Annotated in this window: 26 protein-coding genes (1 of these 26 only partly in view); 17 read left to right on the top strand and 9 right to left on the bottom strand. The window is 73.1% G+C overall.

What is annotated here, in order from left to right:
- The 5 genes from ACFZB3_RS39790 to eccCa form a co-directional block, all read left to right on the top strand.
- Positions 1 to 1,728, top strand: a 1,728-nt coding sequence (locus ACFZB3_RS39790; protein WP_391385669.1) for a WXG100 family type VII secretion target, incomplete at its 5' end; no start/stop codon positions are given.
- A 14-nt stretch (positions 1,729 to 1,742) separates the two neighbouring features.
- The gene (locus ACFZB3_RS39795; protein ID WP_391385671.1) at positions 1,743 to 2,216 is read left to right on the top strand and encodes a WXG100 family type VII secretion target; all 474 of its coding nucleotides are present in this window, start codon (positions 1,743 to 1,745) and stop codon (positions 2,214 to 2,216) included.
- Positions 2,217 to 2,230: 14 nt separating this feature from the next.
- Positions 2,231 to 26,485: a lonely Cys domain-containing protein gene (locus ACFZB3_RS39800; RefSeq protein WP_391385673.1), complete on the top strand. Its 24,255-nt coding sequence runs from the start codon at positions 2,231 to 2,233 to the stop codon at positions 26,483 to 26,485.
- A gap of 112 nt (positions 26,486 to 26,597) precedes the next feature.
- Positions 26,598 to 26,996: a YbaB/EbfC family nucleoid-associated protein gene (locus ACFZB3_RS39805; protein WP_391385678.1), complete on the top strand. Its 399-nt coding sequence runs from the start codon at positions 26,598 to 26,600 to the stop codon at positions 26,994 to 26,996.
- 34 nt (positions 26,997 to 27,030) lie between these two features.
- Positions 27,031 to 31,044 (top strand): type VII secretion protein EccCa, encoded by a 4,014-nt coding sequence (eccCa, locus tag ACFZB3_RS39810; RefSeq protein WP_391385681.1) that lies wholly within the window; start codon positions 27,031 to 27,033, stop codon positions 31,042 to 31,044.
- A gap of 866 nt (positions 31,045 to 31,910) precedes the next feature.
- Here eccCa and ACFZB3_RS39815 read toward each other — a convergent pair.
- Entirely contained in the window at positions 31,911 to 32,564 is a 654-nt protein-coding gene (locus tag ACFZB3_RS39815) for a sigma-70 family RNA polymerase sigma factor (RefSeq protein ID WP_391385684.1), read from the bottom strand.
- 206 nt (positions 32,565 to 32,770) lie between these two features.
- On the opposite strand from ACFZB3_RS39815, the gene ACFZB3_RS39820 reads away from it, so the two are divergent.
- Positions 32,771 to 35,626, top strand: a complete 2,856-nt coding sequence (locus ACFZB3_RS39820) for an AAA family ATPase (protein ID WP_391385687.1) — start codon at positions 32,771 to 32,773, stop codon at positions 35,624 to 35,626.
- A 372-nt stretch (positions 35,627 to 35,998) separates the two neighbouring features.
- A complete protein-coding gene (locus tag ACFZB3_RS39825) occupies positions 35,999 to 37,228 on the top strand; it encodes a cytochrome P450 (protein ID WP_391385689.1) in 1,230 nt (409 codons plus the stop codon).
- Positions 37,229 to 37,342: 114 nt separating this feature from the next.
- Here the strand turns inward: ACFZB3_RS39825 and ACFZB3_RS39830 are convergent, their stop codons facing one another.
- Complete coding sequence (locus ACFZB3_RS39830; RefSeq protein WP_391385692.1) at positions 37,343 to 38,329, bottom strand: methyltransferase; 987 nt, start codon at positions 38,327 to 38,329, stop codon at positions 37,343 to 37,345.
- A 202-nt stretch (positions 38,330 to 38,531) separates the two neighbouring features.
- Between ACFZB3_RS39830 and ACFZB3_RS39835 the strand changes: the two genes are divergently transcribed.
- The 6 genes from ACFZB3_RS39835 (at position 38,532) to ACFZB3_RS39860 (ending at position 44,635) form a co-directional block, all read left to right on the top strand.
- Positions 38,532 to 38,672 carry a hypothetical protein gene (locus ACFZB3_RS39835; RefSeq protein ID WP_391385694.1) on the top strand — a complete coding sequence of 47 codons (141 nt, stop codon included), beginning with the start codon at positions 38,532 to 38,534 and terminating at the stop codon, positions 38,670 to 38,672.
- Positions 38,665 to 39,969: a nucleotide disphospho-sugar-binding domain-containing protein gene (locus ACFZB3_RS39840; RefSeq protein WP_391385697.1), complete on the top strand. Its 1,305-nt coding sequence runs from the start codon at positions 38,665 to 38,667 to the stop codon at positions 39,967 to 39,969. Before ACFZB3_RS39835 ends, ACFZB3_RS39840 begins: the two co-directional genes overlap by 8 nt.
- The gene (locus tag ACFZB3_RS39845; protein WP_391385700.1) at positions 39,966 to 41,468 is read left to right on the top strand and encodes a nitrilase-related carbon-nitrogen hydrolase; all 1,503 of its coding nucleotides are present in this window, start codon (positions 39,966 to 39,968) and stop codon (positions 41,466 to 41,468) included. Before ACFZB3_RS39840 ends, ACFZB3_RS39845 begins: the two co-directional genes overlap by 4 nt.
- A gap of 22 nt (positions 41,469 to 41,490) precedes the next feature.
- Positions 41,491 to 42,723 carry an MFS transporter gene (locus tag ACFZB3_RS39850; protein ID WP_391385702.1) on the top strand — a complete coding sequence of 411 codons (1,233 nt, stop codon included), beginning with the start codon at positions 41,491 to 41,493 and terminating at the stop codon, positions 42,721 to 42,723.
- A 114-nt stretch (positions 42,724 to 42,837) separates the two neighbouring features.
- Positions 42,838 to 43,362 carry a cupin domain-containing protein gene (locus ACFZB3_RS39855; RefSeq protein ID WP_391385705.1) on the top strand — a complete coding sequence of 175 codons (525 nt, stop codon included), beginning with the start codon at positions 42,838 to 42,840 and terminating at the stop codon, positions 43,360 to 43,362.
- 94 nt (positions 43,363 to 43,456) lie between these two features.
- The gene (locus tag ACFZB3_RS39860; RefSeq protein ID WP_391385708.1) at positions 43,457 to 44,635 is read left to right on the top strand and encodes an acyl-CoA dehydrogenase family protein; all 1,179 of its coding nucleotides are present in this window, start codon (positions 43,457 to 43,459) and stop codon (positions 44,633 to 44,635) included.
- 6 nt (positions 44,636 to 44,641) lie between these two features.
- Here the strand turns inward: ACFZB3_RS39860 and ACFZB3_RS39865 are convergent, their stop codons facing one another.
- Both ACFZB3_RS39865 and ACFZB3_RS39870 read right to left on the bottom strand, forming a co-directional pair.
- Entirely contained in the window at positions 44,642 to 45,097 is a 456-nt protein-coding gene (locus tag ACFZB3_RS39865) for a DUF6884 domain-containing protein (protein ID WP_391385711.1), read from the bottom strand.
- A gap of 200 nt (positions 45,098 to 45,297) precedes the next feature.
- On the bottom strand, positions 45,298 to 46,302 hold the full coding sequence (locus ACFZB3_RS39870) for a DJ-1/PfpI family protein (RefSeq protein WP_391385715.1): 1,005 nt from the start codon (positions 46,300 to 46,302) through the stop codon (positions 45,298 to 45,300).
- Positions 46,303 to 46,742: 440 nt separating this feature from the next.
- On the opposite strand from ACFZB3_RS39870, the gene ACFZB3_RS39875 reads away from it, so the two are divergent.
- Positions 46,743 to 47,888 carry a TDT family transporter gene (locus ACFZB3_RS39875; protein ID WP_391385718.1) on the top strand — a complete coding sequence of 382 codons (1,146 nt, stop codon included), beginning with the start codon at positions 46,743 to 46,745 and terminating at the stop codon, positions 47,886 to 47,888.
- A gap of 250 nt (positions 47,889 to 48,138) precedes the next feature.
- On the opposite strand, the gene ACFZB3_RS39880 is transcribed toward ACFZB3_RS39875, so the two are convergent.
- The 5 genes from ACFZB3_RS39880 to ACFZB3_RS39900 form a co-directional block, all read right to left on the bottom strand.
- Entirely contained in the window at positions 48,139 to 50,889 is a 2,751-nt protein-coding gene (locus ACFZB3_RS39880) for a multifunctional oxoglutarate decarboxylase/oxoglutarate dehydrogenase thiamine pyrophosphate-binding subunit/dihydrolipoyllysine-residue succinyltransferase subunit (protein ID WP_391385721.1), read from the bottom strand.
- A 208-nt stretch (positions 50,890 to 51,097) separates the two neighbouring features.
- Positions 51,098 to 51,976 (bottom strand): ABC transporter substrate-binding protein, encoded by an 879-nt coding sequence (locus tag ACFZB3_RS39885; RefSeq protein WP_391385723.1) that lies wholly within the window; start codon positions 51,974 to 51,976, stop codon positions 51,098 to 51,100.
- A gap of 59 nt (positions 51,977 to 52,035) precedes the next feature.
- Positions 52,036 to 52,791 (bottom strand): SDR family oxidoreductase, encoded by a 756-nt coding sequence (locus ACFZB3_RS39890; protein ID WP_391385725.1) that lies wholly within the window; start codon positions 52,789 to 52,791, stop codon positions 52,036 to 52,038.
- Entirely contained in the window at positions 52,788 to 53,735 is a 948-nt protein-coding gene (locus ACFZB3_RS39895; protein WP_391385728.1) for an NAD(P)H-binding protein, read from the bottom strand. The genes ACFZB3_RS39890 and ACFZB3_RS39895 overlap by 4 nt, the downstream gene beginning before the upstream one ends.
- A gap of 106 nt (positions 53,736 to 53,841) precedes the next feature.
- Positions 53,842 to 55,251 carry a carboxypeptidase regulatory-like domain-containing protein gene (locus tag ACFZB3_RS39900; RefSeq protein WP_391385731.1) on the bottom strand — a complete coding sequence of 470 codons (1,410 nt, stop codon included), beginning with the start codon at positions 55,249 to 55,251 and terminating at the stop codon, positions 53,842 to 53,844.
- A gap of 184 nt (positions 55,252 to 55,435) precedes the next feature.
- On the opposite strand from ACFZB3_RS39900, the gene ACFZB3_RS39905 reads away from it, so the two are divergent.
- The 3 genes from ACFZB3_RS39905 to ACFZB3_RS39915 form a co-directional block, all read left to right on the top strand.
- Complete coding sequence (locus tag ACFZB3_RS39905) at positions 55,436 to 56,005, top strand: TetR family transcriptional regulator (RefSeq protein WP_391385734.1); 570 nt, start codon at positions 55,436 to 55,438, stop codon at positions 56,003 to 56,005.
- 315 nt (positions 56,006 to 56,320) lie between these two features.
- Positions 56,321 to 57,100 carry an oxygenase MpaB family protein gene (locus ACFZB3_RS39910; protein WP_391386155.1) on the top strand — a complete coding sequence of 260 codons (780 nt, stop codon included), beginning with the start codon at positions 56,321 to 56,323 and terminating at the stop codon, positions 57,098 to 57,100.
- Between the two features lie 60 nt (positions 57,101 to 57,160).
- On the top strand, positions 57,161 to 57,671 hold the start of the coding sequence (locus tag ACFZB3_RS39915) for a tetratricopeptide repeat protein (protein WP_391385737.1). Its footprint extends 1,742 nt past the window's final position; 511 of the gene's 2,253 nt are visible here — the first part of the coding sequence; the start codon lies at positions 57,161 to 57,163; the stop codon falls past the right edge of the window.

Raw genomic sequence — 57,671 nt, forward strand, 5'->3', positions numbered from 1 at the left:
CAGTCGGTTTTTGGGACGCGGTTGGATGATGGGTCGTTTCTGTCGGAGGACGGGACGGTCATGGTCTCGGCTGATGGTGTGGTGGAGCATGGGGAGACTTCGTCGGCTGGGCAGTTTCTGACGGAGCGGACTGTTGATGGTCAGTCGTTGTGGGGTTCGGATACGCAGGACGGTGGGTGGGTTTCGCAGGACGGGACGGTCTATGTCTCGTCGGACGGTGTGGTGGAGCACGGTTTGACGGCGCCGGATGGTTCGTTTCTGGCGGATGGTGAGGTGCGGGAGGTTGATGGTCAGTCGGTTTTTGGGACGCGGTTGGATGATGGGTCGTTTCTGTCGGAGGACGGGACGGTCATGGTCTCGGCTGATGGTGTGGTGGAGCATGGGGAGATTTCGTCGGCTGGGCAGTTTCTGACGGAGCGGACTGTTGATGGTCAGTCGTTGTGGGGTTCGGACACCCAGGACGGTGGGTGGATTTCCGAGGACGGGACCGTCTACGTCTCGTCGGACGGTGAGGTCGAGTACGGGCAGACCTCGTCCGACGGATCGTTCGTGGCGGACGGCGGCACGTCGGGTACGGACGGCACGACGACGGCAGCCGCGGATGACGGTACGGCGACGGTCTCGGACGACGGCACGACCACCGTCTCGGATGACGGGACGAGTGCGGCGGACTCGGCGGACCCGGCGGAGGAGACCGCCTCCGGTGAGTCCGAGGAGTCGACGTCGGAGGACACTTCTTCGCTTACCCCGCGGACCGTCGGCGGGCAGACGTTGCTGGGGAGCGCCACTCAGGACGGCGGGTGGATCTCCCAGGACGGCACGGTCTACGTCTCGGCGGACGGCGAGGTCGAGAACGGGCTGACCTCACCGGACGGTACGTTCCTGCCGAACGGCGAGGTGCGGACCGTCGACGGCCGGCAGGTGTACGGAAGTGTCCTGAGCGACGGCACGTGGGTGTCGGAGGACGGCACCGTCGAGATCCAGCCCGACGGCACGGTCCTGAACGGACAGACCACGGCGGACGGGCAGTTCCTCGTCTCGCGGACCGTCGACGGCCAGACGCTGCTGGGCAGCGCCACCCAGGACGGCGGGTGGATCTCCCAGGACGGGACCGTCTACGTCTCGGCGGACGGCGAGGTCGAGCACGGCATCAGCACACCGGACGGCAGCTTCCTGAAGGACGGGGTGACCAAGACCCTGCCCGACGGCACGACCCTCTACGGCTACACGTCGGGCGGTGACTTCTACTCCTCCGACGGGACCACCGTCGTCCTCGCGGACGGCACCGTGCTCACCGGCACCCTCGACACCCAGACCGGCATCTTCACCGCGTCCGACGGCTCCACCTACCTCGTCACCGACAACGGAATCGAAGGCGCCACCCCGCAGAGCGACGGTTCCTACCTGCTCGCCGACGGCTCGACGGTGATGACCCCGGCGGCCTGGGCCGTCGACATAGGTCAGTTGGGTGACTGCATCACCCTCGTCCGGAACCGGGCCGATGTGATCGAGGACAACATCAACACCGTCCAGGATCAGTATCGCCTCGTCGAAGACGCCTGGAAGGGCCCCGCCGGCAACTCGTTCAGCGATATCTCGACCCAGGTCACCAAAGTCATGAACGACCTCCAGGATCTCCTCACCGACATGATTGAGCGCATGATGACCAGCAGAGAGAACTACATCTCGGCCGAGAACGCCAACGTCGCAAATTCGCAGGGCTCCTGAGGAGGCATCGGTCAATGTCGCACATTCCCCAGAACTACAACGCGGTCACGCTCTCGGTGGATCCGAACGCCCTCACTGCCGCGTGCGACCAGGTGAACTCGGCCGGGCAGAACATCAGTGACGCGCTCGCCGACATCATGAACTCCCTGAGCGAACTGCGGCTTTCCTGGACCGGAGACGCGGCGGACGTCGCCGACGACTTCAACACACGCTGGACGACGGTGACGGAGCAGCTCTACGGAACGCAGGTGGACCCCTCCAAGGGCGTCCTCAACATCCTGACCGCAGGCATCGGCAAGGCCGCGCAGAATTACGCCAACTGCGAGGGCGCGGTCAAGGCGATGTTCTGGAATTTCCACCACGGAATCGTGCTGGCCAAGAACGGCTCGTCGTCCGGCTCCGGCGCGCCGACCGACACGGTGGATCAGCCGAGCGGCGTGCAGAACGCGAACTACCACACCACCGCGGTCAACGAAACCGGATTCTGAGGTAGCCCCCCACCATGTCTGACTCGTTCTCGCCCGTGAAGAACTGGGACCCCAATCCCGTCTACGAACTCGGAAACGCCCTCATCGACTTCGGTGACTACCTGGACGAGCAGGCCGCCAGGATGACCAGCGCCGAGTTCGACCTGAACCTCGGGGCATGGCAGGGCGATGCCGAGATGTGGATGACTCAGGCATTCGCCGACCAGCGCGAATCGGTGATGGAGATCATCGAGGAGTTCTGGGACACCGGCGAGATGATCAACTACTACGCCATGCTCCGCACCGAGCAGGAGGAGACGCTCGCGAAGCAGGCGCTGTCGGAGCTGATAGCCGGTCTCGTCGGTGTCTTTCTGAGCGCGCTCCTGTTCGTGGCACCGGAACTCCTCGGCCTCCTCGGCGCCGAGATCACGGTCCTCGCGGAGGCCGGCGGGACGATCGCCGGTTTCCTGGCGAACGTGGGGAAGGCCGTCGGCGGGTTCGTCGACACTGCCGCCAGCGCGGTCGGCGAGGTCCTGCCCGACTGGGTGGTGACGATGGCCGGCGTCACCGGGAACGTCGCCCGGTTCGGCATCGAGTTCATGGGGGTCAACGCGGCCTCGGTGGCGGCGGGCAACGCCGCCGCCGGTCTGCAGACGACCGCCCAGCAACTCATCCCCGTCCCCACCTCCCTGGAGCAGATCCCCGGCTTCATCTCGGACCTGGTGCTGTGGGGCGGGATCGGCATCGCCGTGGCCTCCGCCGCCAAGGGCCTGGTCAACGTGGCCAAGGAGAAGCTGAACGTCCCCAAGGCCGACGTGAACGTCGGGGACGTGAACGTCGGCAACGCCGACGTGGGAACCTCGGTCGGCAACTCGTCGACGGGTACCGGTACCGGTAGCGGCCTGACCCCGCCGTCGTCGGTCACCTCCGTCTCCTCCGTCAGCGGGACGATCGCCGACTCGTCCAAGGGCCTCACCAAGTCCGACCTGACGCTGTCCTCGGACGTCGAGGTCAACACCGCCGTGACCCGGACGCTCACGGGCACCACGGTGCGTACCTCCACGGACACGGCACCGGCGCCGACACCCGCCAAGGTGACGACGACCGGCGCCGCCGACGGCCCGAGCTCCGGCGGCGGGACGGCCGTACCGGACAAGGTGACTCCGGTGGACACCGGCACCTCGCCCGGCAGTTCCTCGGCGGTGAAGACGGTCACGGACGGCGCCGCCCAGCCCGTACAGTCCGCGCCGAGGACCGAGACGGCCGGCGCGAACACGAACCCGGTCACGAGCGCCGTGACCGACGGTTCCGGCGGCCAGAGCGTCCTGCACGACGTCGGCTCCGGCCTCAGCGGTGTGGCCCGGACGGCACAGGCCGCGCAGCGGACCGTGGACGCCTCGACGGCAGGACACCCGACCGGCGGTCAGGAGGCGGTGGGCGCCTCCGGCGCCGCGCCCGCGGTGCGGACGAACCTGGACGCCCAGCCGTCCACCGCCGCCTCGCACGAGGCGACTTCCCGGACGCCGGGCCCGACGACCGACGCCGCCTCCGGCGCCAGGGTGCAGGACACGGGCGGCAACGCGACTCCTGGCGTGGGGAAGGCGGTCGACGCCGGGGTGAAGCAGGCGCAGAGCGCGCTGCGGGCCGTCGGCGCCGAGCATGCCGCCACACCGGACACGGGTGCCCGCAACGCCGCGGCCGAGGAGACGGTGTCTCCGGTGCGGTCCGTCGTGTCGGGTAAGCCGGAGATCGTCCACCCCGCCGGACCGGTGCGCGAGGCGTCGGCCGGGCAGATCGGGGGCGGCGCCCGTACGAGCACGTCGGAGTCGGCGGGGACCACGGCTCCCCAGTCCGTGGCGGGGGAGCGGGGCGCCCTCGGCACGGTGGACGGCGGCGCCGCGCCGAAGGGGACCGGCATCCGGGCCAACCTCGGGGACACAGCCGTACGTTCGGGAACGGACCAGGGGCAACGCGCCTCCGGTGCCGCCGAGGGAACCCGCACGGTTCCGAACGCGGGACGCGACCCGCTGAAGTCGGCCGCCGGTCTGGGCGGCCGGCAGGTGCGGCCCGCTGGCAGGGCGGACGCCAGGTCCGTGTCGGGCGACGGCGGCGACTCGGCAGCGTTCCCCGGGCCGGCGAAGGACAGGACCGCGCCCGTGGAAGCGGCCGACGGGAGCGTCCGGGCCGACGGAACGGCCCACGGAGCATCGGCCAGGGCCGTGTCCGAGGCCGATGGGGCCGGGCAGACCCGGACGGGTGCGCCCGGCGAGACGTCACGCGCCCAACGGAGCGCGGACGAAGCACGGTCGGCCACCAGGTCCGACACCCGGGCGGAACGGCAGCGGGTCGCCGACTTCAGGGAGGCCGCGAAGCGTCAGCGGGCTGAGGACAGCAGCACGGCAGCGGTCCGCAAGGAGGCCGACGGCAGGACTGCCGGTGCGCCGCGCGCCGAGGCGGCTGTCCGGGCCGGGGAGACCCGGGCCGGGATCACCGAGGCGAGCCGTGCCGAGGTGACGTCACGGTCCGTCGACGACACGTCCAGATCCGCCACTGCGGAGTCCGCCGACGCGACCGGCGTGACCGACGCATCGGGGGCGGCGCACGAGACAGCGCAGGGACAGGCCGGGGACCACGTCCCGGCGGATCGGACGGCGCAGCACGAGTCGGCCGCCACCGGCACCGACGCCGGTCCGGCGCACGCGCGGTCCCTGGACGGGGCCCGGGAGCAGGCCGGGCACGAGCAGGTGGCGTACGACTACCGGCACGACGCGTCGGACGCGAAGAACGCCGCGTACGAGGAGACGCAGCGCCGGCAGAACGAGACGTACGAAGGCAGGCTTGCGGAGGAGGCGGAGCGGGCCGAGCAGCGGCTGCAGCACAACCAGCGCCTGTGGAACGCCTTCGAAGACGTCCGCAGCGATCTGTCGCACGAGTTCCCCGCCGTCAGGTCCGAGGCGGTCACCGACATCGAGGCCGTCGTCAGGGGCGAGGGCGTCACGGACCGCTACGCCGAGGGGATGGCCGACTCCTATCGCAAGGCGGTGGAGGAGCACCAGAACTATCTCAAGGAACATCCGGAGAAGCGGGCCGACGAACTGCAGGCCGGGATCGACCACGAGACCGGCGCCGTGTCGCACTCCCCGCTGCAGGCCAAGCTCGTCAAGGCACTGGAGTCGGTGCTGGACGACAGCTACCGGGGTCCGTCGGCCGCCGAGCTCGTCGAGGCGATCCGGCGGTCGTCGGACGAGAGTTCCGGACCGAAGGACTGGGCCCGCAAGCTCGGCGTCCCGGAGGACCTCGTCTCCACCGTGGCCAGTGCCTACCACGAGGCCCGCTTCGAGCAGCACCGGGCGGGAGAGGCCGACCTCGGCACCCACGCCTTCGAACAGTCGCTGACCGCCAAGCTGGAGGACCATCTCGGGAACGCGGAACACGGCCTGGCGGCACGCTCGTTGGCCGACCGGATGATCCGCGAGGAGAGCAGGTTCCGGAGCGGCCAGCCGCGATCGTGGCGGGAAGAGGTCAAGCAGCGGCTCGAAACGCGGCTGGAGGGCATCGAGGACGCGGTCCGGCAGGGTGACATCAGCGCCCGGCAGGGCGAAGCCGCGAAGCAGAGCCTCTACGAGGGACTTCCCCAGGAGTTCGCGCTGGAGGCCGCCGTGCGTCAGCTGCGCGACGCGGCGTCGGAAGCCTTCGACCGCGCCCTGACCCATCCGGACCGCCCCGACGAGAAGCTGTTCGCATCCGAGGCGCTGTTCGACCGGCGGCCGTTCTCGGCGAAGGACGAGGCGAACTTCCGGGCCGACTTCCTGGACGAGTTCACCGCCGAGCTGCGTGACATCACCAAGCAGCTGGAAGCGGACGGGAACCCGGTCCACCGGGACTTCATGACGGACCTGGTCAGCGGGGCCCAGCCGCGGTTCGACGCCATGGTACGCGGCCTGGACACCCGGCTGACGCTGGCCGAGGACGCCACGCGCACCTTCGACGCCATGGCCGACGCCAGAGGCCTCGACCGGACCTCCGACGACATCGCCGCGGTGCGCGAGGACTTCCTCGACGAGTACGCCCGGACCACCGGCGAACTCTCCGACGGCAGGACGGCGCGCGAGCTCACCGGAGCCGAGTACGCGGACGCGGCCCACCAGTTCAACCGGGCCCTGCAGGAACTGGAGGGCCGCTGGGCGGCCCGGCTCGACGCGAAGGCCGCCGAGCGCGCCCTGCGCGAGCAGGCCGATGAGCTGCGCGGCAATCGGTACGTCGCCTCCGAGAACGTCGCCGGCAAGATCCTCGCCGACCACGGCAAGGCCCTCGACGAGGAGATGACCGGGATCCTCGGCTCCCGCAGGCCTGAGGACCTGTCCGCCGAGGACTGGGCCACGTACACGGCCGAACTGAGCGAAGCGCACGTTCGGCTGATGCAGCAGCTGGCCACCCGGCACGACCTGCACGCCGGCCTGGAGAAGGCGCTGTCGCAGGCGGACGACCGGCTCCACGCAGCAGCCGGCGTCCGGAAGGGAACCGAGCTCGGCTCACAGGCCAAGCGGGTCCAGGACGACATGCACAGGACGCTCACCGATGCCTACCGCGAACGTGTCGGTATGCCCGAGGAGGGCCAGTGGTCCGCCGAGGAACTGAACGTGCGGGAAACGGCCTTCGGCGACGAGGTCCTGGCCCCGTACACCCGGTCCCTCGGCGACCGCCTGGCCTACGAGGGCGCCTTCGACGAGGCGCTTGCCGAAGGAGGCCGCCGGTTCAACGAGCTGACCAGCAAGGTCGACGAGGCGGCCGGAACCGTCTCCGGGCGCTACGCGCTGAACGGATACGACCTGGGCAAGGTGGCCGACGACTTCCGCAGCGATGCCGGCCAGGCCCACCAGGAGACCTACGGCCCGAAGGGCCGCGACGTCGAGGCCGCGCTGGACACGGAGCGGGCGGCCGGCGACGTCTTCGGCACGGCACGCGGTCAGGCGTGGCGCGACCTCGTGCACGAGGTGGAGATGCCCCGCCGGCGCGCGGAGCAGGAGGCGTGGCGGGCGCAGCTGCGGCAGAGGTTCACCTCACTGGAGGCGGAGTCCGGCGTGCACGAGCAGGTCGAGACGCATGCGTCGGCCATCGGCTCCCGGAGCGCTCGCGAGACCTTCCGACAGGAGAGCCGGCAGGTCCTGGACTCCTTCAAGGAAGAGCTGACGGGGGCACGGACGCCGGACGACCTCGGCACGGCGGTGCGCACCGCACAGGAGAAGATCCAGGCCCTCTACGCCGACGCCGCGAAACTCGACACGGAGTACCGGCAGTGGCGGCAGACCCCCGAGTGGAAGGTCGACCTCTCCCGGCTGACGGTCGAGCGGACCCCGTTCAGGGCATCCGGCCGAACGCACGGGCAGGCCGGCACGGAGTCCGCCCGGGGCACGGAGTCCGCCGGTGCGCAGCCGCAGCGCGTGTCGCGGCCGGCGGACGGCCCGGGCAGGGCGCTCGCCGACCTCGGTGCCGGGCTGGAACTCCGGGCACAGGTGTACCAGGAGTTCGAGCAGCGGCTCGCCGACAACCCGGCGTTCCGGCAGACCATCCCGTACACGGAGCAGGTGCAGGCCCGGGAATGGTTCGCCGACCGGTGGACGCAGGCGGCACGACAGCCGGACGCCGACCACGACACGCTGCGCGCCGAACTCGACGCGAGGCTCGCGCAGGAGTACAGCCGGGCGCAGGCCACGGCCCGGGCGGACCGGCTCTTCGACCGCGAGGTCGCCCTGTCGACGGGGAGGCTGCGTCCGGCGGACACGCACTTCGGCAACTCACCCGTGGCCCGGTCGATCCGGGAGGACTTCCGGCGGGCCACGGCCGCGGCGATCACCGGCGGCAAGGAGGACACCGCCCCGGAGCTGGTGGAGCAGTTCCGGCAGCAGTACCGGCAGGCGTCCGGGGACTGGTGGGCCGAGGAGGTCTCGCGCGAGCAGTTCCGGCAGGCGCTCTCCCTCCCCGACAGGCTCGACCTCACGCGCGGGCGCCCGACGTGGGCCCGGGAGCAGCAGGCCTGGTACGGCAGCCGGCTCCGCGAACTGCGCGAGCAGTACACCGCGGAGCGGCTCGCCACCGGCCAGGGACGGCCCGCCGCGGAGACCGTGAACCAACTGGATGCGGCTGTCCGGCGCGTGGCGGCGCGCCTCCAGACCCGGGCCGAGTCCATGGGCGGCGTGCTCCAGGAGGCCGCCGAGCTGACCCGGGCCCGGAGCGCGGACTCCGAGTGGTCCGAGGAACTGGCCTTCTGGCACGGAACGCGGCAGGCGGCACTCGTCGGCGACTTCGTCACGTACGCGGCGGGCCCCCAGCCGGACGCCCGCATCCCGGCCACGACGGAACTCGCCTTGGCGCTGGACGAGTTGCGGGAGGCGGCCCGCGTCCGACATCTCGCGCACCAGGACCTGGCCGGCGCACTGTCCGACGTGCAGATCGCTCCCGTGACCGTGACCTCGGAGGCGGTCGCCGGTTGGGCCCGCCAGGAGATCCGCCGTATCCGTGAGGAGCACGTCGGGGCGTTCGAGGAGACGTACCGGAGCACGACGGAGCCGGGGCCGTCGGAGGCGGCCGCGGACGGGCTGTCGGCCTCGGAACTCTCCGCCCTCACGGCCGCCGTGAACAAGAGGTTGCAGAAGGCGAAGTGGCCGTACGGCACGGCGGAGACCGCCGATGTGGCGCAGGCGTACGCCGTCCTGGATTCGCGCTGGAAGAAAGACGTGAACTCGACCGCAGAGAAGATCGCCCGCAACGCCATGGGCATGTGGCACGGCATGGCACCCGGCGGAGCGCCCGCCGACGAAACCGGTTACACCTCCTCCGACGAGTTGCTCCAGGACCTCGTCGGGTCGGCCCGCATCCCCGATGTCAGGGAGGTGGCCGCGGACCGGACGCTGGGTGTGGACGTCTTCGGCGTGCTGGCCCCGCAGGCCCCCCCGGACTTCCTGCGGGATCCGGCCACCGGCCGACCGTACGACTACAGCGGGCTCGGTCCCGACTTCGGCGCGCACTACCTGTACATGATGAACATCCTGGAACCGGCTCCGGAGCCCGGAGCCATGGACCCGGCCGGGTGGGACATCGACGAGGGGTCCTACAGCCACCAGGGAACCCACCACCGGGTGCCGCTGCTGGTGTCCGCCGTCTGGCAGGGCGACCCGCTGTCGGACACCGGTGCGTCGGCCGGGTTCTGGGAGAGGTTCGGCAGCGCGGCCCTGCAGTTCGCGGGCCAGGCGCAGTTCGTGGTGTTCACCGACGTGACGCGCGCCGACATGGCGGAGGTCCTGGCCCTGACCGGCTGGTCGGAGGACCCGCGGCTGCTGGCCGTGCAGCGGATGGCGGCCTGGGCACAGCAGGCGGGGATCGCCCTGGTCAACATCGGGGAGGTGTTCAACGCCGCCCGGCCCATGGCCCTGCAGGCGGAGTTCGCCACCGAGACGGCGAAGCAGACGGGCCCGGGATGGGCCGCCGCCAGCGATGTCGTGCGCTGGGAGATCGCCGACCGCTTCGGCGGTCTCTACAGCGACGGTGACAACACCATCACCAGCCTGGAGGACTTCCGGAAGGTCGCGGACAACCCGGCCGGGTTCGCCGTCCACCGTCAGGGCGAGAGCGTCGCGAACTCGGCGGTACTGGTTCCGCCCGGGCATCCGGTCGTAGGCGAGATCCGCGAGCTCATGCGGCAGCAGTACGGCCGGACCCAGCGCGACATGTACTCGGCCGCCGGAGAGCTGCGCGACTACTGGTGGCGGACCGAGGTGGGCCGGGCCCGCCGGAACTCGGTGCTGATGAGGACCTTCCCGCCCGCGGTGGTCGATTCGCTGACGGCGGCCGCCGGGGTCGAGCACCAGAGGCAGTTGCCGCGTCTCGAAGGCGTCGGCATCGGGACCGACGGGAGCTGGAAGAAGTCCGCCACCAGGCCGCCGTCGGCCATGGGACGCACGCAGACCCTGGCCTTCACGAAGAACCTGGTGCAGAGCCTCGTGCGGGACCTCTACAACCGCGAAGGGGACCTGCGGCTGACGGCCGCGGCCGAAGCCGTCGCCCGGCATCCACAGCCGCAGCTGGTGTGGGAGGCCGCGTTGCGGTTCCTCGCGTCCCGCGAGGACATGCGGGCCATGGTGCGCGGTGTGACGATGCGCCGTCTGGTCGGGGCGGACGAGGAGTTCGTGGCCGAACTGCCCGAGACCGTACGGGGTCTGCTGCGGCCGGCGCGGGGCGAGCGGCCGCCGCTGGGGGCCTCGGAAGGAGAAGGCGCCGACCGGTTCTGGTTCGGCGAGGAGCACAGCGGCGGATGGTGGCTCGGCGAACAGTCGGTCGCCACCCGCCTGGAGCCCTATCGGATGCCGGACACCGGGTCGTCGTCGGGCCGGGCCGCGAGCGCCCATCGCGGCCTGTCGGATCAGGGCGAGGCGGTCGGGACGCCCGCGGCCGGCGCGGCCTCCGTGTCGGCGGAGCGGCCTGTCACGCAGGGCGGGCAGCCGGACAAGGGCGTGGACACGCACCCGGACGGCTGGCCGATCGGCAGCCCGGTGGCCGTCGAACAGCCACGTCGTGTCGTGGACCTCACCCACGTACCCACGTCGGCGGTGCCCTCACCCACGGGCGCCGGCAAGGGCAAGGCGAGGGAGCAGTGGTTCACCTACAAGCGTCCGGGCAGGGACAACTCCGCGCCGATCGAGTACGACGTCAGCGACATGGGCAACGTCAGGATGCCCTCGGGCGACCTGCTGGCTCCGGACGGCTGGGTGCGGTTCGGCGGTGACTTCGTCCATCCCGCTTCCGGCGCCGTGCTGTTCGGGGACACCGGCTGGATCGGCCTGGTGGACGACCGGGAGGAGCTGCTGGAACGCGCCGGCTTCCCGCCGCCCGGCACCGCACGGCACACGCTCGTGGCGGACGCGTCGTACCTCTATCTGGTACCGGCCGACGCGTCCGGGGCCACGGGCGCCACCGCGGTCCGGATCACGCTGGACCCGGCCCGCCTGGCCGGCGCGGGCGCCTCCGGCACCAAGCCGAGTGCCACGAAGCCGACTGCCACCAAGGCGGCCACCTCGGACCCGGTGCGTGAGCCGCAGGGCGGAACCCCGGCCATGGCATCGGGCGGGACCGAGACGGGGACGGCGGGGAACCCGGCGCAGACCCCGCTCCAGGCACTGCGCCAGGCCCCGCCCGGGGCACCGGCCAAGCCTCCCGTTCCCGAGATCGTCGTCACCCCGCCCGACGACGCGCGCGAGCCCTGGTACCTGTCCTTCGACGCACTGGGCCAGGCCGTCGTACCGGACTCGGTCAGACAGATCGAGTTCACCGAGCAGCAGGCCCGGCTCTGGGCGGGCCGGGTCAGCCAGTCTCTCGTCCTGCCCGGCCCCGGACCGCACGACGCGCTGCGGGCGGGTATCCGGGAGGAGATCGGCAGACTGCTGCTCACCGAGAAGCCCAAGCACTGGGACGACGTACTCGCGGTGGGCCGCACGCTGGTCGTCGAGGGCCGGCTGGTGTGGCTCCGCCCGATGCTGCGGGCCCTGACCCCGGTGCCTCCGAAGACGGGCGACGTCAGCGAGTACCCGGTCGGCTTCGCGGTGACCCAGACCGGCGGTGAGACGAGCCGCGAGACGGTCCAGGGCGCCGACTCCGTCCTGTTCACCGCCCTCAACCTGGGCACGAGTGTCGCCGCCTCGATCGCCGCCCTCGCCGTCCCGCAGGTCCTCGTCGGCTCGTCGAAGGAGAAGGGCAACTCCTGGGGGCAGACGATCCTGTCCGGCCGCAAGCCCTTCATCAACAAGTTCAACCGGTTCACGGCCGGACTGGAGATGCACGTCTTCGTCGGCGGCGAGGAGGTCACCCGGGCGGGTCGCCTGGTCACCGTGCCCGACCGTGTGCACGTCGACCTCCCCGCCCCGTACTCCGAGAAGGGCCAGCACCAGCCGGATCTCGACGCCCCCGAGCGGCCACGCCCCGTCAAGCCCCGCAGGACCGGGCCGTCCCAGGCCAGGGAGTTGCTCAACGCGGTCAACCTCACGCCCGCCATCGCGGGACTGCACCGCAGTCTCCTCGCCGCCGGCCTGCCCGCCCCGCACGTGAAGAAGATCATGACCGGGCTGGGGATGGACAAGTCCCAGGGCTTCCTCAGCGAGCCGACCGCCCGCAACCGCTTCGCCTGGTGGGCCGGCGGGGACGTCTCCAACAGCATCGAGGTCTCCGGACCGCTGGGCAAGAAGTTCCAGGGGCATCTGCGCGTCCAGGCCGCGGTCGACAGCCTCCAGTACCTGGGCGACACCAACGTCGCCACACGTGACGACATCGGCGCCGGCTTCAGCCGTACGGCGTCCACCAAGGGGGCGTCGGTCGCCGGCCTCGGAGGCGGCTACAACACGGCCGGTATCGGTGCCGGCGGCTCCGACGCGTCGGCGGCGGGCACCGACCCCGAGACCACCCTCGGGCAGGCGGCCCCGGAGCACGAGTCGGTCGAGGTGAAGGGCGTCGCCCCCGCCGTCGGCGCGTCCGTGAGCGGCGACCGCGGTGCCGGTTACTCCCTGGACACCGCCCACATGAGCCACACGGTGCTGAACGTCTTCGGCGACCAGAGCCGATACCGGACCGGGCTGCGGCTGACGGCGACGATGGAGTCCACCACCCACAACATCGCCCCGGTCGTCGTCACCACCGAATCCGAGCAGAGCGTGCCGAAGCGCGAGGCGGCCCAGTTCGTGGCGGGCACGGTCGGTCCGGGCTGGACCGCCGACCTGCGCCCGGCGGACGGCGGCGAGAACGCCCGCCGCCACCGGGTCTTCGCGCTGCCCGCCCGCCGGCAGGTCAGGAGACTGCCGACCGTGCGCTCGCCGTTCCGCTTCGGCATGGGCGTGTCCGGTCCGGGCCTGCTGCCGCCGCATCCGCGCGAACCGCTGCCGCTGGCCGCACGCCGGGGCCTCGGCTTCGGCATGCCCATCGCCCTGCCCGGCTCCGAGACCCTCCAGCAGGACCTCCGCGACGCCGTCGAGCGGCACCATGTCAAGGCGGTCGGAGCCAGGAAGGCCTCGAAGAGCGACTGGGCCAACGCCGACCGGGACCTCGCGATGTTCTACGGCCGCTCCGCCCTGGAGGCCGATCCGAACCAGGCACTGCTCGGTATCCACCGCACCGTCGAGGTCGGCGGGCACCGCTACAAGGTGTCGGCGAAGATGAGCTGGGGAGACCGGGTCACCGGAGCCAACCCGCTCACCGGCCCGGTGAACGAGGACAACCCGCTGGGCCAGACGTACACGATGAAGGTCAACGCCCGTGTCGTCAACGGCGCGACGGTCGCGGGGGAGCGCGGCAAGGGCAGCAAGGCCCGGTTCGCGTTCGGCGGCGGAGCCCGGCTGGCCATTCCGGAGCACGAGTTCAACATCGGCTCCCTGCACCTGAGGACGCCGCCGTTCCGGCTCGCCGTGGGCGCCTTCCGCGGGCTGCTGAGCCGCTCCTGGGGCAAGAGCGACAAGTTCGCCGGACTGGCCAAGGAGTACCGGCGTACGGAGACGGCCAAGAAGGTCGACGAGCACCGCTACGGCATGACCCTGCAGTGGACGGTCACACCCGAAGCGAAAAAGCCGTCGTACCTCAGCGGGAGCAACCCCGCGACCGCACGCATCGTCGTCCCCCACGAGCACGTACCGGCCGAGCCCGTCTCCCTGAAGCAGGCGCAGGCGGCGGGCCGGACCGAGGTCACCGACGAACGTCCGGCGACCGAGCGGCCGTTGGACTTCGGCAGCGGCACCCACGGCCTCTACCCGGTCTTCCACCTGATGCCGGAACTCGCCCAGCTCGGCGCCCGCATGTACGCGAGGCAGCACGGACTGCCCGACAGCTGGCTGCACAACCCGGCCGAGTGGCCGGAGGAGATCCGGGACCTCGCCCACCCCGGGATCCTCACCGCCCGGTTCGGCGCCATGACCGGCGCCCTCGGGCACCAGTCGGAGCTTCCGAAGGACGGCAGGCACAAGCAGGCGTTCCGGGTACGGCTGCACACCCATGCCCCGAGTGATCTGGGGCGCAGCCCGGACGTCGAGGTCGAGCACTACGCCCAGGCCGCGGCGAGCCACGCGGCCGAGAAGGAGGGCGAGTGGGCCCTCGGCCTGGCCGGCTCGGTCGGACCGCAGTTCCGGTTCGGCGCCGACGCCGACGAGGGGGGCCACCACGGCGGCCTCGGCGGCCGGCTGACCGTCCTGGGGTACGGCGAGGCCGCCAAGAAGTGGGGCGACGGCTCCGGCAGGACGGCCGGACGGATCGACATCACCCGGGCGACGTACAGCGGTGACGTCCACACGGTCCGTGCGACGCCGGTCTTCGAGGTCACGTACGTCCGCTGGCGCGGCAAGGAACTCACCGAGACGACAGAGTTCCTCACCGCGGACGAGGCCCTCGACCTACTCACCCCCGAGCGACGGCTCTCCGACATCATGCCCGCGGGCGTCCCGGCCGCCGACGCGTCCAGGACCGCGGCGACCGGCCGGGCCGGGGCTCCGACGGCCGGCGCGACCGAGGCGGCAGCCCCTGCCGCCGTTCCTGCGATCGTCATCACCTCTCCCGAGGGCGAGGAGTCGGCCGTCGACCCGGCCCTGTCGGCCGACGCCACCACGGCCGCGGCCCCGGCCCCCCTCCCGACGATCGTCGTCACGCCGCCCGACGCCGCGGAGCACGCCACCGACCCCGGTACGGCCGCGGCCGCCACCGTGTCCGTACCGGACCCCGCCCGGCTGTCGCCGGCCGCCCGGCAGCAGTCCGCAGCGCCGCCGCCCAGGACCCGCGGGTACCTGCACCAGGACCTGGTCTCCGGTATCGGGCACCCGGAAGTGATGCGGGCCGACGGGGTCCTGGACGCCATCACCGACCGGCTCCGCGGGCGCGGTGTCGTGACCACGGAGCGCGCCGAGGGCGTCGGTCCGCGGCCGAACCTGCTGATGCGGTCACTGAGTTCGTCGTTCTCCTCGGACGCGCTGCGCAGCGAGTGGTACGCCCTGACCACCAACCAGGGGGTGAGCCGCTGGTTCCCGGTGCCGGGTCCCCTCGGCAGCACGCGCTACCTGTGGGTGAAGGTCACCGCCACCAGGCTCGGCGCGGCCGCCGGGCAGCGGCCTCGTGACGACATCAAGCTCACCCTGCGGGGCGAGTCGGTGGACGAGGAGTCGAAGAGCGAGGCATCCGGTTCGGAGTTCAGCGGCGGCCTGGACCTGCGCGGCCGGATCGGGGCCGGGTCGTTGCACGGCGGACTGGAAGGCGGAGCCGAATACTCCACGTCCCGCGGTGAGGCGGACGAGGAGGCCGAGAAGAAGGTCAAGATCTACCGGGCCAACCCCAAGGACGCCTCGGAGGAGTTCAACCACGACCTCACCTTCCGGGTCGAGATGGGCACCACCACCGAACTGCCGGAGGTGCTGACGCTGCCCGCCCGCGGCGTCGGCCGGATCACCCGGCTGTTCACCGGCGGACCGAGCCGCGACAAGGGGGTGTTCACCTGGTACGACGCGGGAGACGGCACACCGGGGAACGCCCCGCTGGTGGAGGGCGGCCAGGTCCGCCTGCTCGTGCCCCGGCACCTCACGGCCGCGGTCGAGGCATGGCCCCGTGCCATCGACCTCACCGGGGCCCGCGAGACCGAGGTCGGCTGGACGCCAGGTGCCAAGCCGAACACGCTCAGGAAGCGCAGTCCGGCGCAGTCGGCCGAGCCGCTCACCAGGCCGGCGCCGGAACAGCCGGCCGCTCCGGCTCCCGAGCTGTCCGAGCCCGCCCCGGCGCAGAAGGCCGACCAGGTCCCCGAGCTGCCGGATGCGCTGCTGGAGAACCTGCACCCGTGGTCCGTGCCCGCTGCCGCCGCCATCGGGCGCTGGGCCGCCGTCACCGCCGTACGCCACCGCACCCGGCCCGCTCTCGACGTCGACGCGCCCCCGCATGTCTCGGGCCTCGACTTCACCACCCGGGCGGGGCTGCGCTACCAGCACTACACCAGCGGCAACATGCTGCGTCCCCACATCAAGGAGCTGCTGAACCGGACCTACGAGGTCCCGGTCGGCGACGAGACGGCGGTCGTCGGCCTGGAGCTGGACGGCGCGGAGATCCTGGGTCCGCCCGAGGGCACCCTGATCAAGCAGCGGACGTACACGCAGACCGACGAGGAACCCAAGCACGAGGTGGAGAAGGAGAGCGGCTGGCAGTTCGCCCTCGGGCCCGAGATGGGCGGTTCGCTGGGCGACCACAAGATGTTCGACCGGCTGCCGATCACCATCAGGAACTGGATGAACGGCCGCAAGCGGACCACCGCCATAGGCGACACCGACGAGCGCAACAAGGAAGGGCAGCGGAACTACCGGCTCTACCGGTTCGACGTCACGGCGGTCGTCAAGGGCCCGCACGGAACGGTCCGGGTCAAGGTCCCGGACGGCCTGTTCGGCATGCTCCCGATCGACAAGGCGACCGGCAGGCTTGCGGACGGCCTCGAAGACTGGCGGCAGGGCCTGCTGGCACCCCCGCCGCGCCCCGCACCCCCGATGCCGACCCGTCCGGCGCCGGCGCCACCCGTGCCGACGCGTACTTCGTCATTGTCGGCGAAGACCTCCCGCCCGGCGCCCGAGCTCGCGGTGGAGGCCCGTCCGGCGCCGGTGCCACCGGTCCCGGCGCGTACCTCGTCGCTGTCCGCGAAGACCTCCCGCCCGGCACCGGAGCCCGCGACGCCGACCCGTCCCGAGCCCGCGACGCCGACGCCCGCACAGGCGCGGGAGGTCTTGCCGGAAGAGGGTGGCTACCGGCAGGACGACGACCCCGAATCGCAGTTCCGCCTGGGCACGGCCGCGCTGTTCGAGGAGTTGGTGACTGCCGCTCTGCGCGACCGCTTCGGTCTGGAGGCGGTGGTCGGCCTGGGCGGTGGCGGCGGTGTGTCGGCCGTCCGGCCGGTGCGCTCGGTCCAGGATCTGGACCTGCGCCTCACTCTGGCCGAAGGGGTCGGGGCCGAGCAGCGCGCGGCTGTCATGCGGTACATCCAGGACGACGTTCTGGTCGACGGTCAGCAGTCCTCCGGGACGACGGTGCGCGGGCAGTTCGGCGATGTCGAGGCCAGTGTCACCCTCGCGCCGGTGCCCTCCGCGAGGCGTTCGCTCCAGGTGGTGGACGGCCCGGACACCGTCGACCTGAGCGTGGTGGAAACCGCCCGGCTCTTCGCCGACAAGATCGTGGCCTTCGAGGGGCGCAAGGCGAATCCGTCCGATCCCGACGGCGCGGAGTGGGTGGTGGAGAAACGGCTCCGCGACGCCACGGACATCCTCGCCCTGGCCGACCGGCTCGCCGAGGAACGTCCGCTGAGCGAGACCATGACCGGTCTGCTGGAGGGGACGCTTCCGGCGCCGCCGAAGTGGTCGGAACAGAAGCCCGCGAGGTTCTTCCAGGCGCTGGGCCAGCTGCGCAGGGCCCGGCAGGACCACTTCACCGAGTCCCAGTGGTCGGCACTGCGCGACATCGGGCGCCTGCTCCCCGACTCCGCCAAGGCCGCGAAGCCCGTCACGGCGCCGCCGGCCGAGCACGAGCGGTCGGCGCCGGCGGAGCAGAAGCTGGCGCAGCGCCAGGCGAAGAGGCAGCAGGCGGCGGCTCGGCGTGCCGCGGCCGCCGCGGCACGTACGGCTCCCGGACAGACCCTCGATGCTCCCGCGGCCCCCGTGACCCTGCCGTCCCCGCCCGTGCGGGCCGAGCAGGCACCGGAACCCGAGCCGCGGCCGGCCCCGGTGGCCGAGGACACGGCCGGCACCCCGGCTCCCGCCCCCGCGCCGCAGCCGTCCGGACCGCGCCGGACGCTCCTGCCCGCACCGGAACGGCTGGCCCTGTACGTCGCCGCGCTCAAGGACGGCGCGGCCGAGACACCGGGCAGTCGCGAGGCCGTGTACGCGAAGCGGTCCACGGCGCTCACCGCGGCGGGCGTCGACATTCCGCCCCGGTTCGTGCAGATCGAGGACGTGACGGTCGGCTACACCCCGACGGAGGAGAACGGCGAGGCCAACGCCCCGCTGTCGGGCGCCAAGTTCATGAACTCCTACGGCCGCACGGACGACGGCACGACTCTCGCGGTGATGGGTGAGAACTACCGTGCGCCCGGTGAAGGGTTCACCGCCGCCGACGCGTTCATCCACCAGTGGTCGACCGCGCACATGCTGCTCGACGGGGAGAAACTGTCCACGAAGAAACTCGCCGTCGCGGTCGGCAAGGACCTGGAGCGGCCGAAGCCGGCCGCAGACCTGCCCGAGCGGCTGCCGGACCGCATCTACCGGCAGAACATCTCCGGTCCGGCGGCCAAGAAGGCGCTGGGCGGGCTGCTCGACGCCGAGACGAGCACCAGGCAGTTCACCGCGGGTGACGAGGCCTACGAGCAGGTCCTCAAGACCGTGAACGGCAAGTCGACCAACAACATCGTCAAGACCTTCAACGAGCTCAAGGGCTACTCGGGCGACGACGCTCACCTCATCACCGGTGGAGCCCTGTTCCGGGACGGCAACGGCAACTTCCAGCTGCGTTTCGAAATCGTCCGGGCGGCCGACGTCCCCGGCAACCGGGCACCGGCCGCGAAGACCACCGTGCCGGACGAGGAGGCAGCGGCGCCCGCGGTCGGGATCCTCCCCGAGGAGACTGTCGACGCCACCGGTTCCCCGGACCTCGGCACCCGTCCCGAACCGATCCCCGGCATGCCCGCCGGCCCCCTGACCAGCCCGGGCAGGAGCACCCTGTCGACCCCGGCGCAGTCGGACGCGAGCGCTGCCGCCACCTTCGCCGGCGGCCGGGGCGCCGTCGATGCGGACGTCACCGGGGGATCCGCGTCTGCGGAGCCGTGGACCACCGGCAAGGTCACCTTCAAGGAGGGCTCCGAGGCCGTCGACGCCCTCCAGCGCGGCTACCTCACCCATCTGGTCCGCAAGGTGGTCAGGACCGGGCTGCGCGACATACGGGCGGGACTGGAGGCGCCCTGGATCACCGTCACCGGGCACGGCAACGGCTCGTGGCTCACGCCGGGGAGCCCCGACTGGGGTGCCGTGAGCAGGGGCCAAGGACGCGCCGACGCCGTCGCCGAGGTGCTCCGGAACGAGATATGGAACGCCCTGTACCTGCTCCAGCAGAACGATCCGCCCGCCGGCCGTGTCGGCTCCGGGGCGTTCAGGATCACCAGCCTCAGCGAGGGCCGGAGGACCGCCGCCGACGGCTCCTCCGACGGCGCCGGCCTTCGGGTCCTGCGGCGGCGGGCGGACATCGAGATCGACCTGGCGCCCCGCTCGGCCGCCGTCGAGCTCCTGGACACCCTGCGACAGGACGACCCCGATCCCGCGCTGCGTGAAGGCCCCTTCGACCCGGAGCCGTTCGCCCGCCGGATCCTGCACCTGGATCCGCAGGAGCCGGTACGGGGCCCCCACCGCCACCAGCTGTACGCACTGGTGGACGAGGCGATCGCGGCCGGCCGCGCGACGAGCCTGGCCGCGCTCGGCGCGTACCACCTGTGGCGGCACGGGGCGCTGTCCGACGCGACCCGGATCACCGCGGCGGACGGCAGGGCCCTGGGCCGCACCTGGACGGGCGGCCCGATCACCGACCTGGTCACGAAGTCCTACCTCGGGGTGCGCGGCGGCAGCGTCGTGAAGAGCTCGACGGCGCTGTGGGAGCAGCCCGGGTCCGGTGACAACCGGCCCTACGTCGTCGCGGCCGAGGGCGGTCACGACCATGTCGTGGTGCGGCTGGCGGACGGGTCCCTGCCGCGGGTACCGACGGCGGAGTTCAGCGAGCTGCTGGCCATGGACCAGGACCTGGCCGCACTCGACGACCGGCTCCCCGTCGTCCTCGTCGTCCCGCACGCCGGTGCCCGAAGCCCGCGCCTGCCGCGCACCGCCGCCGCCCGGACCGGCAGGACCGTGTGGTCGCACAGCGGCGAGGTGGCCCTGCACCAGGACACCTTCACGCACCGGGCCCGGATCGCGGTGGTCGACCGCACGGCGGCGAAGCAGCCACTGGGCAACTGGTTCGCCAGCGGTCCGGACGATCTGGCGCTCGACAACCTGGCACCCGGGGTCGCGGAGCGCTTCCTGCGCACGATCGACGGAACGCTCGTCCAGGACGACGAGATCGAGAGCTACACCCTCGCCGCGGACGGGCGCCCGTACGGCCGGGCCATTTTCGGCAAGGCCGACTTCATCGGACGGGAGGGGTACCTGGACTCCCTGCCGTCGGTGAACGAGTACGTACACATGGATCCCGTCACCCAGAACTTCTTCGGGGACCGGGAGGACGTGCCCTGGACCGGCCGGGAGGCGTATTTCTTCTACCTGCACGGGCGGCCCGGCGAGTTCCGGATCGCGAGGGCGGACGGGACCGGTAAGGCCGCCCGCGGCGACCAGGTCGGCGGGTACCTCCAGCGGCGCCCGAGCCTGCGGCGGCTGCCCGACGGCGGTGTCCTGGTGCTCATGTCGTGCTGGGTCGGCGCGGCCACGGACGGCCGCTCCCGCGTGCACACCGCCGGCCGTGCCCCGTTCGTCGCCGATCCGCTGGCGACCGTCTCCGAGGCCCAGCAGGTGGCCAACCACACCGGCCGCACGGTGTTCGCGGTCGACCGGGTCCACTACCTCACGCACGACTACCCGGTGAAGCTCCAGGGTGTCGCCACGACCGCCGAAGGTGAGCGGCACCGGTGGCTGGAGCTGCGGCCGGAGCCGGCGGGGGCGGCGCTGGACGACCTGGCCCGCACGGCGGGCCTGCACACGGACGAGGCCCCCGCTCCGGAGGAGACCAGGGCTGCGACCCTGCGGCTGGTGCGGGCCCTGCGGCAGGTGTTCGGCGCGTTCGTCGAGGACGACAAGGACGATGCCCAAGGGGATTACCGGCGGATGCTGCGCGCGGTCGGCGCACTGGAGTCGATGCGGCGCAACGACCCGGGGCTGCGGGACACGGGACCGTTCACCCTGGATCTGCTGGACCGGATCACCCGGTCGCATCTCGGCCGGTCCACGGGCTCGGCCCTGGATCCGATCGACGTCCTCACGGTGCTGGAGGCGGTGGAGAACCGGCCCGTCGGGGCGGCGCTGCGGGACTTCGCCCCGCTCACCTCGGTGGACAGGGCTCTCGCAGCGCTGGCGAAGAGCGATCCCGACCGACGGGCCGCCGAGGTCCTGGAACTGGGGTCCGACCCGGTCACGGACCGGCACCGGCAGCGGCTGCTGTGGGCGACGGTCAAGGCCGTCGAGGGGCTGGAGGCCGCCGCCGACGTGGATGCGCTCGCGGCCAAGGTCCTGCATCTGGACGCCTCCGCTCCCGTGGACGACGCAGTGCGCGAGGAACTCCTCTGGACGGCGGCCGGGGCGGCCGCGGCGGGCCGTGACGTCCACCGGCCGACGGCACTCGCCGCCCACCACCTCGTCCGCAACGGTGCCCTGTCCAAGGACACGCTGCTCCTCTCGCCGAGCGGCAAGGCGCTGGGCCGCAACTGGACCGGTACGCCGCTGACCGACCCGCTGGTCAAGGACAAGTACATCGCCATGGACCCGGCCGCCGGCGCGGCCGGCGTCGTGATCCGCCCGGTGCCGTGGGACGTCCCCGGAACCGGCACGGCTCGGAAGAAGGCTGCCTTCTTCCTGCTGGCCGACGGCGGTCCCGACCACATCGACATGCCCTGGCCCGACGGTTCCCGCCGCCGTGTGCCCCCGGACGAGATCGCCGAACTTCTCGCCGAGGACGAGGAGTTGAGTTCTCGTCCGCCGGCCGAGCCCATCGTGCCGGTCGTGCGGAACACCGGGAGCAGCCGCCCCCTGATGACGGCCCTCTCCGATCGGGCGGCGACCGCCCGGACCGTCTTCATGCCCGCGCTGGACGCTCATCTGTTCCACGACTCCACGGACGGCGACCACTACGTCGTCGTGGCGGAGCCCGCCCAGGGGGCGAGCTCCACGAGCGGCTGGGACCGCACCGACCCCACGGTCCTGGTCCCACCCGGCACGGCGACACCCCCGGTGGCGGTCGCCGACGCGATGCCGGCGATCGGGACACCCGCAGCGCTGACGTCCGCCGCCCCGCTCGGTGAGCCGGCGTCCGCCGTCGGCACCGGGGTGCCCTCCGGCCCGGCCACCGCCGAGGAGACGGCGCCCTCCGGGTCCTGGACCACCGGGAAGGTCACCTTCCAGGAGGGCTCCAAGGACATCGACCCGGTTCAGTACCGCGACCTGGCCGCTCTCGCCCGCAAGGTTGCGCAGGCGGGTCTGCGTGACATTCGGCAGGGCTTCGCGGCCCCCTGGATCACCGTCACCGGGCACGGCAACGGCTCGTGGCTCAAGGCGGCCGGCGGCGACCGGGGCGCCGACCGCACGGGCCAGGAGCGTGCGGACGCCGTCGCCGGCGTCCTCCGCACCGAGATCGGCAACGCCCTGCACCTGCTCCAGGAGAACGATCCACCCACCACCGGCCGCGTCGGCGCGGACGCCTTCAGGATCAACAGCCTCAGCACGGGGCGGGACCTTGCCGACGCCGGCCCGTCCGAGGGTACCGGCCTGCGGGTGCTGCGGCGGCGGGCCGACATCGAGATCGACCTGGCGCCCCGCTCGCCGGCCGTCGAACGGCTGAACACCCTGCGGCTGGCCGATCCCGAACCCGGCCTGGCCGAGGGCGCCTTCGACCCGGATCCGCTCGCCCGCCGGCTCCTGCACCTGGATCCGCAGGAGCCGGTACGGGACACCCATCGCCGCGCACTGTACGCACTGGTCGACGAGGCGGTCGCGGCCGACCGGGCGACGACCCTGGCGGAGCTGGGCGCGTACGACCTCTGGCGGCGCGGGGCACTGTCCGACGCGACCCGGATCACCGCTCCCGACGGCCGGGCCCTCGGCCGCAACTGGACGGAGGAGACGGTCCAGGACCTGGACACGGCGTCGTACCACTGGGCGAGCCCGAGCACAGTGCACACCCCCGCGGCGTTGTGGGTGCAGCAGGGGGCCGGTGACAACCGCCCCTATGTGGTCGCCGCCGAGGGCGGCCACGACCATGTCGTGGTGCGGCTGTCGGACGGTTCGGGGCCGCGGGTGCCGCAGGCGGAGTTCGCGGAGCTGCTGGCGATGGACGAGGACCTGGCCGCGCTCGACGGCCGGCTGCCCGTCGTCCTCGCCGTCCCGTACGCGGGGGCCGGAAGTCCGCGTCTGCCGCGGACCACGGCCGCCAGGCTCGGCAGGACCGTGTGGTCGCACAGCGGCGAGGTGAAGCTGTACGAGAACCCGTCGACGCAGCGGACGCACATCGAGGTCGTCGACCGCCAGTCCCTGGGGGAGCCGCTGGGCAGCTGGTTCGCGAGCGAGCCGGACCAGCCGGGGCTCACGACCCCCGCCTCCGGCGCGCGGGAGCGCTTCGTGCGCACGATCGACGGGACACTGGTCCCCGACGACGAGATCATGAGCCACACCCTCGCCGCCGACGGACGCCCGTACGGTCGCGCCGTCCTGAACATGCAGGACCAGACCGACCGTGAGCAGTACTACGACGCGCTGCCGACGGTGAACGAGTACCTGCACATGGATCCCGTCCGCGACGAGCGGTACGGCGACCCGGAGAACGTGCCCTGGGCCGGCCGGCCGGCGTACTACTTCGGTCTGCACGGCACGCCGGGCGCGTTCGCCCTCGTGACGATGGACGGGACCCACGAGGCGGCCCGCGGCGACCAGGTCGGCGGGTACCTCCAGCGGCGTCCGAGTCTGCAGCAGCTTGCCGCCGAGGGAGTCGTGGTGCTCATGTCGTGCTGGGTCGGCGCGGCCACGGACGGTCTCCCTCGCGTCAACATCGCCAGCCGCGCCCCGTTCGTCGCCGATCCGCTGGCGACCGTCTCCGAGGCCCAGCAGGTGGCCAACCATGCCGACCGCACGGTGTTCGCGGTGGACCGGGTCTACTACTCCACGCGCAGCGGGGAGGTGCGGCGGCACGGGATCGCCATGACCGCCGACGCCGAGCGGCACCGGTGGCTGGAGCTGTGGCCGGAGCCGGCGGGGGCGGCGCTGGACGACCTGGCCCGCACGGCGGGCCTGCACGCGGACGAGGGACCTGCTCCCGAGGAGACGAGGGTTGCGGCGCTGCGGCTGGTGCGGGCGCTTCGGCAGGTGTTCGGAGCCGTGGTCGAGGGCGACAAGGACGACGCCCACGGGGAGTACCGGCGGCTGCTGCGCGGTATCGGCGCACTGGAGTCGATGCGCCGGAACGACCCGGGGCTGCGGGACACCGGCCCGTTCACCATGGACCTGCTGGAGCGCGCCGCCCGGTCGTACCTCGGACGGCCCACGGGCCCGGCCCTGGCACCGGCGGACGTCCGCGCGGTGCTGGCGGCGGCGGAGGCCCGGCCCGCCGGGCTGGCGCTGCGCGACTTCGCCCCGCTCCCCCCGGTGGACAAGGCCCTCGTCCTGATCACCGACGGCGATCAGGACGAGCGGGCCCGCCAGGTCCTCGGCCTGGAGGCGGATCCCGTGACGGCGGTCGACCGGCAGCGGCTGCTGTGGGCGACGGTGAAGGCCGTCGAGAGTCTGGAGGCCGCCGCCGACGTGGATGCCCTGGCGGTCAGGGTCCTGCACCTGAACGCCTCCGAACCGGTCGACGACGCACGGCGCGAGGAACTCTTCTGGACGACGGCCGGGGCGGCCGCGGCCGGCCGTGACGTCCACAACCCGACCGCGCTCGCCGCCCACCACCTGGAACGCAACGGCGCCCTGTCCCCGGACACCCTGCTCGAAGCGGCGAACGGCGACATCCTGGGCCGCAACTGGACCGGTACACCGCTGACCGACCTGGTCCCGGACAAGTACCTCGCCTCGTCCCACGGCACCGACGGGTCCAACGCCCAGCTGCGTCACGCGCCGTGGCGCGCCGCCGGAGCGCTCCCGGGCCGGCGGCCCCCCGCCTACTTCGTGCTGGCCGTGGGCGGTGCCGACCACGTCGACCTGCCGTGGCCCGACGGCTCCCGGCGCCCCGTGCCTGCCGAGGAGATCGCCGAACTGCTCACCAACGACCCCGTGCTGAGCGGCCGCCCGCTGCGCGAGGCGATCGTGCCGATCGTGCCGCACACCGGCCGCGGCCGGGCCCTGGCGCACGCCCTGTCGAGCCGCGGGGCGACCGCCAGGAGCGTGTACACCCCCGCGGTGGACCTCGGCCTCCACCACCACACCGCGAGCGACCAGTACTTCGTCGTCGTGGCCCCGCAGCCCCAGGGGTCCGCTTCCGGGGCCGAATGGATCCGCACCGACCCGCCCGCTCTGAAAGCCTCCGCCCCGGCCGCGTCCGCCACGCCGCCGGCACCCGCTCCCGGCGTCGTGACGACGGCCGACAGACACCGCACCACCCCCGAGTCGGTGCGGCCGCCCGCGGCCGTGCAGGCCGTGCGGCCCGCCCCCGCCGTCATGGAGTTCGCCGAGGGGCCGCTGCCGAACGCCGCGATTCCCACCGACGCGGCCGACATCATCCCGCCGCCGATCCCCTACCCGGCGGGGCCGGTCTTCGTCGCGGACACCGGCAGCCGTGAAACTGTCCTCACCGAAGGGCTGGTGCCCGGTGGCACGGGCCTGGACCTTGACGCCTACGCCCATGTGGGCGGCCCCGGCCATGGATTCGTGAGCGCCGACACCTCGCCCGGAGCGGCGGCACGACGGCTTGCCGGGGGCCACGTCTGGGAGGTCGACACGCCGGGCGGCATCGACCTCACCGCGACGCTGGGCGCCTACGGGATCCTCCCGGCGACGACCGACGGGGACGAGGTCCTCTTCGCGGGGGGCGTCGCCTCCCGCTTTGTCAGGGGCGGCTGGCCGATCGTCCCCGCCACCCACGCCGGCGAGTCGAACAGCCTCGGCGAATGGATCCCCAACCCCGGCTACCGGCCGTACAACACCGTCCCCGACGCGACACCGGTCGCTCCCGAGCGTCGGCTGTCCCTCGAACCACTGCTCGAAAAGCGGGAGTTCCGCGTGGAGGACGTGGTGTCCACGACGGAACTCCAGGCACTGTCCGCCGCGCTCGCCACCGCGGACCCGGCACCGGGCGAAACGTACGCCCATGAGCTGGGCACCAGGCTGACCGACCACATCGAGGCGGAGCTGTCGGTGCAGGACCTGGAGGTCGGCCAGGTCGAACTGCACGTGAGCCTGGACGACCTGAACCACTCGGCGGCGGGCATGGCACTGACCCGTGTGGTGGCCAACGGGTTCCGTCACCGAGCCCTGCTCACCGTCGGCTCCCTGCGGACACCCGTCGACATCTGCCCGGCGAGGAATTGACACAGACCCGTTCGGACCTCGGATCCGTAACTCCCCATGGAATCCCTGAGCGGAATCCCTGAGCGGAACCCGCCCCGAGAGAACAACGGCCCCCAGAAAGGCAGATGCCCGCATGCCCGAGTACGAGCACGTCGACTTCTCCGAGCTGGCCCACCGTGCCCGGCGCATGCAGGGCACGGTCGCCGACGCACAGCTGGACCTGCGGAACATCGAGGCCACCGGCCACAGTTCGGACGGCATGGTCAGCGCGACCGTCTCCGCCGAGAGCCGGATCGTGGACCTGCGGATCGACCCGTCGGTGATCGACCCCGACAACCCGGAGCGGCTGGCCCGGCTCGTCGTCGAGGCCGTCGACCGCGCGCACGACATCGTCACGGAGCAGCGCGCCGAGGTCATGTCGGGGATCACCGGCGGCCTGCAGGACATCCTGTCCGGGCTCAACGGCGAGCAGAACGAGAAGAAGCGGACCCCCGTCGTACCGCGCTTCCCCGCGCGCCGCCCCCGGCGATGACCCCGCCCGCGAGCCCGACCGACGAGGAGAACTGATGTCCCGGGTCATCTTCCACCGGCCCGCCAGGGTCGTGCCGCCCCCGCTGCCCACCGATCCGGTGGTGCTCGCCGCGCCGCCGCAGCCGGTCGGCAAGGACAGCAACGGCAGCTGGCTGATGCTGCTGATGCCGTTGCTGTCCAGCATCAGCATGGCCGCCTACCTGATGTCCGGCGGCCGCCGCATGCTGGTCCTGCTCGGCATCGCGTTCGTCGTGATGTCCATCGGCGTCACCGTCGGCGTGCGGATGCAGATGCGCGGGCAGGCCCGCAAGCAGAAGCTGCGCGCCCGCGACCGCTACCTGGACCACCTGGTCGAGGTGCGGCGGACCGCCCACCAGGTGGCGGAGAGCCAGCGCACCGTCGCCGCCTGGCAGTTCCCCTCACCGCGCCGGCTCTGGGCGATCGCGGCCCAGCGCCGCCGGGTGTGGGAACGCCGGGTGACCGACGCCGACTTCCTCAAGGTGTCCGTGGGCACGGGCAACGCACCGCTGTCCACGCCCATCCGGATGTCCACCCGCAACGACCCGACGGTGGAGTACGACCCCCGCGCCAAGACGGCGGCGGACCGGCTGGTCGACTCGATGTCCGTGGTCGGCGACCAGCCGGCCGTACTGGACCTGGCGAAGGCCGGTGTGGTCAGCGTGCTCGGGCCGCCCAAGGCGGCCCGCGAGGCCGTGCGCGCCCTGCTCTGCCAGATCGCCGTACTGCACGCGCCCGACGACGTGGGCATCGCCGTTGCGACCGGCGGCGAGGACTGGAACTGGGCCAAGTGGCTGCCGCACACCCATGAACCCGACACCACCGGCGAGGCCGGCGTGGTGCCGCTGGTCGCCGAGGACTTCGAAGGCATCGCCGACCATCTCCAGCAGACCCTGGAGGCGGCCGCCCAGCAGCCGTCCCGCCGGCCGTCCCTGACCGACCGGGACGGTCCGGACACCCGGCGCCGCCTGGTCGTTGTCCTCGACCGCTACCTGCCGCGGGCGGCCTGGGCCCGCTCGCCGCTCGCCGCCGAACTCCTCGCCGCGGCCGGCCCGCAGAGCGCGCTCACCGTGATCTGCCTGGTGGAGCACGAGAACGACGAGCCCACCCGGGCCGACGTCCGGGTGCGCCTCGACGCGCACGGCGCCGTCACCGTGGAGGGCCGCCGCGCCGACGCCCGCTCCGCGGTCGAATCGGCCGTCGCGGCCCGCGCGGAACTGCCGTTGTGCGAGGCCGTCGCCCGCGCACTCGCCCCGCTCACGCTCTCCGCTGAGGGCGAGGAGATCCTCGCCCAGACCATGTCGCTGCCCAGCATGCTGGGCATCTCCGACCTGGAGAACTTCAGCCCCGAATCGCTCTGGGTCGATGCGCAGGACGAGGAGGTGCTGCGCATGCCGATCGGGTTCGACAGCAGTGGCCGGCAACTCGTCCTGGACCTCAAGGAGTCCGCGCAGGGCGGCATGGGCCCGCACGGCCTGGTCGTCGGCGCCACCGGCTCCGGCAAGAGCGAGCTGCTGCGCACCCTGGTCACCGGCCTGACCATGACCCACTCGCCGGAACTGCTCAGCCTGGTCCTGGTCGACTTCAAGGGCGGCGCGACCTTCGCCGGCGTCACCGACCTCCCGCACGTGGCAGGCCTGATCACCAACCTGGTGGACGAGGTCGCCCTGGTCGACCGGGTCAAGGACGCCCTCGTCGGCGAACAGCAGCGGCGCCAGAAGATGCTCCGCGACGCCGGAAACATCGACAACGTCCGCGAATACCAGCTGCGGCGGGCGGCAGGCGCCACCGGCCCCGACGGGCGCCCGCTGGAACCGCTGCCGTATCTGCTGGTCATCGTGGACGAGTTCGGCGAACTGCTCGCCAACCGCCCCGACTTCATCGAGCTGTTTGTCCAGATCGGCCGGGTCGGCCGCTCCCTGGGCATCCATCTGCTGCTCGCCACCCAGCGACTGGAGGAGGGCCGGCTGCGCGGCCTGGAGGCCAACCTCTCCTACCGGATCTGCCTGCGCACCTTCTCCGCGGCCGAGTCCCGGGTCGTCATCGGCACCCCGGACGCCTACCGGCTGCCGCCGATCCCCGGCTCCGCCTACCTCAAGGTCGCCGAGACCGTCCTGGAACGCTTCCGCGTCGCCCACGTCTCCGGCACCCACCTGTCGGACGAGCAGCGGGCCCTCGCCGCGGGACCGCCGCCCACCGACCCCGTGCACTACGCGCTGCGGCTGCCGCCCGACCCCGACGCGCAGCCGGAGGAGGAGCGCGAGCGGGTGCGGCCCATGCTGGAGGGGCCGAGCGAGATGCAGGTCATCGTCGAACGGCTCGGTACGGCAGGCCAGCTGGCCCACCAGGTGTGGCTGCCCCCGCTGCCGGCGGCGCTGGCCCTGGACGACCTCACCGGACCGGTCGTGGTCCGCCCGGAGCGCGGGATGACTGCCGACTGGTGGTCGCACAAGGGTGGGCTGCGCACCCCGGTCGGCGTCCTGGACGTACCGCTCCAGCAGCTCCAGCAGCCGCTGGTGCCCGACTTCGCGAAGGCCGGCCACCTCGCGGTGGTCGGCGCCCCGCAGTCCGGCAAGAGCACCTTCCTGCGCACCCTGATGCTCTCCACGATGCTGACCCACACCCCCGCCGAGGCGCAGTTCCTCTGCCTGGACTACGGCGGCGGCTCGCTCCAGCCCTTCGAACGGGCCCCCCACGTCAGCGGGGTGGCCGGCCGGCACGACCCGGCCCGCGCCCGGCGTGCGCTCGCCGAGATCCTGCAGCTGATCGCCGAGCGGGAACGGCTCTTCCGTCACCTCGGCATCGACTCCGCCGACGAGTTCCGGCGGCTGCGCAACACCGACCGGCTGCCCAAGGGCATGCGCACGGCCGACGTCTTCCTGGTGATCGACAACTGGGGTGCGGTGCGCGGCGAGATGGAGGGCATCGACGCGACCCTCCTGGACATCGCCGGCCGCGGCCTCGGCGTCGCCGTCCACCTGGTGCTGACCGCGGGCCGCTGGGCGGACATCCGCACGGCGCTGCGCGACGCCATCTCGGCCCGGCTCGAACTGCGCCTCAACGACCCGGGCGACTCGGAGATCAACCGGCGCGCGGCCCGCGCCTTCGGGCTCTCCGTACCCGGCCGCGGCATGGCCCCGCCCGGAATCCAGCTCCAGGTCGCCCTGCCCCGCCTCGACGGCAGGGACACCACCGACGGACTCGCCGACGCGCAGGAGGAGGCGATCGGCAAGCTCGCGGCCTCCTGGTCCGGTGACGTCGCCCCGCCGATCCGGATGCTGCCCGAGCGGCTCACCAGTGCCGACCTGGCCGGCCGGATCCGCGAGGACGACACCACCCCGGGCGTGCCGGTCGGCATCGCCGAGGCCGACCTCGCCCCGGTGCGCGTGGACCTCACCGACACCGACCCGCACTTCCTGGTCTTCGGCGACGCCGGCTGCGGCAAGTCCACCTTCCTGCGCGGCTGGATGAAGGGTCTCGCGGCCCGGCGCTCCGCGTTCGAGACACGCTTCATCGTCGTCGACTACCGGCGGGCCCTGATGGGCGCGGTGGACGAGGAGTACATCGGCGCCTACATCGGCGACGCCAACGCCGCCCAGGTCTACGTCGCGCAGGTCGTCGCCAAGCTCACCGAACGGCTGCCCCCGCCCGACGTGACCATGGAGCAACTACGCAGCCGCGACTGGTGGACGGGCCCGGAGTTCTACGTGGTGGTCGACGACTACGACCTGGTCGCGGGCGGCCGTACGTCACCGCTCAATCCACTGCTGGACTTCCTGCCGCAGGCCCGTGAGATCGGCCTGCACCTGGTGGTGGCCCGCCGGGTCGCCGGCAGCGCCCGCGGCTCGATGTCCGAGCAACTGCTCACGCGGGTGAAGGAGTTGGGCACGGCCGGCCTCGTCCTGTCCGGCGACCCGCGCGAGGGCGCGGTGCTCGGCAGCGAACGCGCGGCCCAGCGCCCGCCCGGCCGCGGCGTCCTCGTCGGCCGGCAGACGCCGCCGACCCTGATCCAGGTCGCCCTGGACGGGTGAGGAGCGGCCCCGGCGGGACGGAGGGGCAGCGGCAGACGTTCATCTCCGCAGAACCTCCGCCTCCCGGGTGATCGCTACGCTCCGCCGCATGGCAGCACACCCGCTGGCTCCGGCCGCCGGCCCGCCGCACCCGCCGCCCACCGGCCACCGGCCACGAGAGCGGTCGGTCCCAGGGCCGCGGTACGGATGCACGGATGCGCCGGGCGGCGGCCGGGTGGGCCGGGCCGGCGGGGGGCCGTGCCCTGCCGGGCAGCGGGGCGCCGGTGGCGCACGTGAGCGCGGACCTGCCGGAGACGGGCTCGGACCCGCCGGAGACGGGCTCGGCCCCGGCGGGCGAGTCGGCTCTGCCGGAGGGGGACCTCCCGGTCACGGACGACGCGACAGCTCCGAGGCGCGCGGACGCCCCCGTCGGCGTGGCGGACGGGGGCGTGGACGAGGACGGCGCGCGGCGGTGCCTCCGGCGGGGACCGGCTGGGTGCGCTCTGCACGACGCGCTGCACGCCCCGCGTACCGGCGGGGGCGGCGCGTGGGCGCTCGCGGTGCCGGCCGGGGTCCGGGCAGCCGACGACGTCGTGGCGCTGCGGTGGGGCCGTACCGCGGCCCTGGGGCCGACCGCTCTCGTGGGCGTGGCCGATGGGCGGCGGGCCGCCGGGCGGACGTCGTGCCGGGCGGCGCGGACGGGACCCGGCCGATCCCGGTGTCGCCGGTCAACTGCCGTGTTTCCGGGGCATGGTGGGGACGGGTGCCGTGGGCGCGCTCGATGCTTCGGGGGCCTGCTCCCGCCGTGGCGGCGCCCGAGTGCGGGTCGCGGCGGGGGAGTGCGGTGCCGGGCGGAGCCGCTGCGGACGAGGTCCCGGCGTCGTGGATCAGTGCGGCGCGACCGACCGCACGGCGGCGGGGCGTCGCCCCGGATGCCGCTGCGCCTGGGCCGGGAGGCCGCGCCGCGCCCGCAGCGTCGCCCCGTTGCGGTCGCCCAGAGCCTCGCGCAGGGCGCGCAGGGCGTTGTGGGTACGGGACTTGACCGTGCCCTCCGGGACGTTGAGCACCTCCGCCGCGTGCCGGACCGGCTGGTGCAGGAAGTAGACCTGGGCCAGCACCGCGCGGTGCGTGGCGGACAGTCCGGCGAGCGCGGTGCGCAGCACCTGGCGGTCGAGGACCTGCTCCAGCGGTTCCCCCGTCACCGGTATCGACTCCAGCGGATCGTCCTCCACCTCGGTGGGGCGCGACGAGCGGGCCCGCAGCATGTCGATGGCCAGCCGACGGGACACCGTCAGCAGCCACGGCCGTGCCGCGCGCGGGTCGTCGGGCAGGATGTCCAGATTGCGCCAGGCGCGCAGCATGGTCTCCTGGACGAGGTCCTCCGCCGTCTGCCGGTCGCCCTGCGTCCAGCCGAGCAGGCTGCGCATCAGGGAGTTCCTGTTGACGTCGTAGAGCATCCGCATCTTCTGCTCCGCGGACCCGGGGGCGGGGAACGCCTGCGGTGCGGAGGTGTACGCCTTGGGTGCGAGTGCCGTCGTCATGAGCTGCCCCATCTGTTGCCGACCGATGGAACGAGCCTGCGGCAGCGCCGGTACGGAGACATCCGTGAGCCTCACTGAGATCCCGGAGGCTCCAGGGACCGGCCGACTCAGTGAGCCGGGGGCGGCCGTGTGACCGATCCCGCTGTTTCCCCAGGCGTCATCTGAAACGGAGTGGGACCTAACAGAAAGGCTCTAGAGTCATGAACATGCTCGGGCAACAGCTGCATCCGGTGATCGGCCGGGAAGCGGAGCAGGCCACCTTGGACCGGTTGGTCTCCGATGTCGTCGCAGGTCGCGGCGGGAGTCTGCTGATCGAGGGTGAGCCGGGCATCGGTAAGTCGACTTTGCTTGCGCACGCCCTGGCCAAGGCTCGTGCGGCCGGCTGCGAGGTGTCGGCCGGGCAGTGCGACGAGCTGGGCCGGCGACTGCCGTTGTCCGTCATGACACGGCTCCTGGAGATAGACACCGGCTCGCCCGATCCCCGCCGCGCGGAGGCGGCGCGCTCCCTGGAACAGCCGCAGCAGGCGGCCGGCTGGACGATGCGGCTGCTCGCCGGGGACCCGGTGGTGGCGGCGACCGAACAACTCCTCGTGCTGGTGGACCGGTTGTGTACGACCGGCCCGCTGGTGCTGGCGGTGGAGGACCTGCACTGGGCCGACGAGGCCAGCCTGCTGATGTGGCGCCGGCTGTGCCGGGCCTCGGTCCAGCTGCCGTTATTGGTCATCGGCACCTGCCGGCCGGTCCCGGGCAACACCGAGTTGGAGCCGCTGCGCCGCGATCTGCGCTCCCGGGGCGGGCAGTTGATCGCACTCGACCGGCTGCCGGAGTCCGAGGTCGCCCTGCTGACCGGGCTGCTGGCGCGCGGCGAACCCGGGCCGGTGCTCGCCGAACGGCTCCGCTCGGCCGCCGGAAACCCGCTCTACGTAAGAGAGTTGCTGGACGCCCTGGCCCGCGTCGGCGCCCTGCGGACCGGGGACGGCCGGGTGGAGCTGACGTCGGCCGGCCGGGACGTGGAGAAGCTCACCGAACTGCGGGACGTGATCGCGGACCGGCTGGCCGGCCTCTCCGCCGACACCCAGGAGGCGCTGCGCGCCGCGTCGTTGCTCGGGCCGGAGTTCTCGGTGCGGGACCTGGCCGCGGCGGCGGGCCGCGGCACCGGCTCCATGCTGGCGGTGGTGGAGGAGGCACTCGGCGCCGCCGTGCTGGAGTCCGCCGGCTCCCGCCTCCGGTTCCGGCACGGCCTGCTGCGGGAGGTGCTGTACGAGGCCATGCCGCCCGCCCTGCGAACGGCCTTCCTGCGACGCGCGGCACAGGAGCTGATGGCCTCCGGGGCCCCCGTGGAGCGGGTGGCCGAGCTGATCCTCCCGGTCCTGGACACGGCCGAGGACCGCGAGTGGGAGTGGCTCGCGGACAACGCCGAGCGACTGGTCGTACGGGCCCCGATCGCCGCCGCGGAACTCCTCGAACACGCCGTGCGCCAGGCGGGCCCGGACGATCCGCGGCTGCCCGTGCTCACCGCCCAACTGGCCGCGCTCTACTTCCGCATGGGCCCGCTGGACCGTGCCGAGGAACTGGCCCGTACCGTACTGCGGCAGGCCGCCGACCCCGAGCTGCTCGGCCGGGTCAGATGGCTGCTCAGCACCATCGGGATGCGCACCGGCCGCTACGAGGCCGTGGTCGAGAACTGGCGCGCCGCCACCGGTGATCCCCGGATCGGACCCGTCTGGCGGGCCCGGCTGCTGGCCCTGGTGGCGCTGGCCCGGCAGCTCCTCGGGCAGATCGGCCGGGCCAGGCTGGCGATGGCCGAGGCGCTGGACGAGGGCCGGAGGCTGAGCGATCCGACCACCGTCGGATACGCCCTGCACGCCGCCTCCGTCATCCGCAGCTGGCACGGCGACCAGGCCGGCGCGCTGGCCCTGAACGACGAGGCGCTCGCGGAGGTCGGCAACGACCCGGACCTCGTCGACCTGCGGCTCATCCTGCTCGGCAAGCGGGCCACCGACCTGGACGGCGTCGACCGCCTCCAGGAGGCGGAGGAGGCGCTCACCCAGGCCCGTACCCTCGCCGAACGGGTCGGCGCGACACGGCTGTCGATGACCCTCGTGCAGGGCGCCGAGCGGTACTACGAGCACGGCCGCTGGGACGACGCGCTGGCGGTGCTGGACGAGGTCACCGACCTTCCGCCGCTGTGGCGGCTGGCCCGCCGCGGTCTCAAGGCGCTGATCAGCGCCCGCCGCGGGCAGTGGGAGGAGGCGGCCGGCTTCCTGGAGGCTCCGGCCGCCGGTGGCCGGGTTCCGGGGCAGGGACCCGTCGCCGCGGGACACCTGCTGCTGGCCCGCGGCCTCGGCGCCGAACGGGCCGGCCGGCTCCCGGAGGCTGTCGAGGTGCTCATGGGGCTGATGGCCGAGACCTACGCGCACGACCTGGGGAACCACCCGGAGTGGCTGCCCGCCCTGGTCCGGCTGGCGCTGGCCGCCGAGGACCGGCAGTCCGCGAGCGCCGCCGGGATCGCCGCCCGGCAGGCCGCCGACCGCCGGCCGCGGCCGCGGACCCGGGCCGCCGCCGACTGGTGTGCCGGGCTGCTCGACCAGGACCCGTCCCGGCTGCTTGCCGCCGTCGGCTACCAGCGGGGCGCCGGCCGGCAGCCGGATCTCGCCAACGCCCTGGAGGACCTCGCCGTGGTCCAGGCCGCGTCCGGGGACCTGGACGCGGCCCGCGCCTCGTTCGGTGAGGCCCTCGCGGTCTGTGCCGAGCTGGGCGCGGACTGGGACGCCCGCCGGGCCGCCGCCAGGCTGCGCCCCTGGGGCGTGCGCGCCGGCAGCCGCGCCCCGCACGTGCGGCCGTCGTTCGGCCTGGAGGCGCTGACCGCGACCGAACGGCGCGTCGCCGACCTGGTCGCCGAGGGCCTGTCCAACCCCGACATCGCCGCCCGGCTGCTGCTCTCGCGGCGCACCGTGGAGACCCATGTCTCGCACATCCTCACCAAGTTGCAGGTGCGTTCCCGGCGCGAGGTCGGCGCCGTCGCGGACCCCGGCCCCGGCAGACCGGACAGGCAGGGCTGACGGGGCACGCGGGTGCCGGGCGGAGCGACGGCAGCTCGTGGACGCCGTGGTTCGTCTTGCCGGTGACGGCCCGCTCCCGCGACCGCATCGCCTTCGCGTTCGCGCTGTGGCGCGGGAACCCCGCCGGCCGGCCTCGGGGCAGCCGTCGTTCGCACTCCACCAAAGGTAGGAACCGGGTCCGGCCGCCCGACAGGTCCCCGTTCGGGGATCTGTGCCTGTCCTCGCGGCACCGCCGTACGGTGTCGCTGCACCCTCCCAACTCGCCTGCGCTGTAAGGCACTTCATCCTCGTGCCCGGCCCGGCGCCGCGCACGTTCCCGCCCGCAGTACCCGGTGTGCATCCACGCCGCGGCCCGCCCCCAGGAGGTACCGCGTGACCAGCATCCCCACCGAGGCCGTGACCCTCGACAGCGCCGGCGGCAGCCGGTTGTACGAGCAGGCGGACGAACTCCGCGCCGCCGGACCCGCCGTGCGCGTGCGGCTGCCCGAGGGCGTCGTCGCCTGGTCGGTCACCCGCGGAGACGTCGCCAAGCGGCTCCTCGTCCATCCGCACGTCTCCAAGGACGCCCGCAAGTCCTGGCCCGGGCACCGGCCCGGCGCCGTCCCGTGGCTCTATCCCTGGGTCGACGTGATCAGCATGTTCACCTCCGACGGCGACGACCACGCGCGGCTGAGGCAGCTGCTCGGCCGGGCGTTCACCCCGCGCCGGATCGAAGAGCTGCGGCCCGTGATCGAGGCGATCGTGACCGACCTCCTGGACGCCCTGGCGGCCCGTGGCACCGAGCGGCGCGTCGACCTGCGCGCCGGGTTCGCGCACGGCGTGCCCACCCGGGTCATCTGCGACCTGTTCGGTGTCCCGGCGGACCAGCGGCCCGAGATGCTCCGCATCATGGGCGCGGTGTTCGCCACCGACGTCACGCCCGAGCACTCCGCGGCCGTCGCCAACGACCTCTACGGCGCGATGCGGACCCTCGTCGAGGCCAAGCGCCGCGCCCCCGCCGACGACCTGACCAGCGTGCTCCTGACCGCCCACGAGGAGGACGGCGACCGGCTCAGCGAGACGGAACTCATCTCCACCCTCATCGCGATGATCGGCGGCGGCAGCGAGACCACCGTCTCCCTGATCGACGCCGCCGTACGCGAACTCCTCACCCACCCGGACCAGTTGGCCGCCGTCCTCGCCGAACCGGCCCGCTGGACGGACGTGATCGACGAGGCGCTGCGGCTGCACCCGCCGATCATGCACCTGCCGATGCGGTTCGCGACCGAGGACATCGACCTCGGCGAGGGCGTCACCGTGCGGGCCGGCGACGCGATCCTGATCGGCTTCGGCGCCCACGGCCGCGACCCGGGCCTCCACGACGACCCGGCCGCCTTCCACATCGACCGCGCCGACAAGCAGCACCTGGCCTTCGGCCACGGCATCCACTACTGCGTCGGCGCCCCGCTCGGCAGGCTCGAAGCCGAGATCGCCCTGCCGGCCCTGTTCGCCCGCTTCCCCCGGCTGGCCCTCTCCATCGCCCCCGACGACCTCGAACCCCAGCACTCCTTCATCGGCAACGACCTCGCCGAACTGCCCGTGATCCTGGGCCCCATCGCATAGCGGAGGCCCTTCGGCGGAGACGGGGACGAGCGCCGGAGAACACAACAGTGCGGTGCCACCCCGGCCCGGCTCCCGGCAGCCGGGGTGGCACCGCACTGTCGGTTCCCCGACGCGTCAGACCGCCCTCGCCTCGGCGATACGCATGGTGCCGGAGGTCTCCGTCATGCCGGTGAACCGGAAACCGGCGGCGTCGAGGAGCGCGGACAGCTCGCCCTCCGTGCGTTCACGGCCACGGGTGAGGGCCAGCATGATGACGTCCATCGTGAGCGCCGCAGGGGCCGGCCGCTCCTCGGGCAGGACGTTCTCGATGACGAGCAGGGCGGCGCCGGGGGCGGCCGCCTTCCGTATCGTCGCGAGGATCCGCGCGGTCCGTTCGTCGTCCCAGTTGTGCAGGACGTGCATCAGGACGTAGGCGTCGGCGGCGGGCACCTCGTCGAAGAAGTCCCCGGCCCGCAGCGCGAGGCGCGGGTGGTCCGGGAAGCCCAGGGCCTCGATGACGCCCGGCTGGTCGAAGAGGACGCCCTCGGCGTCGGGCACGGCGTCCAGGATGCCGCGCAGCAGGTGCCCCCGGCCGCCGCCGATGTCGGCGACGACGCCGAACGGCGAGAAGTCGTAGGCGCCGACGACCGCCGGGACGTCGGCTGCCGCCTTGGAGGTCATGGCGCGGTCGAAGATCTCGGAGTCGCCGGGCCGTTCCTGCAGATAGGCCCAGAGCCCGCCGGACTGGAGCACCTCGATGGCGGGCTCCCCGGTCATGACGGTGTGCCGGAGCAGCGCGAGGCTGTCCAGGTGCAGCGGCAGTCCCATCAGGCGGAGCAACGGGCGCGCGCTCATCGGGTGGTCCGCACGCAGCACGCGGGACGCGTCGGTGTGCGCGTACCCGCCGTCCCGCTCCTCGAAGACGCCGTACGAGGCGAGCAGCCGCAGCACCCGGTCGAGCGCGCCCGGAGCGGCCCCGCAGGCCGCCGCGAGCTTGCCGACGGACACCGGCTCGTCGTCGATCCGGTCGGCGACACCGATCTCGGAGACGACCTGCAGACAGCGCGCGGGGTAGGCGCCGTAGGCGAGCGAGTGGATCATCTCGGGGGATTGCTGGGTCATGACGGGCAGGGCTCCCTCTCGTCGGTGGCCGGGCACGTCCGGATCGCGTGGGACAAGAAGGTAGGAGCGGAGCCCCGACGTCCGACAGGTCTTCGTTCGGGGATCTGTCGGTGTCCCCGTGGTGCGGCCCTACGGTGTCGACCGGCATCAGCCAGGGCCGCGGCACGCTTCCGGGCCCGGACCCCGGACCGAGAGGCGGCCGATGAGTTCGCACCGCAACGGGTTCGACCGCGGCAGGGTGACCGTGCCCGCCGGAGAACCAGCCCTGTACGACGCGGAGTCGCCCGGCATCGCGGGCAGCGCGCCGTCGGCGCCGGCCGGACGGGGGCCGGCCCGTGTCTAGCACCGCCCGTGTCCTCTTCGTGCCCGGCGCCGCCGCGTGGGGGCCGTACAACGCGCTGCGGGCGATGGCCGAGGTGGTCCGCGAGCGCGGCCTGCGGCCCGTGTTCGCGATGGACCGCAGCTTCCGCGGAGTTGCCGTCGCGCACGGCTTCGACGAGGAGGTGTACGACGCCTCGCCCCCGCCCGCCGACCCGGCCGCGGGCGGCCCCGCCATGTGGGCCGCCTGGGTGCGGGAGAACGCCGTGCACTTCCGCGGCTCCACCCTGGAACAGCTGCGCACGGTGATCCGGCCGCAGTGGGCCGAGCTGGCGCGGGCCGCAGAGTACGCGCACCCCCGGCTCCGCGCCATCATCGACGAGGTCCGGCCCGATCTGATCGTGGTGGACAACGTCGGCGCCGACCCCTCGGTCGCGGCGTCCGGCATCCCCTGGGTGCGGTCGGTCTCCGCGAACCCGCTGGAGCTGGCCGACCCGGAGCTGCCGCCCGCCTTCTCCGGCTACCCGCTCGGCGACCGCTCCGGCTGGGACGCCTTCCGCGCCGAGTACGCGGCCCTGCACACCGGCCTGCACGCCGAGTTCGACGCCTACTGCACGGCCCAGGGCGCCCCGCCCCTGGAACCGCTGCGGTTCTCCTACGACTCGCCCTGGCTCAACCTGTACACCTACCCGAGCGCCCTCGACTACCCGCGCCCGGCCGCATTCGCCCGCCGCTGGCACCGCCTCGACACCGTGGTCCGCACCGGCGAGCGCACGTTCAAGGTGGCCGACCACCTGCCCGGCACCGGCCCCGTCCTCTACCTCTCCCTCGGCTCCCTCGGTTCCCTGGACACCCGGCTCCTCCAGCACCTGGTGGACGTCGTCGCCCGCACCGGCCACCGCACGATCGTCTCCATGGGCCCCTGCCACCACGAGGTCACCCTCGGCCCGAACATGTACGGCGAGCCGTTCCTGCCGCAGCCCCGCGTCCTGCCCGAGTGCGACCTCCTCATCACCCACGGCGGCAGCAACACCCTGGGCGAGGGCGTCGCCGCGGGCCTGCCGATGATCGTCCTCCCGCTCTTCTGGGACCAGTACGACAACGCCCAGCGCGTCGCCGACCTCGGGTTCGGCGTCCGGACGGACACCTACGGCTTCGACCCCGACGCCCTGGTCGCCGCCATCGGGGAACTGCTCGCCGACGACGGCCGCCGGCAGCGCCTCGCGGAGGTCCGCGAGAACATCCGCCGCGCCCCCGGCCGCGAGACCGGCGGCACCCTGATCGCCGACCTGGCCGAGTCGCTGACCGGGGTACGACGATGAGCCCGCCCGCCCCCCTGCGCCTGGCCCTCGCCCAACTCGACGTCCACGTGGGCGACTTGTCCGGCAACCTGGCCGCACTGCGCCGCTGGACCGACCGGGCGCGCGACGAGGGCGCCGAACTCGTGGTCACCCCGGAGCTGTCGGTCTGCGGCTACCCGCCCGAGGACCTCCTCCTCAAGGCGCACTTCCTGCGCGACTGGCGGGCCGCCCTCGACGAGTTCGCCCGCGGCACCTCCGGGATCGTCGCGCTCGTCGGCTTCCCCGAACGGGACGGCGCCGTCCACAACTCCCTGGCCGTGGTGGCCGACGGCGCGGTCCGGGCCGTGTACCGCAAGCAGCGGCTGCCCGACTACGCCGTCTTCGACGAACGGCGCTACTTCACCGACGGCGACGCACCCGGACTGCTCGACTACGGCGGCACCGGTCTCGCCCTCTCCGTCTGCGAGGACATCTGGGCGGACGGACCGCCCCTGCCCGGCCCCGCCCCCGCCGTCGACCTCGTCGTCAACGCCTCCGCGTCCCCCTACCACCGGGGCAAGGGCCGCGAGCGCGAGCGGATGCTCGCCCAGCGCGCCCGGGACCGGCGCGCCGCCGTCGCGTTCTGCAACCTCGTCGGCGGCCAGGACGAGCTGGTCTTCGACGGCCACTCCGTCGTCCTCGACCACCGCGGCGAAGTCCTCGCCAGGGCACCGCAGTTCGAGGAGGCCTTGCTGCACGTCGACCTCGACGTCGAGACGGCGCGCGCCGCCCGGTTTCAACCCAGGTGCTCCCGAAGCACACGTGAGCCGCACGAACCTGCCCCGGCCCGCCCCCGCCACGCCCCCACCGGCCCGCCCGGCCCCCTCCGTCGCGCCGGTCCTGGACGAACTGGCGGAGGTGCGACCCGGATCCGGCCGCACCAGACACCCGCCGGGACCCGGCTCCCGGACGGCACGTCCTACGCGTCGTACGGGGTGACCTTCAGCGACCACGCCGGCACCCACGTCGACGCCCCGAACCACATCGACCCGGCCGCCGGCGCCGCCGCGATCGACGAGCTGCCGCTGACCGCGTTCTGCGGCCCGGGGATCTGCCTGGACCTCGCCGCGGACACCGGCCCGGTCACCCGGCCACGGCTGGCGGCGGCGCCGGCCGCGAGCGGCCTGCCCCTGCTGCCCGGGGACGTCCTGCTCCTGCACACGGGCGTGGCGGACCGGGAGGGCGGCACCGACCCGTACCTCACCGACCACCGCGGTCTGGACGAGGGCGCCTGCCGCTGGGTCGCCGGGTACCGGGTGCGGGCCCTGGGGGTGGACCAGCCCAGCCCCGACGACCCGGACGACTCGGTCACCCCGGCACACACGACGTTCGTGGCCGCCGGAATCCTGATCTACGAGAACCTGGCGAACCTGGGCAGCGTCGCGGGCCGCCGCTTCTGGTTCACGGGTTTCCCGATCCCGCTGCGCGGCGGCACCGGGGCCCCGGTCCGTGCCGTGGCCTTCCCGCCGGCCGGCACCTGAGGAGCGGGGGAGCCATACCGCCATGTCCGTCCAACTGATCGCCCCGCGGGGCGTGTTGCACCTGCACGGCTTCCGGCTGCTGCTGCTCGACCGGCTGCTCGCCCCCGCCGCGACGGCCGTCTCGACGGTCGCCGTCTCCTTCGCCGTGCTCGGCCTCACCGGCTCCGTCGCCGACCTCTCGCACGTGCTGGCGGCCCAGATCGCCCCCGCGCTGCTGCTCATGCCGGTCAGCGGGGTGCTCGCGGACCGGTTCGGCGCCCAGTACGTCATCGCCGCGGCCTGTCTGCTCACCGCGTGCTGCGAGGGCACCCTCGCGTTCCTGCTGCTGACCGGGCACCCGCCCATCGGGCAGATCATGCTGCTGGAGGCTGGCACCGGCGCGGCCCTGGCGATGTTCCTCCCGGCCTCGACGGCGCTCCTGCCCCGGCTGGTGCCGGACACGGAACTCCAGCGGGCCAACGCGCTCAGCCGGCTGGTGACGAACGCGGCGACCGTCGGCGGCGGCGCGTTCGCCGGGGCGGCCGTGGCCTCCTTCGGACCCGGCTGGGCGCTGGCCGCGGACGCGGCCGCGATGCTCGCCGCTTGCGTCCCCAACCTCCTGATCCGGACCGCCCCGGCAGCCCGCCGGGCCGCACCCGACCTGTTCGGCGAACTACGGGAGGGCTGGCGGGAGTTCCGCTCGCACACCTGGCTGTGGGTCATCGTCCTGCAGTACTCGCTCGTGTTCATGGCCTGCGCGTGGGGGTACGGCGTGCTCGGTCCCGTGGTCGCCCGGGACAGCCTCGGCGGTTCGACCGCCTGGGGCGAGATCCTGGTCGCCGAGGCGCTCGGACTGGTCGCCGGAGCCTGCGCCGCGACCCGCTTCACCACCCGGCGGCCCATGCTGTTCGTCACCCTGTGCGGAGCCGCGGTCGCCGCCCCCACGCTCGCCCTGGCGCTGCTCCTGCCGCTCTGGCTGATCTGCGCGTTCTCGTTCGGGACCGGAGTGCTGGTGGAACTGATGATGGTCCAGTGGAACGTGGCCATGGCCCGTACCATCCCGGCGGACCGGCTCGCCCGGGTCGGCTCGTACGACATGCTCGGCACGGTGGTCGCCACCCCGTTCGGGACGCTGCTCGCGGGCCCGCTCGCGGCCACCATCGGAATCCGGCCGGCCCAGTTCGCCGCGGTGTTGCTGGCGGTCGCGGTCACCGTCCTCGCCCTGGCACCGAAGGAGATCCGTGCGGAGCCGGGCCGGGCCGGCGCGACCCGCTGACCCGATGGCAGGCATCGCCGATACGCGTTTCCGCCGCGCCGCCCGGCTGCCTAGCGTGACCCGGGTACCGCCCCGGCCCGCAAGCCACCCGTGTGCCACCAGAGGAGCACCGCCATGAGCCAGCCGCCCCGCCGGATCGTCACCGGTCACGACGAGACGGGCACCTCCGTGTTCCTCTCCGACGGCGAACCGCCCGTCATCCGCACCGCGCCCGACGGGGCCGCCTTCTACGAGATGTGGAACACCGACTCCGTACCGGCACCCGTGGCGGCGGACGAGCCCGAGCCCACGGAACGCGACCTGACCGTGCCGCCGGCCCCGGGCGGCACCAAGATCCGCGTCAACGAGTTCCCGCCGGGCTGCGTCTCCCCGACGCACCGGACCCAGACCGTGGACTACGGCATCGTCCTGGCCGGTGAGGTCGTCCTCGTCCTCGACGACTCCGAGCGGGTGCTGCGCGCCGGGGACGTGGTGATCCAGCGCGGCACCGACCACCGCTGGGAGAACCGCACGGACACGGCGGCCCGGATGGCGTTCGTCCTGGTGGACGGCGCGTTCACCGAGCCGCTGCTGAAGGTCCTGGGCCCCGAGGTGCTCGGCTCCCTGCACGGCAGCCCGCTGGCGCCCGGCCGGTCCTGATCCCGGTCGCGAGGGTCCGCCGCCATTCCCAATTTCTGGAACACGTTCTACGGTGTGCGCCGTCAGGACCGCCCTTGGGGAGCCTGGAGGCGCCGTGCACCTCGACCACACGCCCGAGCAGCAGCGGCTGCGCACCGAACTGCGCGCCTACTTCGCCGGCCTGGTGCCGGAGAACGCCTACGCCCGCTACGCGGACCCGGCCGCGCAGAAACGCTTCTACCGGGAGACCGTCCGCCGCCTGGGCACCGACGGCTGGCTCGGCGTGGGCTGGCCCAAGGAGTACGGCGGCCGCGGCCTGACCGCGATGGAACAGTTCATCTTCTTCGACGAGGCCGCCCAGGCCGGCGTACCGCTCCCGCTGATGGCGCTGAACACCGTCGGCCCGACGATCATGCAGTACGGCACCGACGAGCAGAAGTCGTACTTCCTGCCCCGCATCCTCTCCGGCGAGATCGACTTCGCCATCGGCTACAGCGAGCCCGACGCCGGCACCGACCTCGCCGCCCTGAAGACCAGGGCCGTCCGCGACGGCGACGAGTACGTCGTCAACGGCCAGAAGATCTGGACCACGAACGGCGACACCGCCGACTGGGTCTGGCTCGCCACCCGCACCGACCCCGAGGCCCCGCCGCACAAGGGCATCACCATGCTCCTGGTGCCGACCACCGACCCCGGCTACTCCTGCACCGTCATCAACACGCTCGCCTCGCACGACACCACGGCCAGCTACTACGAGGACATCCGCGTCCCCGTCTCCCGCCGGGTCGGCGAGGAGAACCGCGGCTGGCGGCTGATCACCAACCAGCTCAACCACGAGCGCGTCACCCTCGCCGCCCACGGCACCATGGCCATCCGCGCCCTGCACGACGTGCAGCGCTGGGCCATGGAGACCAAGCTCGCCGACGGCCGCCGGGTCGTCGACCTGCCCTGGGTGCGCCGCAACCTCGCCCGCACCCACACCCGCCTCGACGCCATGAAGCTCCTCAACTGGCAGATGGTGAGCGCCGTCCAGGAAGGCACCCTCACCCCGCAGGACGCCTCCGCCGTCAAGGTCTACGGCTCCGAGGCCCGCCGCGACGCCTACGCCTGGCTGATGGAGGTGGCCGGCGCGGCCGGTCCGCTGAAGGAGGGCTCGGCGGGCGCGGTGCTCCACGGCGACCTGGAACGCGGCTACCGCTCGGCGGTCATCTTCACCTTCGGCGGCGGCAACAACGAGATCCAGCGGGAGATCATCTCGTGGATCGGACTGGGGATGCCACGGGTACGGCGCTGACCTCCGTCATGCCGGCGGCAGCCCCCGTCCCTCGCGCAATGCCGCCAGCCTGGCCATCTGCTCGCCCATGCCGCGTGCGCCGGCCAGCGGCGTGCGGACGTGCGGCCAGACGGAGCGCACGAGGCCGACATGCCGAGCACCGCCCAGGGCCACCACGGGGTCGAGGCGCACGATGCCGCGCACCGTCGCCTGTTCCAGCAGGACCTGGCCGGTCACCGCGCCGGCAGCGCCATGCGGTGTGTCGTACGGCTCGATGACGTCGTCGAGGTCGAGTAGCCCGTGACGCGCGGAGAGAATGAGCAGCAGGCCGGGCCGGAGAGCGTCGGCCGCCTTGCGGCATGCCCGGTGGTAGGAGCCCACGTACATGTCCGCCGACCGCGCGGGCGAGCCGAGCTTGCGGCTGCCGCACGGGATGACGACGAGTTGCGGTCCGAAGTGGTCGAGACGGTCGTCCGCGGTCATGTCCGTCGCCTGCCTGTGTCGTCCGGGCCCTCGTACGCCCCGGTTCTCCGTCAAACCACTGCCTCCTGTGGGGATTCCGGGGCGCCGGAACCGGCGCCCCCACGGTCCCAGCGCTCTCCTCGCATCGCTCCATGGCCGTGGAAGCAGCCGTGAGGCGCTCGGATACGGACATGTGTGCCCGGCGCCCACGGCGCAGGGCGTCAGGAGCGTGCGCCGTCGCCCGCGGTGTGTGTGGTGCGGAAGCGGGCCCGGTAGGCCCCCGGGGTGATGCCCAGGTTGCGTGTGAAGGCGCGGCGCAGCGACTCGGGCGACCCGAAGCCGGTGCGCCGGGCCACCGTGGCCATGGGGTCGTCGCCGTCCTCCAGCATCGCCTGGGCGGCTTCCATGCGGACCTGCTCGACATAGCGGGCGGGGGTCGTGCTCATCTCCTCGTGGAACAGGCGTGACATGTGGCGGGTGCTCACCCCCGCCCGGCGGGCCATGGCGGCAAGGGTGTGCGGGGCGGACGGGTCCTCGGCGACCGTGTCCAGGACCCGGCGCAGCATCTCCTGTCTCGCGCGCGGTGTGTGGGTGCGGACACTGAACTGGGACTGACCTCCCGGCCGCTGCATGAACACGACCATGTCCTTGGCCACGGCACGGGCGACATCGGCGCCGAGGTGCTCCTCGACGAGGGCGAGCGCGAGGTCGATGCCCGAGCTGACGCCGGCCGAGGTCATGATGTGGCCGTCGCGCACGAACAGGGCGTCCGCCTCCACGGTCACCCGCGGATAGCGCAGGGCCAGCTGGTCGGCGAAACGCCAGTGCGTGGTCGCCCGGCGTCCGTCGAGCAGTCCGGCCGCGGCGAGGAGGAAGGCCCCGGTACAGACGGACGCGGTGCGGCAGCCGAGTGCGTCGAGCGCCCGTATCGCGTCCAGCAGGGCGTCGTCCTTGACGAGGGAGGGCCACTCGGGGCCGCCGGGGACGACGACCACGTCGCCGGCCTCGTGCACCTGCGCGGCAGCCAGGTCGACGCGCAGTCCGGTCCCGGCGGCGGTGACCACGTCGGCGCCGTCCGGGGAGACCGTGCGCACGCGGTAACGGCCGCCGAAGTCGTTGGCCGTCGTGAACACCTCGATCGGGCCGGTGACGTCGAGCAGCCGTACGCCCGGGAAGACCAGCACGGTCACCAGGAGCGGCTTCCTGCCTGACGGCCTGTCCTTCATCGTGTGCCTCCCGGTCGGACTGGGACCCACGGCGGTGGACACCATCATCCGCCCGGCGTCGCGCCGCCCGCGCCCGTACCGGGCCTCGCCGGCGTCCGCGCGGGACGATGCCGCCCTCCGTCGTGTGCCGAGGTGCCGGGTGCCGGCGCCTCACCCGCCATCAGCGGTCGCCTGCGGTCGCGTCATGCCCCTACCTGCGGCCACAACACGCTCGGATGAGGACATCGGGACGTCCGCCCGGCGCCCGATGTCCTGGTGTGAGGGCGTCACGGCGCGTGCCGGGCTGTGGCCGGAGCGGAGTTCGTCCGTAGCGTCGGGGCCGCCAAGGGGCCGCCGGCCTCCGTGACGGCCCGAGGGCTGCCGGCCGCGGTCCGGCCGGTCACCGTCGCTGATCGAGGACGGTGACCCATCCGACACGAGAAGAGAAGGCGTTCCGAACCGTGACACCGCCCCGCAGTCCCCGTCGAGCAGTCCCGTCCCGGATCGGCCCGGCCCCGGGACCGTCCGCGCAGGTCCGTGACCAGCCGCAGGAGGCCGACGACAGGGAGCGGGGCGGGCTCGGTCCCGGCTGGTTCGCGGCCGTCATGGGCAGCGGGATCGTCGCCGTCGCGGCCGCCACCCTGCCGCGCGGCCTGCCCGGGCTCGGCGCGGCCGCCACGGTGGTCTGGGCGGGGACCGCGCTGCTGCTGATCGTGCTCGCCGGCACCTACGCCCGGCAGCGCAGGCTGCGGGCGCATGCCGGAGATCCGGCACTGGCCCAGTTCTTCGGGGCGCCGCCGATGGCGCTGCTCGTCGTCGGGGCCGGGACGCTGCTGCTCGGCCGGCGGCTGGTCGGGGAGCGTGCGGCGGTCGATGCGGACTGGGTGCTGTGGTCGGCCGGTACGGTGCTGGGCCTTGCCACCGCCTGCACGGTTCCGTATCTGATGGTCACGCGGCACCGGTTCACCCCGGACGCGGCGTTCGGCGGCTGGCTGCTGCCGGTGGTGCCGCCGATGGTCTCCGCCGCGACGGGCGCGCTGCTCGTCCCGCGGGCGCGGGCCGGCCAGGTACGGCTGGCCCTGCTGCTGAGCTGCTACGCGATGCTCGGGCTCGGACTGGTCGCGGTCCTGCTGGTGCTGGCCATGGTCTACAGCCGCCTGGTGCATCACGAAGCGCCCGGCGGTGCGGTGGTGCCCACGGTGTGGATCGGGGTGGGAGCGCTGGACCAGGCGGTGACGGCACTGTCGTCGCTGGCCACCGCCGCGCCGAGCGCACTGCCCGACCCGTACGCGCGCGGGAGCGCGGTGGTGGCACTGCTGGGCGGCCTCGGGATCTGGGGCTTCGCCCTGCTGTGGCTGGTGCTGGCCACGGCGCTGACCGTGCGGGAGATCCGCAGAGGACTGCCCTTCGCGCCCACCTGGTGGTCCATCATCTTCCCCCTCGGCGCCTGCGTCACCGGCACCAGCGCTCTCGCCGCCCGTACCGGTTCGCAGCTGTTCGTCTGCGCCGCCGTCGCCCTGTACGCCGTGCTCGTCGCCGCCTGGGCGGTGGTCGCCCGGTACTCCCTGCGCCACGCTGTCCGGCAGCGCCGGTCCGCCCGCCGGTGACAGGGCCGGCGTACCGCCCCCGCATGACACGGGTGCGGGGCGAACCCGTGCCTACGGCAGCGTGCCGGGCGCCGCCGAGGCCGTGCCCGGCGGCCGGGCGGTCCGTCCCGCACCCGCGGATCCGGGCGGGGCCGTGAGGCCGGCCCGGAACTCGGCGACGACCCCGGCACCACTCCGACGGCCCGGCACACCACCGCCGGCACGGCCAGTGGGTGTCCCGGGGGCACCCGGGCCGCCGTGCGAGCCCCTGTCACCGGAACGCCGATGTCACGAGAGTCTTCTGCTCCACGGCGTGCCGGCGGGCCGAGCCGGCCGCGGGGGCGGGCGCCTCGGGCCTGCCCACGTAGTCCACGGCGCGTCGGGCCAGCCGGTGCAGACGCGGCGCGACGAACGACCACGCACCCTGGTTCTCCGGCTCCTCCTGTACCCACCGCACGTCCGCGGCCGCAGGGAAGCGGGCGAGTTCCGCCGTGAGCTCCTCGTCGGGGAACGGGTAGAGACGCTCCACGCGGACGATCGCCGTGTCGGCCGAGCCCGCGGCGTGCCGGTGGGAGTCGAGGTCGTAGCAGACCTTGCCCGAGCACAGCAGCACGCGCGTGACCCGGGCCGGGTCCGTCGTGTCGTCCGGCAGCACCGGGCGGAAGCCGCCCCCGGTGAACTCGGCCAGGGCGGAGACGGCCGCCTTCGACCGCAGCATCGACTTCGGGGTGAGGACCACCAGCGGCCTGCGGCCGTCCAGCGCCTGCTGCCTGAGCAGATGGAAGTAGTTGCCCGGCAGCGAGGGCGCGGCCACGGTCATGTTGTCCTGTGCGCACAACTGCAGGAAGCGCTCGACCCGGGCGGAGGAGTGGTCCGGGCCCTGGCCCTCCAGACCGTGGGGCAGCAGCAGCGTCACCGCGGAGCGCTGGCCCCACTTCTGCTCGGACGAGGCGATGTACTCGTCGACGACCGTCTGCGCGCCGTTGGCGAAGTCGCCGAACTGGGCCTCCCACAGCACCAGGGCGTCGGGACGGGCCTGCGCGTAGCCGTACTCGAAGGCCAGCGCCGCCAGTTCGGACAGCATCGAGTCGTACGGTGCGAAGCCCGCGGCGTGCGGGCCGAGGGAGCCCAGCGGAGTGTGCTCCGCGCCGGTGCGCCGGTCGGTCAGCACGGCGTGGCGCTGGCCGAAGGTGCCGCGCCGCGAGTCCTGCCCGGCCAGCCGCACCGGGACCCCCTGCAGCAGCAGTGAGCCGATCGCGAGTGTCTCCGCGGTGGCCCAGTCGACCCGGTCGGCGTCGAGCGTCTCCGCCCGCCGCCGGAGCTGCGGCAGGACCCGCGGGTGCACGGTGAAGCCCCGGGGCAGGCCGGTCTGCGACGCGATGACCTGCCGTGCCGTCGCCTCGTCGATCGCGGTCGGCGTGCGCCGGGCGGGCGCCTGTCCGGCTCCGGCTCCGGTTCGGGGACGGTCCTCGGCCGGTGCGGGAGCGGGCAGCGCCCGGGTCTCGGCGAAGGCCCGTTCGAGATGATCCTGGTAGTTGCGGCGGGCGCCGTCCACCTGCCGTTCGCCGATGTCCCCGCGGCGTACCAGGGCGTCGGCGTACAGCGTGCGCACCGAGGCCCTGGCGTCGATGCGGTCGTACATCAGGGGCTGGGTGATGGACGGGTCGTCGACCTCGCTGTGCCCGTGGCGCCGGTAGCAGATCAGATCGATCACGACGTCCTTGTGGAACTCCCGGCGGTAGTCGAAGGCCAGCCGTGCGACACGGTCGACGGCCTCCGGGTCGTCGCCGTTGACGTGGAAGACCGGGGCCTCGACCATCCGCGCCACATCGGTGGCGTACGTGCCCGAACGGCCGCTGGCGGGCAGCGTGGTGAAGCCGAGCTGGTTGTTGACGACCACGTGGACCGTCCCGCCCGTGCGGTAGCCCGGCAGCTGCGACATGTTCAGGGTCTCGGCGACCACGCCCTGGCCGGCGAAGGCCGCGTCGCCGTGGACGAGGACCGGCAGTACGGGGAAGGAGCCGTCATGGTCCGCGGCCCTGTCCTGTTTGGCGCGCACCACCCCCTGGGCCACCGGCCCCACGATCTCCAGGTGCGAGGGGTTCGCCACGACCGAGACGGGGATCGTGCCGCCGTCGAGGGCGCGGTAGGTGCCCGCCGCACCCAGGTGGTACTTCACGTCCCCCGATCCCTGCACGGACCGGATGTCCACCGCGTCCTCGAACTCGTGGAAGAGCTGCGCGTAGGACTTGCCGACGATGTTGGCCAGCACGTTCAGCCGGCCGCGGTGCGCCATGCCGATGACGGCTTCCCGCACACCGTCCTTGATCGCGCGGCGCAGCAGGGCGTCGAGCAGCACGATCGCCGACTCGCCGCCTTCGAGCGAATAGCGCTTGTGGCCCACGTACTTGGTCTGCAGGAACGTCTCGAAGGCCTCCGCCGCCCCCAGCCGGTAGAGGATCTGCAGCTGTCCGGCCCGGTCCGGCCGGCGCTGCGGGCCCTCGGCCCTCTGCTGGATCCAGCGGCGTTCGCGGGAGTCCTGGATGTGCATGTACTCGAAGCCGACGGTGCGGCAGTAGAACTCCCGCAGGGCGGCAAGCACGTCCTTGAGACGCATCGTGGCGTGGCCGGCGAATCCGTCGACGGCGAACTCCTCCGCTCCGGCCTCGTCGTCGAGCCCGAATGCCGTGAGGTCGAGCTCCGGACACCCGGCGGCCGACCGCTGCGTGAGCGGGTCCGTGTCGGCCACCAGGTGGCCGCGTACCCGGTACGCGTGGACGAGCGCCGCGACGCGCACCGCCCTGACGGCCGCGTCGTCCCTGCCGTCACGTCCGGCCCCCGTGGCGGTGCGTACCTGCTGGGCCGGCAGGGAGGCCGGGGCGGCGAAGAAGTCCCGCCACGTCTGGTCCACCGAGGCGGGATCGTGCAGGTACTGCCGCCACTGCTCGTCCACGACCCATGCGTTGAGCCCGAATTCCAGGACCTGGGGCACCGGCCGACCGGTGCGTGACTGCGACTCCACAGCGACGAACGCCTTCTTTCCTCATCCGGAGTTGAGCCGGCCGACCGGATCAGTTCTGCAGCGATCCCTTCGGCCACATCGCACCGGCAACGCTAGGACGCTGTGAAGGTCATGACAGACAGGCCTATATGACACAACTGCCTCATGTTCGGACATCATGCTGGGACGTCGGGTCGCATGATCCCGGCGATCTCAGTGATCCCGGCGCCTACGGCGCGGTCGTCCCGGTGCGGTAGAAGTCGGCTGCGGCGACGCCGGCGGGGACGCCGAGTTCGGCGGCGACCGCGGCGATCGCCTCGTCGCCGACGGTGAGGTCGGTGTGACCGTCCGTGGTGAAGTACGGCGCGATGAACGTGTCGTAGTGGGCTCGGGCCTCTTGCGCGGTCTGTCCGCCGAGGAACGTCCGCATGTGCCGCACCGTGGTGTCGGGGTCGTCGTGGATCACCTGGAGGGCGCGCCGGTGGGCTCGTACGACGGCCTGGACCGCGGGGGCGTCCGGTGGGATGAAGGTCGGGTCGACCGCCACGCCCACGGTGGGGATCCGGAAGTGGTCGCCGACCCAGGCCAGCACGTTCCAGCCGTGCTCGGCGGCCACCGCCTCCGGTGCCATGGTGCTGCCGACGTAGGCGGCGTCGATGCTGCCGTCGCCGAGGTGGCGCAGGTCCATGCCGTAGTCGCCGGGGGAGCGGACGACGGTCCGCACGTCGCGGTCCGGGTCGAGGCCGGCCCTGCGCAGCACGATCCGGGCGAACGCGCCGGGCGCGGTGTGCGGGGCGTGGACTGCCAGCCGTCGGCCCGCGAGGTCGGACAGTGAGGTCAGGCCGGGGCGGGCCAGGAACCAGAACAGCGGGCGCTGGGTGTTGACGCTGAGCGCGACCCACGGGGTGCCGTCGGTCAGTCGTGACAGCAGTGCCCGGCCCAGCCCGATGGTGGCGCAGCGGCGCAGCCGCTCGTCGTCCCAGGTGCAGCCGTCGCGCAGCGCGACGTGGACGCCCTCGTCGGCGTAGTAGTCCTGCTGGTCGGCGATGTAGGCCGCCAGCTCCTCGTGCAGGCCTCGTCCGACGTAGGCCAGGTCGATCGTGTGCATGAACGTTCGTCCTTGATCGCTCAAAGGTGCGGCCGCGGGTGCGGAGGCCGGCGGGGGCCTCAGTACATGGCCATGCCGCCGTTGACCGCGGCCGTGGTGCCGGTCATGAAGGAGTTCTCCTCGGCGGCGTAGAAGGCGACCGCCTGGGCGACGTCGGCCGGGTGGGCCAGGCGGCCCATGGGGGTGGCGGCCAGCTGCCGCTGCCTCGTCGTGTCGTCGAGGACGGCGTCGGCCGTGCGGGACTCCACCGGGCCGGGCGAGACGACGTTGACCGTGATGCCCTGCGGGCCGAGTTCCTGGGCCAGATACCGGGCGAACTGTTCGAGGGCGGCCTTGGAGACGCCCAGCGCGATCATGCCCGCCCGGGGCCGGCGGCTGAGCCCGGTGCCGATGTAGACGAGACGTCCCCCGCCCCGCCCGGTCATGACCGGCAGCACGGCCTTGGTGACCGCGAACGCCGCGTGCATCTCGGCGTCGAGCTTGCCGCCCAGTTCCTCCCAGGTCATGTCCTGGAACGACTTGACCGCGTACGGGATGAGCGCGTTGTGCACGAGCACGTCGATGCCGTCCCAGGCCGCCCGGACCTGTCCGACCATCCGCTCGACGGCCGCCTCCTCGCGCACGTCGGCCTGCACGGCCATGGCCTGCCCGCCCGCGGCCCCGATGCCGGCCACGACCTCCTCGGCCGCCTTGCCGTTGCGAAGGTAGTTGACCGCCACGCGCATCCCCCGCGCGGCCAGAACCCGCGCCGTGGCCGCGCCGATTCCGCTGCTCGCCCCCGTCACCAACGCCACCCTGCCGGTCGTCCCGGTCATGGGATCACCTCCTGATCGTCGTCGCGGACCGTCGGCACGACCGCCCGGGGTCGTTCGCCGGTACCCCGCGCGGTGTTCGGCGCGGGCCACCAGGCCGCGTTCGAGACCGGGGTCGCGGGTGAGCCGGTGAGCCGGGGAACCACGTCGGTGACCACGGAGACCTCGTCCCGCTCGATCGCCTGGTACCAGGAGATCCACGTCTCGATCTGCTCCCCGCTCATGCCCTGCCGCCAGCGCCGTGCGAAGGCCTCCTCCAGGGTCTCGGGTTCGTAGCGGTAGGGCCGGCCGGTGGCCGCGGCGATCCGGGTGACCGCTTCGCCGAGGGTCAGGGACTCGGGCCCGGTGATCTCGAGGGTCGCGCCGTCGTACTCCGAGCGCGGACCGTCCTGAAGGGCGACGGCCGTGATCACGTCCGCGATGTCCTCGTGGGTGACGAAGGCGGCCCGGCCGGTCGTCGCGGGGCCGCGCACGACGAGTTCCTCGTCGGCGAGGGCCGCGGGCGTCGACGCGTAGAAGCCTGCCCGCAGCACCGTGTGGCGGATCCCGGCGCCTGCCAGGAACTGCTCGGTCAGCCACTGGTCGCGGGCGTTGAGGTAGGTGGCGGCGGGCGCCGCGCCGACCAGCGACACGTACAGGACCCGGCCCACGCCGACCGCGATCGCGGCCTCGACCGCGGTGGCGTGTTCCTCCAGCCGGCGCCCCGTGCGGTGCCCGGAGACCAGGACGAGGGCCGACGCGCCCGCGAGCGCCCCGCGCATGCCCGCGGCGTCGGCGTAGGCGGCCGGGCCGCGTCGCCGGGCGCCCGGCAGTTCGGGCATGCGGTCGGGACTGCGCCCGACGAGGAGTTGCGGGACGCCGTGGGCGGCGAGCCGGGCCGCGATCCGGCTGCCGAGCGCACCGGTCACCCCGGTGACCGCCACCGTGGCGTGATTCCTGTCGGACATGTGCTTCCCTCCGGTCCGGGCCGGGCCGCTGCTGATCCCGGCGTTCCTGTTTCCGCTCAGGTCCAGCAAAGAGAACGACGGCCCCGGCCGCATCCTCCGGCGCGTCTCACGATCCGTGTCTCGCGTGCCGTGGACCGAGGTGTCCGGCACCTGAGCCGACCGGTGTCCGGTTGCGCCGGTCGTGCAGGGTGAAGTCGGCCCGGACGGCCACACCGGACTGCAGCAGCTTCTGGTGGACCAGGGGGTCGCGTCCGGGGTGCGAGGCGACGACGCTGATGTACCCCTCGGGCAGGCCGGTCACGGCGTACTCGCCCCGTGCGTTCGTCGTGGTCCGCACCAACTGCCGGCCGCCGGCGTCCATGACGGTCACCGCGGCGTGGTGGACGGGCTGCTGTCCGGGGTCGCGGACGGTGCCCTCCAGCATCGGCAACGGCTCACCGAAGTGGTGCGGGCGGACCGGTAGCGCGGTGGGGGCGGGTGCCTCCACGGAGGGGTCCTCCACCGGCGGCTCGGGAACGTCCTCCGGCTCGTCCTGCGCTGCGTGCCCTGCGGCTGCGCGGTGGTGCCGCCACGCGTCCAGGCCCAGCAGCGCCGTCCCCGCGGCGATCCACGCGCACAGCACGAGGACCGGCTTCAGCACCCCCGCACCGTCGAAGTACAGGACTCCCCTCAGGGCGTCGACCGCGTTGCCCAGCGGCATGACGGCGTGCAGGCCCTGGAAGAACCGCGGCAGCAGCGGGACGGGGACCAGGCCGCTGGAGGGAACGCTCAGCACGACGTACAGGCCCAGACCCGCGAGCGGGAAGAAGTGCTTGACGAACGGCGCCATGCCGAGGGAGAACGTGGCCACGGCCGTCGTGAGCAGGAAGGCGATCGCCAGGGCCGTGGGGTCGTCGGGGAAGAAGCCCAGTCCCGTGCCGACCAGGAAACCCACGGCGCTGAAGAGGCCGGCCACGCCCGCGATGGTGATCAGCTTCCTGCGCCGGGTGAAGGTCACCGCCCGCAGCAGGGTCGTGGCGAGTATGTAGCCGGGCACGTTCCAGGCGATCCCGAAGTAGACCAGGGTCGTGCCGAGCCCGTCCTTGCCGACCGTGGGGGCCACGTCCGTGACGGTGAGCTTCTGGTGGTTGTGCGCCGCGAGCTGGGTGAAACCCTTGGCCAGCGCCTGTTCCAGGGCCGAGCCGTTGGCCTTGGCCACGTACAGCACGGCGTGTCCGTCCGTGGCGGCGAAGCCTGCCACGGCGTCCCGGTCCAGCACCGCCCGGCGGGCGTCCCGGGCGTCCGCCACGGCGGTGACGTCGAACCCGTCGCTGTCCGACCGCCGCAGCGCGGTGTCGACCCTGCGTTCCGCCGCGGGACCGGCGACCACGATCTTGGCGTGGTGGGGCTGAGGCTGGTGAAAGGCCAGCGGGAAGCAGAGCAGCAGGCCCAGGAAGAGCAGCACCGGGATCGTCAGGGTCTCGACGAGGACCCTGGCCACGGAGACGCCCCGGGGCCGCTCGACCCGGGGCTTCACAGAGCCACCCCCCGGCCGCCGCTCCGGTGCCGGCAGGCCTGCGTTGTTCGCGGTCCGGACAGTTTCACGGCGCCTCTCCCGACTGTGCCGCGCCCGGCCTTCGTCAGGGCGCCACCCAATTAACGTACCGATCGGAACATCTATGCTGCTGGACCTTACGCGTACCGGTCGGTACAGTCAAAGTGTGTCGCGCCCCGTCAATGCCGAAAAGCGTGCCGAGCTGCTGCAACAGGTGGTGCACCACCTCCAGCACCACGGCGTCGCACAGATGTCGCTGAGTCCGCTCGCCCAGTCGATCGGCACCACCAAGCGCATGCTTCTGTACTACTTCGGCAGCCGCGAGAACCTGCTGGCCCAGGCGCTGGCCACCAGCCGTCCCGACGTCCGCGCGATGTTCGACGAGGTGCGCGACGGCGCGGAACTGCGCGAGGCGGCCCACACCCTCTGGGACGCCATGACCGTCGGGGAGCAGTCCGGGCCGGTCCGCATGCTGCTGCAGCTGCTCAGCCTCGCCGCCACCGATCCCCAGCAGTACGGCGCCGTCGCGGCCGAGACCGTCGAGGTCATGATCGGCCCCATCGCCGCGGCCTACGTCCGGCTGGGCCACCCGCAGCAGCAGGCGCGGGCGGCGGCCACGCTCCTCGTCTCCGGACTGCGCGGTCTGTGCCAGGACCGCCTGGTGACCCATGACGCCGCCCGTACCGACGCCGCCGCCCACCGTCTCATCAGGGACGCGGTCGCGGCGGCCGACTGAACTCGTGGCCGTTCGAGACCGGGGCGCACGACCGGCGGACTCCGGACCGTGCCGACGGGAGTGATCCAGGGGTACTGCGGGAAGGACTCGGGGTGACGCCGTGGGGCGGGACGGGCAGGTCCGTGAATCCGTACCGCCGCGCCAGGCCCCCTCGGCAGACGATCCACCGGGCGCTGAGAACGGTTGGCGGACATGCGGGACGACATCGTGCTCCGGAGACACCGAGCGGCTCCGGTCCCACCTGCCGGTACGGACGGTGACGCCGGGCTCTTCACCCCCGACTCCGTGACCTGGCACCTGCACGGCGACCCCATCATGTGGATCGCCGGCATCCGGGCGCTCTGGCTCCAGGCCCTGCACCCGCGCGCGGTGCGCGGCGTCATGGAGAACTCGGACTTCCGCAGCGACGCCTGGGGCCGCCTGATGCGCACCGCGGACTACGTGCGCACCACCATCTACGGCACCACCGAGGCCGCCGAGCGGGCCGGCGCCCGGGTACGGAAGATCCACAGCATGCTGGGCGCCACCGACCCCGACACCGGCGAACGGTACGGCGTGGACGAACCCGGCCTGTTGCTCTGGGTGCACTGCGCCGAGATCGACTCGTACCTGCACGTCGCCCGCCGCTCCGGCATCCCGCTCACCGACGCCCAGGCCGACCGGTACGTCGCCGAACAACGCGCCCGCGCCCGGCTGGTGGGCCTCGACACCGACGCCGTACCCGGCGACCGGGCCGCACTGGCCGCCTACTTCGAGTCGGTACGGCCGGTGCTCGCCCTCGGCGCCGACGCGCGCGCGGTGGACGAGTTCCTGCTCCGGCCGTCGACGCATCCCCTCCTGATACCGGCGCGCGAGGTGCTGTGGCGGCGCGTGGCCCACCTCGCGTACGCCTCTCTGCCGCCGTACGCCCACGCGCTGTACGGCAGACCGGCCCCGGAACCCGCCGTCGTGACCCGCCGACTGCGCGCCACCGGCACCCTGCTGCGCTGTGTTCCCGCACGTCTGCGCTGGCAACTCCCGCCGAAACACATCCTGGACGCCATCGCGAGGCTCGGCCCGGACGCACGCCCCGCACCGTACAAAGTCGGGCGATAGACAGCCATACTGGGCGAGCAGGGGGGTGCCACGGACCGCGACGGGGGGCGACGGCGCGCGATGGCTGACAGCGGGCTGGTCCAGGGGAGGTACCGGCTGCTCGACCTGATCGGGCGGGGCGGGATGGGCGAGGTGTGGCGGGCCCGCGACGAGTCGCTCGGCCGGCAGGTCGCCGTGAAGTGCCTCAAACCGCTCGGCCCGCACCACGACCAGGCGTTCACCCGCGTGCTGCGGGAGCGGTTCCGGCGCGAGGCGAGAGTCGCCGCCGCGCTCTCCCACCGCGGGGTCACCGTCGTCCACGACTTCGGCGAGCACGACGGCATCCTCTACCTGGTCATGGAGTTGCTCGACGGCCGCAACCTCAGCCAGCTCATGGAGGACAACAGACACCACCCGCTGCCCGTCGGCGACGTCGTCGACATCGCCGAGCAGGTCGCCGCCGCCCTCGCCTACACCCACCAGCAGGGCATCGTGCACCGGGACCTGAAACCGGCGAACATCATGCGGCGCACCGACGGCACGGTGAAGATCTGCGACTTCGGCATCGCCCGGCTCGGCCACGACATCGGCT

The sequence above is a fragment of the Streptomyces sp. NPDC008092 genome (assembly GCF_042957285.1).
Classification (GTDB): domain Bacteria; phylum Actinomycetota; class Actinomycetes; order Streptomycetales; family Streptomycetaceae; genus Streptomyces.

Coding starts and splice junctions, on each gene's coding strand:
- ACFZB3_RS39890 (WP_391385725.1), bottom strand. CDS start 52,791: ATGACCGGGACGACCGGCAGGGTGGCGTTGGTGACGGGGGCGAGCAGC.
- ACFZB3_RS39830 (WP_391385692.1), bottom strand. CDS start 38,329: ATGACCCAGCAATCCCCCGAGATGATCCACTCGCTCGCCTACGGCGCC.
- ACFZB3_RS39805 (WP_391385678.1), top strand. CDS start 26,598: ATGCCCGAGTACGAGCACGTCGACTTCTCCGAGCTGGCCCACCGTGCC.
- ACFZB3_RS39795 (WP_391385671.1), top strand. CDS start 1,743: ATGTCGCACATTCCCCAGAACTACAACGCGGTCACGCTCTCGGTGGAT.
- ACFZB3_RS39870 (WP_391385715.1), bottom strand. CDS start 46,302: ATGAAGGACAGGCCGTCAGGCAGGAAGCCGCTCCTGGTGACCGTGCTG.
- ACFZB3_RS39850 (WP_391385702.1), top strand. CDS start 41,491: ATGTCCGTCCAACTGATCGCCCCGCGGGGCGTGTTGCACCTGCACGGC.
- ACFZB3_RS39910 (WP_391386155.1), top strand. CDS start 56,321: ATGTGGATCGCCGGCATCCGGGCGCTCTGGCTCCAGGCCCTGCACCCG.
- ACFZB3_RS39885 (WP_391385723.1), bottom strand. CDS start 51,976: ATGCACACGATCGACCTGGCCTACGTCGGACGAGGCCTGCACGAGGAG.
- ACFZB3_RS39800 (WP_391385673.1), top strand. CDS start 2,231: ATGTCTGACTCGTTCTCGCCCGTGAAGAACTGGGACCCCAATCCCGTC.
- ACFZB3_RS39855 (WP_391385705.1), top strand. CDS start 42,838: ATGAGCCAGCCGCCCCGCCGGATCGTCACCGGTCACGACGAGACGGGC.
- ACFZB3_RS39820 (WP_391385687.1), top strand. CDS start 32,771: ATGCTCGGGCAACAGCTGCATCCGGTGATCGGCCGGGAAGCGGAGCAG.
- eccCa (WP_391385681.1), top strand. CDS start 27,031: ATGTCCCGGGTCATCTTCCACCGGCCCGCCAGGGTCGTGCCGCCCCCG.
- ACFZB3_RS39845 (WP_391385700.1), top strand. CDS start 39,966: ATGAGCCCGCCCGCCCCCCTGCGCCTGGCCCTCGCCCAACTCGACGTC.
- ACFZB3_RS39895 (WP_391385728.1), bottom strand. CDS start 53,735: ATGTCCGACAGGAATCACGCCACGGTGGCGGTCACCGGGGTGACCGGT.
- ACFZB3_RS39835 (WP_391385694.1), top strand. CDS start 38,532: ATGAGTTCGCACCGCAACGGGTTCGACCGCGGCAGGGTGACCGTGCCC.
- ACFZB3_RS39865 (WP_391385711.1), bottom strand. CDS start 45,097: ATGACCGCGGACGACCGTCTCGACCACTTCGGACCGCAACTCGTCGTC.
- ACFZB3_RS39815 (WP_391385684.1), bottom strand. CDS start 32,564: ATGACGACGGCACTCGCACCCAAGGCGTACACCTCCGCACCGCAGGCG.